The 57,671-nt window shown below is 51.3% G+C and carries 48 protein-coding genes, 1 riboswitch and 1 other annotated feature (2 of these 50 running past the window's edge); of the genes, 24 read left to right on the top strand and 24 right to left on the bottom strand.

The genetic code is table 11. The annotated features are described in order from the left end of the window. On the top strand, positions 1-297 hold the 3' portion of the coding sequence (gene dcd / locus ACIHKT_RS01345; protein WP_086035134.1) for a dCTP deaminase. It extends 246 nt beyond the left edge of the window; only the last 297 of its 543 coding nucleotides appear in the window; its start codon lies beyond the left edge, outside the window; the stop codon is at positions 295-297. A 103-nt stretch (positions 298-400) separates the two neighbouring features. Here dcd and ACIHKT_RS01340 read toward each other — a convergent pair whose 3' ends face one another. From ACIHKT_RS01340 to larA, 5 genes are all read right to left on the bottom strand, one after another. After that, positions 401-1,543 (bottom strand): acyl-CoA dehydrogenase, encoded by a 1,143-nt coding sequence (locus tag ACIHKT_RS01340; RefSeq protein ID WP_086035133.1) that lies wholly within the window; start codon positions 1,541-1,543, stop codon positions 401-403. Between the two features lie 27 nt (positions 1,544-1,570). Beyond that, a complete protein-coding gene (locus tag ACIHKT_RS01335) occupies positions 1,571-2,575 on the bottom strand; it encodes an electron transfer flavoprotein subunit alpha/FixB family protein (RefSeq protein ID WP_086035132.1) in 1,005 nt (334 codons plus the stop codon). Positions 2,576-2,587: 12 nt separating this feature from the next. Next, on the bottom strand, positions 2,588-3,391 hold the full coding sequence (locus ACIHKT_RS01330; protein ID WP_086035131.1) for an electron transfer flavoprotein subunit beta/FixA family protein: 804 nt from the start codon (positions 3,389-3,391) through the stop codon (positions 2,588-2,590). Between the two features lie 48 nt (positions 3,392-3,439). Further along, positions 3,440-4,861 carry an FAD-binding oxidoreductase gene (locus ACIHKT_RS01325; protein ID WP_174193514.1) on the bottom strand — a complete coding sequence of 474 codons (1,422 nt, stop codon included), beginning with the start codon at positions 4,859-4,861 and terminating at the stop codon, positions 3,440-3,442. A gap of 135 nt (positions 4,862-4,996) precedes the next feature. After that, positions 4,997-6,271, bottom strand: a complete 1,275-nt coding sequence (gene larA, locus ACIHKT_RS01320; protein ID WP_174193516.1) for a nickel-dependent lactate racemase — start codon at positions 6,269-6,271, stop codon at positions 4,997-4,999. A gap of 569 nt (positions 6,272-6,840) precedes the next feature. Here larA and ACIHKT_RS01315 point away from each other — a divergent pair. Both ACIHKT_RS01315 and ACIHKT_RS01310 read left to right on the top strand, forming a co-directional pair. Beyond that, positions 6,841-8,430, top strand: a complete 1,590-nt coding sequence (locus ACIHKT_RS01315) for an L-lactate permease (protein WP_236849684.1) — start codon at positions 6,841-6,843, stop codon at positions 8,428-8,430. Between the two features lie 271 nt (positions 8,431-8,701). After that, positions 8,702-9,562 (top strand): undecaprenyl-diphosphate phosphatase, encoded by an 861-nt coding sequence (locus ACIHKT_RS01310; protein ID WP_086035127.1) that lies wholly within the window; start codon positions 8,702-8,704, stop codon positions 9,560-9,562. Positions 9,563-9,827: 265 nt separating this feature from the next. On the opposite strand, the gene ACIHKT_RS01305 is transcribed toward ACIHKT_RS01310, so the two are convergent. Then, positions 9,828-10,994 (bottom strand): hypothetical protein, encoded by a 1,167-nt coding sequence (locus ACIHKT_RS01305; protein ID WP_086035126.1) that lies wholly within the window; start codon positions 10,992-10,994, stop codon positions 9,828-9,830. 94 nt (positions 10,995-11,088) lie between these two features. Next, positions 11,089-11,556 carry a putative ABC transporter permease gene (locus tag ACIHKT_RS01300; RefSeq protein WP_086035125.1) on the bottom strand — a complete coding sequence of 156 codons (468 nt, stop codon included), beginning with the start codon at positions 11,554-11,556 and terminating at the stop codon, positions 11,089-11,091. A gap of 250 nt (positions 11,557-11,806) precedes the next feature. On the opposite strand from ACIHKT_RS01300, the gene ACIHKT_RS01295 reads away from it, so the two are divergent. Continuing rightward, complete coding sequence (locus ACIHKT_RS01295) at positions 11,807-12,466, top strand: HdeD family acid-resistance protein (protein ID WP_086035124.1); 660 nt, start codon at positions 11,807-11,809, stop codon at positions 12,464-12,466. 75 nt (positions 12,467-12,541) lie between these two features. On the opposite strand, the gene ACIHKT_RS01290 is transcribed toward ACIHKT_RS01295, so the two are convergent. Both ACIHKT_RS01290 and ACIHKT_RS01285 read right to left on the bottom strand, forming a co-directional pair. Continuing rightward, the gene (locus tag ACIHKT_RS01290) at positions 12,542-12,805 is read right to left on the bottom strand and encodes a metal-sensing transcriptional repressor (RefSeq protein WP_086035123.1); all 264 of its coding nucleotides are present in this window, start codon (positions 12,803-12,805) and stop codon (positions 12,542-12,544) included. Beyond that, positions 12,802-15,363, bottom strand: coding sequence for a heavy metal translocating P-type ATPase (locus ACIHKT_RS01285; protein ID WP_174193518.1), 2,562 nt, complete (start codon positions 15,361-15,363; stop codon positions 12,802-12,804). Before ACIHKT_RS01285 ends, ACIHKT_RS01290 begins: the two co-directional genes overlap by 4 nt. Before the next feature lie 213 nt (positions 15,364-15,576). On the opposite strand from ACIHKT_RS01285, the gene ACIHKT_RS01280 reads away from it, so the two are divergent. The 8 genes from ACIHKT_RS01280 to cysS all read left to right on the top strand — a co-directional run bounded on the left by ACIHKT_RS01280 (position 15,577) and on the right by cysS (position 24,337). Continuing rightward, complete coding sequence (locus ACIHKT_RS01280) at positions 15,577-15,960, top strand: helix-turn-helix transcriptional regulator (RefSeq protein ID WP_086035121.1); 384 nt, start codon at positions 15,577-15,579, stop codon at positions 15,958-15,960. A gap of 61 nt (positions 15,961-16,021) precedes the next feature. Continuing rightward, positions 16,022-17,884: a heavy metal translocating P-type ATPase gene (locus ACIHKT_RS01275; protein WP_086035120.1), complete on the top strand. Its 1,863-nt coding sequence runs from the start codon at positions 16,022-16,024 to the stop codon at positions 17,882-17,884. A gap of 226 nt (positions 17,885-18,110) precedes the next feature. Beyond that, positions 18,111-19,274 carry a recombinase RecA gene (gene recA / locus ACIHKT_RS01270; RefSeq protein WP_404352592.1) on the top strand — a complete coding sequence of 388 codons (1,164 nt, stop codon included), beginning with the start codon at positions 18,111-18,113 and terminating at the stop codon, positions 19,272-19,274. 48 nt (positions 19,275-19,322) lie between these two features. Then, a complete protein-coding gene (locus tag ACIHKT_RS01265; RefSeq protein ID WP_086035118.1) occupies positions 19,323-19,934 on the top strand; it encodes a regulatory protein RecX in 612 nt (203 codons plus the stop codon). A gap of 3 nt (positions 19,935-19,937) precedes the next feature. Further along, positions 19,938-21,299, top strand: a complete 1,362-nt coding sequence (gene rimO, locus ACIHKT_RS01260; protein ID WP_086035117.1) for a 30S ribosomal protein S12 methylthiotransferase RimO — start codon at positions 19,938-19,940, stop codon at positions 21,297-21,299. Continuing rightward, complete coding sequence (pgsA, locus tag ACIHKT_RS01255) at positions 21,296-21,868, top strand: CDP-diacylglycerol--glycerol-3-phosphate 3-phosphatidyltransferase (protein ID WP_404352589.1); 573 nt, start codon at positions 21,296-21,298, stop codon at positions 21,866-21,868. The genes rimO and pgsA overlap by 4 nt, the downstream gene beginning before the upstream one ends. Before the next feature lie 332 nt (positions 21,869-22,200). Beyond that, on the top strand, positions 22,201-22,893 hold the full coding sequence (epsC, locus tag ACIHKT_RS01250; RefSeq protein WP_086035115.1) for a serine O-acetyltransferase EpsC: 693 nt from the start codon (positions 22,201-22,203) through the stop codon (positions 22,891-22,893). Between the two features lie 19 nt (positions 22,894-22,912). Further along, positions 22,913-24,337 (top strand): cysteine--tRNA ligase, encoded by a 1,425-nt coding sequence (cysS, locus tag ACIHKT_RS01245; RefSeq protein WP_086035114.1) that lies wholly within the window; start codon positions 22,913-22,915, stop codon positions 24,335-24,337. Positions 24,338-24,391: 54 nt separating this feature from the next. Here the strand turns inward: cysS and prmC are convergent, their stop codons facing one another. The 6 genes from prmC to glmS form a co-directional block, all read right to left on the bottom strand. Next, positions 24,392-25,243, bottom strand: a complete 852-nt coding sequence (gene prmC, locus ACIHKT_RS01240) for a peptide chain release factor N(5)-glutamine methyltransferase (protein ID WP_086035113.1) — start codon at positions 25,241-25,243, stop codon at positions 24,392-24,394. Further along, positions 25,240-26,208, bottom strand: coding sequence for a DUF1385 domain-containing protein (locus ACIHKT_RS01235; protein ID WP_086035112.1), 969 nt, complete (start codon positions 26,206-26,208; stop codon positions 25,240-25,242). The genes prmC and ACIHKT_RS01235 overlap by 4 nt, the downstream gene beginning before the upstream one ends. Continuing rightward, entirely contained in the window at positions 26,189-27,736 is a 1,548-nt protein-coding gene (locus tag ACIHKT_RS01230; protein ID WP_086035111.1) for an ATP-binding protein, read from the bottom strand. The genes ACIHKT_RS01235 and ACIHKT_RS01230 overlap by 20 nt, the downstream gene beginning before the upstream one ends. Further along, a complete protein-coding gene (locus ACIHKT_RS01225) occupies positions 27,724-28,428 on the bottom strand; it encodes a response regulator transcription factor (RefSeq protein ID WP_086035110.1) in 705 nt (234 codons plus the stop codon). Before ACIHKT_RS01225 ends, ACIHKT_RS01230 begins: the two co-directional genes overlap by 13 nt. Before the next feature lie 96 nt (positions 28,429-28,524). Next, positions 28,525-29,886, bottom strand: a complete 1,362-nt coding sequence (locus ACIHKT_RS01220) for a VCBS repeat-containing protein (RefSeq protein WP_086035109.1) — start codon at positions 29,884-29,886, stop codon at positions 28,525-28,527. 204 nt (positions 29,887-30,090) lie between these two features. Next, entirely contained in the window at positions 30,091-31,917 is a 1,827-nt protein-coding gene (glmS, locus tag ACIHKT_RS01215; RefSeq protein WP_086035108.1) for a glutamine--fructose-6-phosphate transaminase (isomerizing), read from the bottom strand. A gap of 465 nt (positions 31,918-32,382) precedes the next feature. On the opposite strand from glmS, the gene ACIHKT_RS01210 reads away from it, so the two are divergent. From ACIHKT_RS01210 to gdhA, 3 genes are all read left to right on the top strand, one after another. Further along, a complete protein-coding gene (locus tag ACIHKT_RS01210) occupies positions 32,383-33,585 on the top strand; it encodes an FprA family A-type flavoprotein (RefSeq protein WP_086036794.1) in 1,203 nt (400 codons plus the stop codon). Between the two features lie 465 nt (positions 33,586-34,050). Further along, on the top strand, positions 34,051-34,557 hold the full coding sequence (locus tag ACIHKT_RS01205; RefSeq protein WP_086035107.1) for a VOC family protein: 507 nt from the start codon (positions 34,051-34,053) through the stop codon (positions 34,555-34,557). A gap of 111 nt (positions 34,558-34,668) precedes the next feature. Next, positions 34,669-36,015, top strand: a complete 1,347-nt coding sequence (gene gdhA / locus ACIHKT_RS01200; RefSeq protein ID WP_086035106.1) for an NADP-specific glutamate dehydrogenase — start codon at positions 34,669-34,671, stop codon at positions 36,013-36,015. A 264-nt stretch (positions 36,016-36,279) separates the two neighbouring features. Here the strand turns inward: gdhA and prmA are convergent, their stop codons facing one another. Beyond that, a complete protein-coding gene (gene prmA, locus ACIHKT_RS01195) occupies positions 36,280-37,206 on the bottom strand; it encodes a 50S ribosomal protein L11 methyltransferase (protein ID WP_086035105.1) in 927 nt (308 codons plus the stop codon). Positions 37,207-37,284: 78 nt separating this feature from the next. Here prmA and ACIHKT_RS01190 point away from each other — a divergent pair, with 78 nt between their 5' ends. Further along, positions 37,285-38,673: an oligosaccharide flippase family protein gene (locus tag ACIHKT_RS01190; RefSeq protein ID WP_157658887.1), complete on the top strand. Its 1,389-nt coding sequence runs from the start codon at positions 37,285-37,287 to the stop codon at positions 38,671-38,673. Between the two features lie 34 nt (positions 38,674-38,707). On the opposite strand, the gene ilvA is transcribed toward ACIHKT_RS01190, so the two are convergent. From ilvA to thrS, 4 genes are all read right to left on the bottom strand, one after another. Beyond that, on the bottom strand, positions 38,708-39,904 hold the full coding sequence (gene ilvA, locus ACIHKT_RS01185; protein ID WP_086035103.1) for a threonine ammonia-lyase: 1,197 nt from the start codon (positions 39,902-39,904) through the stop codon (positions 38,708-38,710). 74 nt (positions 39,905-39,978) lie between these two features. Then, entirely contained in the window at positions 39,979-40,470 is a 492-nt protein-coding gene (ilvN, locus tag ACIHKT_RS01180) for an acetolactate synthase small subunit (RefSeq protein ID WP_086035102.1), read from the bottom strand. 31 nt (positions 40,471-40,501) lie between these two features. After that, the gene (gene ilvB, locus ACIHKT_RS01175; RefSeq protein WP_086035101.1) at positions 40,502-42,166 is read right to left on the bottom strand and encodes a biosynthetic-type acetolactate synthase large subunit; all 1,665 of its coding nucleotides are present in this window, start codon (positions 42,164-42,166) and stop codon (positions 40,502-40,504) included. Between the two features lie 82 nt (positions 42,167-42,248). Then, positions 42,249-42,491: a binding site (T-box leader), on the bottom strand. 137 nt (positions 42,492-42,628) lie between these two features. Then, positions 42,629-44,539 carry a threonine--tRNA ligase gene (gene thrS, locus ACIHKT_RS01170; RefSeq protein WP_086035099.1) on the bottom strand — a complete coding sequence of 637 codons (1,911 nt, stop codon included), beginning with the start codon at positions 44,537-44,539 and terminating at the stop codon, positions 42,629-42,631. Between the two features lie 784 nt (positions 44,540-45,323). Between thrS and rny the strand changes: the two genes are divergently transcribed. From rny to ACIHKT_RS01145, 5 genes are all read left to right on the top strand, one after another. Beyond that, on the top strand, positions 45,324-46,880 hold the full coding sequence (gene rny, locus ACIHKT_RS01165; RefSeq protein WP_086035097.1) for a ribonuclease Y: 1,557 nt from the start codon (positions 45,324-45,326) through the stop codon (positions 46,878-46,880). Between the two features lie 90 nt (positions 46,881-46,970). After that, entirely contained in the window at positions 46,971-47,738 is a 768-nt protein-coding gene (locus ACIHKT_RS01160; protein ID WP_086035096.1) for a TIGR00282 family metallophosphoesterase, read from the top strand. A 192-nt stretch (positions 47,739-47,930) separates the two neighbouring features. Continuing rightward, positions 47,931-49,601: a DAK2 domain-containing protein gene (locus ACIHKT_RS01155; RefSeq protein WP_086035095.1), complete on the top strand. Its 1,671-nt coding sequence runs from the start codon at positions 47,931-47,933 to the stop codon at positions 49,599-49,601. 23 nt (positions 49,602-49,624) lie between these two features. Beyond that, positions 49,625-51,631 carry an ATP-dependent DNA helicase RecG gene (gene recG, locus ACIHKT_RS01150; RefSeq protein ID WP_236858863.1) on the top strand — a complete coding sequence of 669 codons (2,007 nt, stop codon included), beginning with the start codon at positions 49,625-49,627 and terminating at the stop codon, positions 51,629-51,631. A 26-nt stretch (positions 51,632-51,657) separates the two neighbouring features. Then, positions 51,658-51,969, top strand: coding sequence for a hypothetical protein (locus ACIHKT_RS01145; RefSeq protein ID WP_086035093.1), 312 nt, complete (start codon positions 51,658-51,660; stop codon positions 51,967-51,969). A gap of 59 nt (positions 51,970-52,028) precedes the next feature. On the opposite strand, the gene cytX is transcribed toward ACIHKT_RS01145, so the two are convergent. From cytX to lexA, 3 genes are all read right to left on the bottom strand, one after another. Next, the gene (gene cytX / locus ACIHKT_RS01140; RefSeq protein WP_404352581.1) at positions 52,029-53,201 is read right to left on the bottom strand and encodes a putative hydroxymethylpyrimidine transporter CytX; all 1,173 of its coding nucleotides are present in this window, start codon (positions 53,199-53,201) and stop codon (positions 52,029-52,031) included. Then, positions 53,198-54,007: a bifunctional hydroxymethylpyrimidine kinase/phosphomethylpyrimidine kinase gene (gene thiD / locus ACIHKT_RS01135; RefSeq protein ID WP_086035091.1), complete on the bottom strand. Its 810-nt coding sequence runs from the start codon at positions 54,005-54,007 to the stop codon at positions 53,198-53,200. The genes cytX and thiD overlap by 4 nt, the downstream gene beginning before the upstream one ends. A 175-nt stretch (positions 54,008-54,182) precedes the next feature. Then, a riboswitch (TPP riboswitch) is annotated at positions 54,183-54,289 on the bottom strand. A 127-nt stretch (positions 54,290-54,416) separates the two neighbouring features. Further along, the gene (gene lexA / locus ACIHKT_RS01130) at positions 54,417-55,010 is read right to left on the bottom strand and encodes a transcriptional repressor LexA (RefSeq protein ID WP_086035090.1); all 594 of its coding nucleotides are present in this window, start codon (positions 55,008-55,010) and stop codon (positions 54,417-54,419) included. Between the two features lie 332 nt (positions 55,011-55,342). On the opposite strand from lexA, the gene ACIHKT_RS01125 reads away from it, so the two are divergent. Continuing rightward, positions 55,343-56,155 carry a M23 family metallopeptidase gene (locus ACIHKT_RS01125; protein WP_086035089.1) on the top strand — a complete coding sequence of 271 codons (813 nt, stop codon included), beginning with the start codon at positions 55,343-55,345 and terminating at the stop codon, positions 56,153-56,155. Positions 56,156-56,431: 276 nt separating this feature from the next. Beyond that, the gene (locus tag ACIHKT_RS01120) at positions 56,432-56,863 is read left to right on the top strand and encodes a hypothetical protein (RefSeq protein WP_086035088.1); all 432 of its coding nucleotides are present in this window, start codon (positions 56,432-56,434) and stop codon (positions 56,861-56,863) included. 54 nt (positions 56,864-56,917) lie between these two features. On the opposite strand, the gene spoIIID is transcribed toward ACIHKT_RS01120, so the two are convergent. Further along, positions 56,918-57,181, bottom strand: a complete 264-nt coding sequence (gene spoIIID, locus ACIHKT_RS01115; RefSeq protein WP_086035087.1) for a sporulation transcriptional regulator SpoIIID — start codon at positions 57,179-57,181, stop codon at positions 56,918-56,920. Between the two features lie 479 nt (positions 57,182-57,660). Between spoIIID and ACIHKT_RS01110 the strand changes: the two genes are divergently transcribed. Further along, positions 57,661-57,671: the start of an arsenate reductase family protein gene (locus tag ACIHKT_RS01110; protein ID WP_404352578.1), read on the top strand. 337 nt of this gene lie beyond the right edge of the window; 11 of the gene's 348 nt are visible here — the first part of the coding sequence; the start codon lies at positions 57,661-57,663; its stop codon lies off the right edge, out of view.

Genomic DNA, 57,671 nt, shown 5'->3' with positions numbered 1-57,671 from the left:
ATTTGCCTGCCAAATAATTTGACCGCTTTTGTAGAAGGGCGCAGTTCTATTGGGCGACTGGGACTTTTCATTCAGAATGCCGGTTGGGTAGACCCCGGATTTAAAGGAGAAATCACGCTGGAGCTGTTCAATGCCAACAAATGCGCGATTGAGCTGCAAAGCGGCCGCCGCATCGGCCAGCTGGTACTGGAGCAACTGGATAATGAGGCCGAGCACCCTTATCACGGAAAATATCAAGGACAGCGCGGAGCAACCGGTTCCAAAATTTATCTGGATAATGAAGTTCCCTCAAAATAAAAAAGGCAGGTCCTATTTTTTAGGGCCTACCCTTTTTATTTTACAGGAACATACAAAAAGGCTGCCGACGGCCTTCCTTTATGCAACTTTCAGGGAATGAATCTTAATTAACACCCATCCATTTTGCAATAACCATACGCTGCACTTCAGAAGTGCCCTCGTAGATTTCAGTAATCTTAGCATCACGCATTGCACGCTCGAACGGATAGTCACGAGTGTAACCATAGCCGCCGACCAGCTGCAGGCATTCACGAGTAACGTCGCCCGCAACCTTAGAAGCTGCCAGCTTCGCCATAGCAGCCAACTCACTGTAAGGCTCGCCGTCCTGCTTAGCCTGTGCTGCACGATAAACCAGCAGGCGAGCTGCATCAGTAGCAGTCTGCAGACCAGCCATCTGGAACTGTGTGTTCTGGAACTGGCTGATACGTCTGCCAAACTGCATACGAGCGCTGATGTAAGGAATTGTCTGGTCGATATCGCCCTGTGCAATACCAACAGCCTGAGCGCCGATGCCTACACGGCCGCCGTCCAGAGTCGTCATAGCGACCTTGAAGCCCTTGCCGATTCCGCCCAGCAGGTTCTCCTTCGGGACCTTTGCGTCGTTGAAAATCAACTCGCTGGTAGAAGAACCGCGGATGCCCATCTTCTTCTCATGTGCGCCAACGGTGAAACCAGGAGTGTCACGGTCGACGATGAAGGCAGAAATGCCATGGGTACCTTTGCTCTTATCAGTCATTGCAAATACCACAAAGACATTTGCATAGCCAGAGTTGGTAATGAATACCTTGTTGCCGTTCAGCAGCCAGTAGTCACCTTTGTCTTCTGCAACGGTCTTCTGCATAGCAGAATCTGTACCAGCATTCGCTTCAGTTAGAGCAAATGCGCCCAGCTTTTTGCCGGTGCACAGATCAGACAGATATTTCTTCTTCTGCTCTTCGGTGCCATAGGTGAAGATAGGCCATGTGCACAGAGAAGTATGTGCAGAAAGGACAGTACCGGTTGTTGCGCAGAACTTGGAGATTTCCTCAATTGCAGCGATGTAGCACAGATAACTCATACCTGCACCGCCGTACTCTTCCGGATAAGGCAGGCCAGTCATGCCCATCTCAGCCAGTTCATGCCAGGTTTCTTCCGGGAACTTCTCCTGCTCATCAATTTCGCCGGCACGAGGGCCAACTTTCTTGACGCAGAAATCGTGTACCATCTGTAAGATGTCTTTTTCTTCATCGGTGAACTTAAAATTCATTATACAGTACCCCTTTTCTAAATGGAATCAGCCTTTCAGCTTCTTAACCTCTTCAGTGAAGACTGGGACAATATCAAACAGGTTGCCAACAACACCGTAATCAGCTATATCAAAAATCGGTGCGTCTGCATCCTTGTTGATTGCTACAATCACATCAGAACCGGTGATACCAGCCGCATGCTGAATCGCACCGGAAATACCGCAGGCAATATACAGCTTCGGGCCAACTGTTTTGCCAGTCTGGCCAACCTGATGGGAGTGAGAGATCCAGCCCTCATCAACAGCTGCACGGGAAGCGCCAACAACGCCGCCCAGAGCATCTGCCAAATCCTTCAGTATCTTAAAGCCATCTGCACCGCCAACACCGCGGCCGCCGGATACGATGATGTCCGCACCCTCGAGGTCAACAAAGTCAGCTGCAGATTCCTTCATAACTTTCAGGACTTCTGTACGAATCTGGTCAGGAGTGACATGGAAATCTTCTGTGATAACTTCTGCCTTGTTTTCGGTTTCAGCAGGCTTTTTGAACACGCCAGGACGCACCGTGCCCATCTGAGGACGGTTGTCCGGGCACATGATGCAAGCCATCAGGTTGCCGCCGAATGTTGGACGAGTCCAGATCATGTTGCCAGTCTCGTCATCAATGTCGAGGCCGGTGCAGTCTGCAGTCAGACCAGTCTTCAAGTTGCAGGACAGGCGCGGCGCAAAGTCGCGGCCTTCCGGTGTAGCACCAATCAAAATGGTGGTCGGTGCATACTTCTCAATGACATGCAGCATAGCAAGCTTGTACGCATCGGTGGAGAAAACTTTGTACTCTTCGCCGTCTACCACAATAATCTGGTCTGCACCATGTTTGCCTGCTTCTTCAACAGCTGCTTTTGTATTATAGCCGACGACAACTGCCACCAGCTTGCCGCCCTGTTTATTTGCCAGTTCGCGGCCAGGATTTAACAGCTCGATACCAACGTTCTTGGCAGAACCGTCTTCCTTTGTTTCAATAAAAACCCAAAGGTCTTTGCTCTTAGCTTCCATGTATGGCCCTCCTTAAATGACGTGTGCATCGTTAAGCGTCTGGAACAGTTTGTGGGCGGAGTCCTCAGGAGTTGCCTCCTTGATGACGACACCAGCCTCTTTGCGCGGCGGAACAAAGGACTTTTTAACTTTAGTCGGAGAGCCCTTCAAACCAGCACGGGTAAGGTCAATTGTTGTCAGATCTGCCGCAGACAGCTGCTCAATTTTTGCTCTGCGAGCGGCCATTTTACGCTTAATGGTGGGGAAACGAGGGTCAAAGCTCGGTTTGGTAAATGTTACCACGCAGGGCAACTTAACACCGATAATTTCGGTGCCGTCCTCAGCTTCACGCAGTACATGAAGGCTGTCATCTTCCAGGGAAACCTCCAGGCCATAGGTAACCTGCGGATAGCCCAGATGTTCAGCCAGCTCCGGGCCAACCTGTGCAGTATCGCCATCAATAGCCTGCTTGCCGCAGAAGACAGCGTCAAATTTGCCTTCCAGTTCTTCAATCTTCTTAACTGCAGAACTGAGGATATAGCTGGTGGCCAGTGTATCGGAACCGCCAAAAGCGCGGTCGCTTACTAAATAAGCCTTATCGGCCGCAATAGCCAAGCAGTCACGCAGAGCAGCTTCTGCCTGACTCGGTCCCATAGACATAACCACGATCTTAGTGTCGGGGTTCTTGTCTTTGATGCGGGCGGCAGCTTCCAGTGCATACCCGTCGAATGGATTTACGATGCTGGGTACGCCGTCACGAATCAAAGTATTGGTCTTAGGATCAATTTTGATTTCAGTGGTGTCCGGTACCTGCTTAACACATACCAAAATATTCATAACAACACTCCTAACTATTTGCTTACAAAAGCCAACGTGAAAAGCGGATTACAGTCTGTAGCAGACCTTACCCGGGTTCAGAATCAGCTTAGGATCGAATACTTTCTTAATACCCTGCTGGAGACGGATGTTGACCGGGCCAAGTGCCTCTGCCAGGTATTTTGTCTTGCCAAGGCCAATGCCGTGCTCGCCGGAAATCTGGCCACCCAGTTCCATAGCCTTCTTATAGATAGCGCTCATGAACTCATCAACCTGCTTGTTGAATTCCTTAGGATCCATATCATTGGAGCAAGCATAGATGTGCAGGTTGCCGTCGCCAGCATGGCCGAAGTACTTAACGGAGAAGTCGAACTTCTTCTTAACATCTGCAACAAAGCCAACATATTCAGCAATTGCATTGACAGGCACAACCACATCGCATTCGTCCAGCAGCTTTGTCTGCTCTTCAATGCCGTCGAGGAAGGAAGAACGAGCAGCCCAGATATCTTTCAGCTTCGGTGCTGTATCAGCAACGAAAACATCCAGTGCGCCGTCCTCCAGCAGCATTTCTGCAGCCTTCTCAACGATTGGATCCAGCTCATCCTGTGTGTCGCCATCGAAGGTTACCAGCAGATAAGCGCCTACATCGGTGCCCTCAATCTTACGCGGGAACACCTGCTTGCCCAGATACTCTTCAGAAGAAACAAGGATTTCTTTCTCGAAGAATTCCAGTGCCTGCGGATGGAAGTGGCGCTTAAAGAACTTCGGAACAGTAGAAATGCAGGCTGCCAGATCCTCAAACGGAGCCATCAGGCTGATGGTTGCCTGCGGAGCCGGAATCAGCTTCAGTGTCATTTCTGTGATAATGCCCAGAGTGCCTTCGGAACCGCACATCAGGTTGGTCATGCTGTAACCGGAGCTTGTTTTGGAAACAGTTGCGCCGAAGTGGACAATTTCACCAGTCGGCAGAACAACAGTCATAGCACGGACATAATCACGGGTAGCGCCATACTTAACAGCACGCATACCACCAGCGTTGGTGGAAACGTTGCCACCCAAAGTAGCCAGTTTCTCGCCCGGATCCGGCGGATACATGCAGCCATGCTTTAGGGCATCATCAGCCAGTGTCTGCAGCAGAACGCCAGGCTGTACGGTAACAGCAAAGTTGTCCAGGTCATAGGAAAGGATCTTGTTCATTTTGGTCGTGCAGATGACAACGCCGCCGCAAATCGGGACGCAGGCGCCAGCCAGACCAGTACCTGCACCACGTGTAGTTACCGGAATGTTGTTCTCATAGCAGACCTTCATGATAGCCGAAACTTCTTCTGTGCTGGTTGCATCAATAGATACGTCAGGCATACGGCTGCCGTAAATCGGCATCTCGTCCTTTGCGTAGTCTGGGTTGACATCCGCACCGGTAACAACATGACCATGTGCAGCTTTTTCCAGTTCAGCAATAATCTCGGGTGTGACGGAATTGTAGTTAGCCATAACAGCTCCTCCTTAAGGATAATTCTTAAAACAATAATTATCAAGTATAATTGTTGCTCTTTCGTGTTAATTCTTAAAAAATTTATAAAAGTAAGTCTTATTTGCTAAAATAAAAGTCAATATTCGTTATTTCTGTTACAGAACCATAACAGAAATACCATCCGGAATAACTACCAGATGCGCATCCTGGCCCTTAATCTCACGGGCACGTGCCAGTGCTGTGTCAATGTCCGGTGCCCACTCCATCTTCATGTCCTCAATGACCTGACGCTGTGCCGGGTCAGTAATGTAAATGACATGATAATGGCAAAGGATGCGGCAGAGAATCTGATATTCCCACTGATCCGGTTTTGTCTTGTTCTGTGGAGTAGCAAGAATTTCTTTGGCCAGTGCTTCAGGAGAAGAACAATTCTTCAGCGCATTGTAGAAGCCCTCACCGCCGTGACCGTCGTTGCACTTTGCAACCATAAGCAGCACCGCGTTGTCGGCGGCTGCTGCTTCAGCAGCAGTCAGTCCCTTAACGCTCTGGTAAATGTTCTGGTCCAGCGGATAGCCGCCGTTGCTGGAAATGACGATGTCGCCTTTCTGCTTCGGGCTGACTTTGCAGTACTTGCTGAGCAGGTTGCAGCCAGCCTGATGTGCCTGAACGGAATCACCGGCAAATGCTGCAACGACCTTTTTGTCTTCATCAATGATAACATTGACGATATACTTCAGGTTGGCAAGTCTTGCTGCTTCCAACATATCCTCATGTAGGGGATTGCCTTCCAGCACACCTGTACGAGCATACGGAGAAGCGATGAACTTGGAGCAGTGGTTGCCCAAAACCGTAACCTGGTCACTGACACCGGGAAGCACACTCTTGCGGCCGCCGGAGAAGCCAGCGAAGAAATGCGTTTCAATGAAGCCCTCGGACACCAGCAGATCCGCATTTGCAGCGACTTTGTCAACCACACAGGGAGCTCCGGACGGCAGCACACCAATCTTTATATTGGCATCGGGGTTGCGGCTGTCATGAATAACAATCTTCTCATGGTCCACAATATCCTGGCCAAGTTTTGCCACCATTTCATCCTTTGTTGTAGGGCGGTGGAAACCGGTTGCCACCAACAAAGTGATGTCAATATCCGGATTTCCCTCCCGCAGTTCTTTCAGCATAAAGGGAATGATATGCTTGCTGGGCACTGGACGGGTATGGTCACTGATAATGATTGTGCAGGTCTTTTTTCCCTTAGCCAGTTCGCACAGGCGTGGGGAGCCAATCGGATGAGCCATTGCTTCCTGTACCAGGTTGTCCTCCGAACCGGTAGCCTTCATCTCACCAATGTGAGAAGTAAGGACTTCGGCCTTTGACAGATCCGTATGAAGCGTCATGCCAGATTTTCCAAAGGGAATCTTAATTGTATTCATCTCTTTTTTTCCCTCCATTTCGGTAAGAAGCGTCATGCTTCTTCCTGCTTGTTCCGGATTCTTCCGGATTTTTTGAATGGTGCGTTAATTAATGATGTAACAATGGTTCCAGTCGTTCAGCAAGCGGTGAATCTTCCAAAGGATTGGTCAAACCACTTGCTGGCTTCCCTAAAACTTTATCACAAATACGCTCAAATGCAATCCCTAAACTGGAATTTCTCACTTTCTCACAATTTTAAAGGCCCGTGTTTGTGTATATAGTAAAAAAAATATATATCTTGCAGAAAATTATGGACATTTTCACAGCATGGGCATATAATAACGTTATTGAAAAACTGTCGGTTACAGCAAAAGCGAGCTTTTACGAACATTCATTTTTATCCATTCTGACAAGTATGGTATGGGGCGAGAAAAAAGTCGAATATATTCTATTCGCTTCATTGTGAACTTTTGCAAACCCATTATACAACTTTTTTATGTATATTGCTAGTAGTATTTGATACTAGCGAAAATAAATTTTGGCAGCATATGATGCTGCCACAGAGGAGTTTAAGGAGGTCCTGATTTCTATGTTACAATCCATCATAGCTCTAGTTCCTATTATATGGATCATCGTAGCTCTGACCGCGCTGAAAATGCCCGGTCACTGGGCGTGCGTAAGCGCCATGTTTATTGCCATAGTGCTTTCGCTGGCCATGTGGAAGATGCCCGTTGTCGGCATGGCTTCTTCCGCGTTGGAAGGTTTCCTTTCCGCGCTATGGCCTATCATCCTAGTCATCATCGCAGCAATCTTTACATATAATTTGTCGCTGCGCAGTGGGGCTATGGATGTTATTAAGAAGATGCTGACCGGCATCTCCGCAGATAGGCGTATTATTATCCTGCTTATCGGCTGGTGCTTCGGCGGCTTCCTCGAGGGTATGGCTGGTTTTGGCACCGCTATTGCAATTCCAGCAAGCATGTTGGCCGGCATGGGCATGAACCCCGTCATTGCTTGTTTGGTATGTATGCTGGCAAACGCATTCCCGACAGCCTTTGGTTCCGTTGGTATCCCAACCACAACACTGATCAGCTCTACTGCAGCCGCTTTTGGCGGCGCCGGCATGATTCCGACCACCATTTCCTTCATAACAATCGCTCAGATGCTTCCGTTCATGATTTTGATTCCGTTCCTGATGGTCATTGTCGGCGGCGGCGGACCGAAAGCCCTGAAAGGCGTGGTCGGCATTACGCTGGTTTCCGGCATCAGCTTTGTTATTCCGGAACTGATTGTTTCCAAATTCGTTGGCCCGGAATTGACTGTTATCGTTGGCTGCATCGTTTCTCTGGCCTGCACCATTCTGATGGCTCGTGCCCGTAAAGACAAGCCTATTCCTGCCGAATATGATATGAACGCCGAAAAAGGCAAAGGCGGTGCAGTGGCTGAAAAAGTGTCCACTATGAAGCCGATTGTCGCATGGCTTCCTTTCATCCTGATTTTCGTATTTCTTCTCTTCACATCCAAATTGGTTCCGCCGATTAACCATTTCCTCGGCCAGTTCAAGACTTCCGTCATGATTAGCACCATGGCAAAAACACCGACATCCTTCAGCTGGATTAACACTCCTGGTGTGCTTATCTTCATCGCTGCTATCATCGGTGGTATTGTACAGCATGTTTCCGGTCACGACATGGTTTCTACACTGGGCGCTACCTGCAAACAAATGGTTAAGACCATTATCACTATCATGTCCGTTATGGCTATGGCAAAAATCATGACCTACTCTGGCATGATTAAAGATATGGCTAACCTGTTTGTCACATTGACCGGTCAGTTCTATCCGTTCGTTGCTCCTATCATTGCAGCAATCGGTGCGTTCGTTACCGGCAGCGGCACCAACACAGAGGTTCTGCTTGGTTCCCTGCAGGTACAGGCTGCAAAGACACTTGCTCCAGGCTCCACAGCTCTTGCATATTGGCTGGCTGCTGCGAACTCCCTGGGCGCTGGCATCGGCAAGATTATGTCGCCACAGTGCATCGCAACTGCAGTTGCAGCTGTTGGTTTGGCTGGTCAGGACAGCAAGCTGCTCAAGGGTATCTTCAAATGGTGCATACTGCTTCTGGTTCTTGCCTGCCTGCTTGTTGGCCTCTTCAAAGGCATTGCACCGGCTCTCATGTAAATCCGGTTTCAAAAACGAAACTTTCGATACCTGTTGTATATCGTACAGAAAAAGGTCAGCGTCCTTTGTGGGCGCTGGCCTTTTTTCTGCTTTTCTGTAGTGGCTGTCCTACGGCCAAACAAATATACATATTATTGTACACACCATAAAAACAACATGGGGGGTATACAAAAGGCATTTTCTTTTTCTTTTCAGTATGCTATAATAAAACCGCTTTATTGCTTCCGGCTGCTCCCTAAAGCTGCCGAATTCACAGCAGAAAGGAAACATTATGCAGATACTTGAAATTTTCAAGGCAATCATTCTAGGCATTATCCAAGGGATTACCGAATGGCTCCCTGTCAGCAGCACAGGACACATGATTCTGTTTGATTCTTTCTGGCCGATGGACCCTGCCATGTACCACGGCGGACAGAAATTTATAGACCTTTTCCTGGTCGTCATTCAGTTTGGCTCCATTTTGGCGGTGCTTGTGCTGTACCGGCACCGCTTGAATCCTTTCAGCAGGCGCAAAACACCACAGCAGAAAAAGAGCACTTGGTCGCTTTGGCTGAAAGTTATCATTGGTACGATTCCGGCTGGCATTGTCGGAGTACTGCTCGACGACTTTCTGCATGAACATCTTTACAATGCGGTTGTCGTCGCCATTGCCCTAATTATATACGGCATTCTTTTTATCGTTATCGAAAACCACCACAGAAAGCTGCGTTTTCGCACCTCGGACGCCATTGACAACCGAACTTCCCTAAAAATCGGCTTATTCCAGTGCCTTTCGCTGATTCCCGGCACTTCCCGTTCCGGTTCTACTATTTTGGGTGCCTCTCTGCTGGGCTGTGCCCGTCCGGCAGCTGCAGAGTTCTCTTTCTTCCTGGCAATTCCGACAATGCTGGGCGCCAGCGTTTGGGAAATCAGAAAATATCTAAAAAATTACCACGCTGGTTTTTCCGGTTTGGAACTGTCGGTTCTGCTCATTGGCATGATGGTTGCTTTCTTCGTTTCCATTTTCGCTATCCGTGGACTGATGCAGTTCGTCAAAAAACATAATTTCAAACCGTTTGGCTGGTACCGCATTGCACTTGGCGCCATTATCATTCTCTTCTCCCTAACGCACGTTTTAAAGGTAACACCGTAAAATAATACATATACAGGATGTTTTTCTGTTTTCGGCTGAAAATGTCCGAAACAAAGGAGGCCCTTGTTTCCATGAAAAATTTTCTTAAAAAAATATTATTTCTGTTTCTTTCCCTTTACGGTTTATGGAAGTTGCTGATTGGGTTTAAACATACCCGGCTGGCTGCGGACCTGTCCGAATTTCCGCCTGTCCAAACAAAAAGGCTTTCATAACCGCAATGTCCCCGCCTGTGCTGTGCAGACGGGGACATTTTTTATATTCTTTTTTAAAGTCCTGCCGCACGTTTCAGCAAAAGCAAATCAGATATATCCAGCAGCGGTACACCGCCGCCGGGTGTTCTCCCCTCCGGCTGTGTCATATCCGCCGCCTGTGCTTTCAAACCATCCAGCTGCCGCCCTCCGGCTACTGACTCCCGCAGCAGCTGATAGGACGCTTCATCCGGATGCCCGCTGCCGCACAAATCACCGGGAATAACGATTGTAATATATTTTATTTTTCCGCCGCAATTATCCCGCACAACATCCCCTGTTGTCAGCCATCCCGTCTTAACCGACTGCCCATCTACCCGAATAATTTCTATGCTTTCTTTTTGTGGTTGGTCATGCATCTGGGAAATTACCTGCTGCATCTGTGTTACCGTCATTGGGCCACCGCACCGGTAAAGGAAACTATTGAGCGGCTGCTCCTGGGAAGTGGACACTGCACTTTGAGAAGAAAGGCTGTCAGACGGCAAACTGGAACTTTCCGCATGGCTTTCAGGAACACTTTCCTCTTGGCTGCCTGATTGAGAAGCCGCGCCGCTCTCCTCCGCCAAAGATGCAGAAGGATCGGATGAAACCGAATCAGGTGAAGCAGCTGGATTGGAAATTTCTGAAGCTGTACTGCTTTCCGACACTGCAGACGTACTTTCCGGTACATCTGCGGTCTTTATCGGCTGCACACTGCTCCAGCCGTCTGATGGAACAGTCTGTACAGAACTGCATACCGTTAATTTTTTCATTGGCATAACGACATACTGTGTCTGTACATTTTCAGCTGTTGTGTACCGAACATACAAAGTACCAGCGCTGCTGCATGCCTGCAGGACCGGTACATCCGCACCTGCCTGCAATGCCTGTTTTCCATGATAGGCAGCGCCGTCACTGTAAAGGTCCAGATAATCTTTTTCAGCTCGGCGCATAAGCAGAAAGATGTTCCCGTCAGCCGTTTCCTGACAAGCGGACTGCAGTGTGCCGTCAAAAGAAGCGGAGCTGCCATCCGCAGACTGCAGCAAGAGAGAATCTTCCTGCTGCAGCAATGTTGTTCCGTCATTGAATTTCCAAATGATATCTTGGCTGCCGAAAACTCTGGCTGTACTGACCTGTACAATAAAGGACAGAACCAAAGCCACGCTTAGGACCGCCAGCCTATTCTTCCGACTGTGCTTTCCCATATTTTTCTCCCCTATTTTATCTTTTTCACCCCAATTATACAGTAGTATGGAGAAAAATAACATTTATTGTGAGTATTTTTCACAAATTGACTTTTTACAGGAAATGATAGCAGGGACGTTCTTCCCCAAACAGGTACCAGTCCAGCAGGTCGTAAAGCAAAACCGCCAGCATACCCACCGCACACCAGCCCAAAGAAGCTGGCAGAGAAATCTGGCCGAGCAAATTATACGGCTGGTCCGAATAATCCCATACGTTCATGTGCAGCCACAGATTTACAATACATCCCGTTAAAAACTCGCCGCCGGTAATGGTCATGCCCGCCAGCACAGCCCTTCCCAACAAGGACCTGCCGTCCTGCTGCTTGCCGCGTTCCAAGCCAATCAGAAGGAATAACGTACCTCCTGCCAAAAACATTGTCCAGTGCGTCCAGCCGCGCCACGCAACCTCCAGCAGACAATACAGTCCGCCCCCAACCAGCCACATACCAAGATGTTCCAGCACAGTGTCCTGCCTTGTTTGCTGTATGGCCAGCGCCGCAGTCTGTGTATTCCCTTGTTCCATGCAAAAGCTCCTCCTTCACCCTGCCGCAGCGGGCTTTTTCTTTTCCCTTAGTATGGCGCAGAGCCCATCTGCTTATAACCGGTATGGGTATGGTTCCTTTCGGAAACAGAGGGGAAACCTGCAGAAAACAAGAAAGCAGAAAATGCTACCATTTCCGCGTGCTTCGATATATAATAATGTAGAAAAGGAAAAGATAAATCCATATCCTGTGGACAGCAGCGGCTGTCTGCCCGAAAAGAGGAGTTGCCACATGGAAAGGAAAAATAAAAAAGAAGAAGTCATCCAGCAGCCGAAAAAAATTGTTTTATCTTGGACCATACTGGTCTGTATCTCGGCGGCTTATATCATCGGTGGTGCGCTGCTGTTGATCTTCCCGCAGGTTTCTCTTCCCATGCTTTGCCAAGCACTCGGTATCCTACTGGTTATCACCGGTGCGGTTTTCGTTCTGGTTTATTTTCTGCGCAAACGATACCTTGTGCCCGGTCATTTCGAATTTGCGGGCGGTGCCGCGTGCATTCTGCTGGGCATTTTTTCACTGATACGCACAAATGAAGTTGCTTGTGCCTTTCGTCAGCTGCTGTCCATCGCCGTGCTGGCAGACAGCCTAATTAAAATGCAGTATTCCACGGACCTGCTGCGGCTGCGCATGAAAAGATGGTGGATTGTCCTTATCATGGCCGGTGTCAGCACCGGGCTTGCCATGACAGCACTAACCTATTCCTTTGGCAGTGATGCTGCACAGCTGACCTTTACGTATTCTACGCTGATTGCCGACGGCATTCTTAATATTATTGTCATCTGTATTCTTCGTCATGCACACAAAACATACCAGATAAAAAGCGAACAGGAGTTGGAGAACACCGCTGAGCTGGACCCCAGTGAGCTTTCAAAACCGAAACTTCCGATTTAAAAAACTGATACAAACAAAAATACCTAAAAAAGGCCGCAGCCAAGTGCAGAATTCAGCGCTTAGCTGCGGTCTATTTTATTTTGCAGCACGTTCCATCAGGTCCAGCAGCTCATCAATTTTTTCATCGGCATTGCCGCTTTCCACCGCCTCGGTCACACAGCAGCGCATATGTGCGTGCAGAATCTCCCGGTTGGCTTTTTTTAAAATGGCCGTAACTGCCTGCAGCTGGTTGCTGATATCAATACAGTAACGGTCCTCTTCCACCATTTTCATCACACCGTTCAGCTGTCCTGCCGCCGTTTTCAGCAGCCGCTGCACGGAATCTTTGTCCGCCTTCATGCTTTGTCTGCCACGTTTCCGGGCTTGTATCCTGCCGCTTCTACAGCGCTGCGCAGAACTTCATCGCTGACCCCCGCACCGCAGATAACCTCCGCCTGCTTCTCTGCAAGGCTTACGGAAACTTTCTGAACACCCGGCACTGCCTCCAGTGCCTTTTGTACATGTGCCTGACAGTGTTCGCACATCATGCCCTCTACTGCAATGATTTTTTTCATGGATGATTCTTCCTTTCGCATTTGATTTTTACGGATTGTATCTGCAGCTTCAGCCGCCTGCGGCAGCTGTGCAGTTTTTGGCTTGAAAAAGCGCAGTCGCAGTGCATTGCCCACAACAAAGACGCTGCTGAAGCTCATGGCAGCGGCAGCAAACATCGGGTTCAGCTGCCAACCCAGCAGCGGATAGAAAACGCCCGCCGCCAGCGGAATGCCTAAGCTATTATAAAAGAAAGCCCAAAATAGGTTTTCTTTAATATTGCGAATAACCGCCCGCGAAAGCTGAATGGAAGCGGCAACGTCCAGCGGGTCGCTTCTCATCAGCACCACATCAGCCGCCTCTATGGCAATGTCCGTCCCGGCGCCAATGGCAATACCCACATCCGCACGCGTCAGAGCAGGCGCGTCATTGATGCCGTCACCGACCATGGCCACTTTATGTCCCTGTTCCTGCAGCGTACGCACCTGTTGCTCTTTATCCTGCGGCAGGACTTCCGCCACCGCTTTATCCAACCCCAGCCGGCGGCGGATAGCTTCAGCTGTCTGCCGGTGGTCCCCAGTCAGCATAATGACCGAAAGACCCATTTTTTGCAGTGCTTCCACTGTAGAACGGCTGGTAGGTTTCAGCGGGTCGGCCGCCGCAGCCAATCCCATCAGGGTATGCCCTTTTGCCACATACAAAGGTGTTTTGCCCTCTTTGGATAATGTTTCAGTCTGCGGCAACAGGGCGGCCGTGTCCGCGCCACACATCTTCATCATGGCAGCGTTCCCCGCCGCATACACCGTGCCGCCTATTTTTGCCTGCACGCCGCGTCCCGGTACAGCCTGAAAATCCGTCACTTCCGCCGCAGTCGTATGATTTTCCTCCGCACAGCGCAGAACCGCCTGTGCCAGCGGATGTTCACTGGGACGTTCCAGCGCAGCCGCTGCCAGCAGCAGCTGTTCCTTTGTAAAGGGCGGCTGTACGATAAGGTCTGTCACCTCCGGCCTGCCGGTGGTCAGCGTACCGGTCTTGTCCAGTACGACAGTATCAACCGTGTGGGCCGTTTCCAGTGCCCGTGCAGACTTGAAAAGGACACCCAGCTGCGCGCCGCGGCCGGTCCCAACCATAATGGCAACCGGTGTTGCCAGCCCCAATGCACATGGGCAGGAAATGACCAGCACCGCAATGCCAGCCCGCAGGGCAAATTCCGTCCCATAACCTAACAGCAGCCAAACAGCCGCTGTTACCGCAGCAATCATCAGCACGGCCGGCACAAAAATTCCGGCGATTTTATCGGCCAAACGGGCAATCGGTGCTTTGCTGCTGCCGGCATCTTCCACCAGACGGATAATCTGCGCCAGTGTCGTATCGTCACCGACTTTGGTTGCCCGAAAGATGAGGTGTCCAGTCCCATTGATGGTAGCCGTCACCACTTGGTCACCCGGCTTTTTTTCCACCGGAATGCTTTCGCCGGTGATTGCACTCTGGTCCACCGCCGACAGACCCTCGGTCACAACGCCGTCCACTGGAATGCCAGTGCCCGGCCGCACAACAACCAAATCCCCAAGCTGAACTTCTGCCACTGGAATTTCCTGCTCTTGTCCATCGCGCTGCACTACGGCTGTCTGCGGCTTTAGGTCCAGCAGCTTTTCCACTGCCGCTGTAGTTTGGCCTTTTGAGCGGCTTTCCAAATATTTTCCCAGTGTAATCAATGTTAAAATCGTACCAGCAGACTCAAAATATAAGTCATGGTGATATTTTTGTGCCAGTGCCATATCACCGGTAGCCAAACCGCTGCCGATACGGCAGATAGCAAAGACACCGTACACGACTGCCGCAGTGGAACCAATGGCAATTAAGCTGTCCATGTTAGGCGAACGCTGGAACAGCGTGCGGTATCCGTTGATAAAATAGCTGCGGTTGATATAAAGAATTGGCAGCACCAGAACGAACTGTGCCATACCGTAGGCAACCGCATTTTGCATACCCGCCAAAAACGGCGGCAGCGGCATACCCACCATGTGCCCCATGGCGATATAAAATAACGGTATAAAAAATACAAAAGAAGCAGTCAGCCGGTTTTTCATGTGGTGCTGTTCTTCTGCGGCGCGCTGCCGTGCTGTTTTTTCCTCCGCCGCCAAAGGTTTGTTTCCCACCGGTCGAGCCTCATAGCCCGCTTTCTCTACAGCCGTGCAAATTTTGGTTTCGTCAACCGCTGCCGGGTCAAACTGTGCCGTCATGCTGTCCGTCAGCAGGCTGACTGTACAGGTATCTACACCAGCAAGCGATTTGACCGCCTTTTCCACGTGTGCCTGACAGGCAGCACACGTCATGCCGGTCACCGTAAATTTTACCTGTTTCATATGACCACTCCCCTTCCGCTAAAGGATTCCGTCAGCAGGTCTGTAGTTTATGTGCAGACTGCTTTTGTCATACCTATCCCCCCACCCGGGGGGCACCATCAGTATAAACTGCCCAATTCAGCATGTCAAGATTTTGCTTGACAAACGCCGGTATTTTCATATAATGAACGTATGAACATGTATTCATATGTTTTGTGAAAAGGAGGATTCCTCATGTCGGATAAAAATGGAATTGAACGCTGTGACTTTATCCATGTACATGAATCCATTGTTAAAAAAGTAGAACAGCAAATGCCGGACGAAGAAGTACTGTATGACCTTGCGGAACTTTTCAAGGTTTTCGGGGACAGTACGCGCATTAAAATCCTGTATGTCCTGTTTGAAAGTGAAATGTGCGTCTGTGATATTGCCCAGCTGCTGAATATGAACCAATCTGCCATCTCGCATCAGCTGCGGGTTTTAAAACAGAACCAGCTGGTGAAAAACCGCCGCGACGGCAAAACTGTCTTTTATTCTCTGGCAGATGACCACGTGCGCACTATTCTGGATATGGGTATGGAACATCTGCTGGAACTGTACGGCAGCCACACGGACTGAGCCTCCTGTTTCTAGATACGTTTTGTCTTTCCATAGTTCTGCGGAGAAATGAGGGAATGTTATGACCCGTGAACAAAAACAAACACTTGTGAGGATTCTAGTCAGTGCCGGGCTTCTGGCTGCGGCAGTCTTGCTGCCGGTGCAGGGCATTCTGCGGCCGACGCTGTTCCTGTTCCCCTATGCCGTCATCAGCTGGGATGTGTTGTGGGAAGCCGTTCAAAACATTGCACACGGCAAGGTATTTGACGAACATTTTTTAATGGGTATTGCCACCGTCGGCGCGCTGGCTGCTGGGCAGTATGCCGAAGCGGTTTCGGTTATGCTATTCTATCAGATTGGGGAACTACTGGAGGATTGCGCGGTAGACCATTCCCGCAAAAACATTCGCTCCCTGATGAATATCCGTCCGGACAGCGCCGGTCTGCTGCTGCCGGACGGCTCCGTGAAAACCGTATCGCCGGAAAAGATAGCAGTTGGCAGTACTATTGTTGTAAAACCCGGCGAACGTATTCCACTGGACGGCACGGTCCTGCGGGGAGAAAGTACGGCGGATACCTCTGCCCTAACTGGTGAAAGTATGCCGCGCCGGCTCGCCGCCGGCAGTGAGGCTTTGAGCGGCTGCATCAATCTGAGCGGCGTGCTGACCATTCAGGTAACCAGAGCATACGGCGAATCAACCGTTTCTAAAGTATTGGAATTAGTGGAACATGCCAGCAGTCAAAAAGCAAAATCCGAAAACTTCATTACGAAGTTTGCCCGCATCTACACGCCCGCCGTGGTGCTGGCGGCTGTGGTACTTGCTTGTCTGCCGCCGCTGCTATTCCAACTGCCACTGCGTGACTGGGTAATGCGTGCGCTGAACTTTTTGGTAGTATCCTGCCCCTGTGCGCTGGTCATTTCCATTCCTCTCACCTTTTTCGGCGGCATTGGCGGTGCCTCCCGCTGTGGTATTTTGATTAAAGGCGGGAACTATATGGAAACGCTGGCCAAAACGGACACTGTTGTCTGCGATAAAACCGGCACCCTGACGAAGGGCACCTTCCATGTAACGCAGGTAGTACCGGCAGGTTCCGCCGACAAAGGCCGCCTGCTGGAAATCGCAGCATTGGCCGAAAGCTGCAGCAGTCATCCCATCGCTACCTCTCTGCGGGAAGCGTGGGGAAAATCGGCCGTACCGGAACAGGTGACCGATATTCAGGAAACAGCCGGCCGCGGCGTGCAGGCCATGGTGAACGGCCAGCCGGTTTTGGTGGGCAGCAGCGCACTGCTCCAGCAGGCAGGCCTCACTCCTCTGGAGGTCACACAGCCGGGCACCGTCGTACAGGTAGCTGCCGACGGAACTTATCTTGGATATATTCTAATTAGTGACGAGGTCAAGGAACACTCCAAAGAAGCCATTTCTCAGCTGAAAGCCGAAGGAATCCGCCGTGTTGTTATGCTGACAGGTGACGATCAAAAAGCTGCGGAAACCGTAGCCAGTCAGCTCGGCATTGACGAGGTACGGGCGGAGCTGCTGCCCGGCGGCAAAGTGGATACAGTGGAAGACCTGCTGCAAAACAAAAAAGGCAGCCTTGTCTTTATGGGGGACGGTATCAATGATGCACCGGTTCTGGCCCGCGCAGATGTTGGCGTCGCCATGGGTGCTTTGGGCAGTGATGCTGCTGTGGAAGCGGCGGACGTTGTCCTGATGGACGATGACCCCTTAAAGCTGCCCGCCGCCATTCGTATTTCCCGCAAAACACTCCGCATTGTACGGGAAAACATTGTGTTTGCACTTGGAATAAAGCTATTGGTTCTGATTCTGTCTGCACTGGGGCTTGCTACCATGTGGGCCGCCGTTTTTGCCGATGTTGGCGTAACCATTTTGGCAATCCTCAACGCTGCCCGGGCACTGAATATTCGGAAAACAGATACCCGAAAATAAGCAAAATTTTGTATGCACCGTCCTGTTGTGGCCGGTGCATTTTTGTCTTCTTTCCTGTTTTTATTTCAGAACAAATGTTCAAATTGTATTGCTTTTTTCTGCGGAGTACGATATACTTATAACTACGATTGGTGTAAAGAATCTTTCTTTTTTTATCTGGAAAGTGATACAAAATCAGAGAGTTTCATGCCCGGCTGCGGCCGGAACTTCAGGAGGATGACAGCCCATGGCAACAAACAAGGATTCAAATAAAGCTGCACAGAACGCAAAGAATAAAGAAGAAGCCCTGAAAACGGCACTGGCCAAAATTGAAAAGCAGTTTGGAAAAGGCGCTATCATGCGCCTGGGACAAAACGAAGCCATGCATGTAGAAGCCATTTCCACCGGCAGCCTCGGTCTGGACCTGGCTTTGGGCATTGGCGGCTTTCCGCGCGGGCGCATCATCGAAATTTTTGGACCGGAAAGTTCCGGTAAAACGACACTGGCCCTGCACTGCGTTGCAGAAGGACAAAAGCGCGGCGGCAATGCTGCCTTTATCGATGTGGAACACGCACTGGACCCCATTTATGCGGCGGCACTGGGCGTAGATGTGGACAGCCTGCTGGTCAGCCAGCCAGACACCGGTGAACAGGCACTGGAAATTACTGAAGCATTGGTGCGCTCCGGTGCCATCGATGTCATTGTCATTGACTCGGTCGCCGCATTGGTCCCCCGCGCTGAAATCGAGGGGGAAATGGGTGACAGCCACGTGGGGCTGCAGGCCCGCCTGATGAGCCAGGCTCTGCGCAAACTGGCCGGTGCCATCAGCAAAAGCAACTGCGTCGCCATCTTTATTAACCAGCTGCGTGAAAAAGTCGGCATTGTGTACGGCAACCCGGAGGTTACGCCCGGCGGCCGCGCGCTGAAGTTCTACGCGTCTGTCCGTGTGGATATCCGTAAAGCAGAAACGCTGAAAAATGGTACCGAACAAATTGGTTCCCGCACACGGGCAAAAGTTGTAAAAAATAAGATTGCGCCGCCGTTCCGTACGGCAGAATTTGATATTATGTACGGCGAAGGTATTTCCCATGTGGGTGAAATTCTGGACCTCGGCGTAAAACTGGATATTGTTGAAAAAAGCGGTGCCTGGTTCTCCTATAACGGTCAGCAGCTGGGACAGGGCCGTGAGAATGTGAAAAAGCTGTTCCTCGAAAATCAGGAATTGGCTGATGAGATTGAGGCAAAAATTCGCGCTAATGCGGATAAACTGTACGCAAAAACCATTTCTCCTCGTGCTTCGGCGGCAAAGCCGCTGCAGGCACCTGCCGCAACAAATAAAGCGGAGGAAAAACCAGCTCCCGCTCCCCGCACCAATCCTGTTAATATTGATATTGAAGCAGATGACAAATAAGCAGAAAAAAGAATTTCCCCTGCTTCGCAGAGAAAGGAAGTTTGGCGGGTGGAACTAACCGCAATGGAACCGCGGCGGCACTGTAAAACCGCTTTATTTTTTGACGGTGAATATGCACTCAGTGTAGACACGGAAACGCTGCTGAAAGCCGGCTGGAAACTGGGGCAGGACATTTCAGATGAAGAACTGCATACTCTGCTGCAGCAGTCCGACGCACACCGTGCAAGCGAAAAAGCCCTGTACCTGCTGGAGCACCGCAGTCACTCCAAAAAAGAGCTGACCGATAAAATTGCCCGCACTGTACCCCGTGCCGCGGCGGAAGCCGCCGCACAGAAGATGGAGGACCTCGGCCTTATTGATGATGCGAACTTTGCCCAGCGCTACGCACGGGAACTGTACCGAAAAGGCTTTGCCCTGCGCCGTGTGCGGTATGAGCTGGCCCGCAAGGGCATCAATCCGCAGACAGCGGAACAGGCCGCTCTGCAAAATGAGCCGGACGTAACCGCCGCCATACAGAAAGTCCTGCAAAAGAAATACCGCACATTGGCCGACGAAAAAAGCCACCGCCGTGCGGCCGCCGCTTTGCAGCGTATGGGTTATGAATACACAGATATCCGCACCGCACTGAAACAATACATGACAAATGAGGATGAAGAATAAACTATGGCAGATTCAGTTGGAATCATAAGCCTGGGCTGTGCAAAAAACCAGGTGGACGGAGAAGTTATGCTGGCGTCGCTGGAAAACGCTGGCTGGCAGATAAAAGATGACGCGGCGCTGGCCGATGTCGCCATTGTCAATACATGCGGCTTTATTCAAAGCGCGAAACAAGAAAGCATCAATGAGATACTGGAACTGGCGCGGCTGAAAAAAGAGGGACGCATCAAGGCGATTGTCGTAACCGGCTGTCTGGCGGAACGCTACCGTGAGCAGATTATGCAGCAGTTGCCGGAGTGTGACGCTGTCTGCGGCATTGGTGCAAATGCCGATATTGACGCCGTCTGCCGCGCAGCACTGGCCGGCAGCCGTCCGGAGTCCTTCCCTGAAAAAGAAAAGCTGCCACTGTGCGGGGAACGCCGTCTGCTGACGCCAAGCTATTACGCGTACCTAAAAATTGCGGAGGGCTGCGACAATCGCTGCAGCTATTGTGCCATTCCGTTTATTCGCGGCCGGTACCGCAGCCGCCCCATGGAAGAAATTGTGGTGGAAGCAGAAAAACTGGTGAAAAATGGCGCCAAGGAATTGACGCTGATTGCACAGGACACCACAAAATACGGCTGGGATTTGTACGGCCATAAGCTGATGCTCCCTGCCCTGCTGACTCGTCTGTGCAAAATCGACGGTTTGCAGTGGATTCGCTTTTTGTACTGCTACCCGGACTACCTGACCGATGACCTGCTCGATGTCATGGCAAAAGAGCCAAAAGTTCTGCCGTACATTGACCTTCCGCTGCAACACTGCAGCGGGCGAATTCTAAAAGCCATGCACCGCTGGGGTGACCGGGAAAAACTGACACAGCTGATTGCACATATTCGCGAAAAGCTGCCGGACGTTACCCTGCGCACCACGCTGATTACCGGATTTCCCGGCGAAACGGAAGAGGACTTTACCCAGCTGTGTGAATTTGTAAAAGAAATTCAGTTTGATCGGCTGGGCTGTTTCCCCTATTCGCAGGAGGAGGGAACCGAAGCGGCACAGCTGCCGAATCAGATTGACAGCGACGTAAAGGGACACCGTGCCGAGCTGATTATGGAAGGCCAAATGGAGCGTATGCAGGCGGCCGGTGAAGCAATGGTCGGCAGCATCCAAACCGTTTTGTGTGAGGGCTGGGACCGTTATGTAAACTGCTGGTTTGGCCGCACCGCCGCGCAGGCACCAGACGATATTGACGGGAAAGTATTCTTTACCGTACCGCAGGGAACCCCAAAGCCGTCCTTCGGCAGTTTTGTGCCCATTCTGATAACGAACTGTATTGACGGAGACCTTGTGGGTGAACTGCGCCCGCAAAAGGAGGCTCACTTATGAACCTGCCCAATAAGCTATCACTCGCGCGCATGGTCATGGTACCGTTTATTGTCGCCTTCCTGCTGCTTCCGCAGGTATGGGGACATTACCTTTGGGCACTGCTGCTGTTCCTCGTAGCTTCCTATACGGATCATTTGGACGGAAAAATTGCCCGTTCCTGCGGCATGATTACTTCTTTCGGAAAATTTTTGGACCCACTAGCAGACAAGGTGCTGATTTTGTCCGTCTTTATCTGTTTTGTCAAGCTGGACCTATGCAACATCTGGCTGGTTCTCATCCTTTTGTTTCGGGAATTTGCCATCACTTTTCTTCGGCTGGTCGCTGTGGAATCCGGCAAAGTAATTGCCGCCAACAAATGGGGCAAATCCAAAACCGTTTCCCAGATTGTCGCCGCCATCTGTGTGCTGCTATTCCAAACCCTCGGGGAATTCGGCATCGTTTCCGCCGCCGCAATGCCTGCCCTCAACCTCTTCGGCAACCTGCTGATTGGCATTTCCTGTGTGCTGGCTGTCATCAGCGGCATTGTCTATATTGTGCAAAACCGCCATGTAATCAACCAGATTCGATAAGGAACTGTCCGCCTTCATTGACATTTGAGCCCATGCAACATATAATAAATAGGTATGAAATGCTGAGAACGGAAAAAGTAACAGGGCACGCTGCGGCAGAGAGAAAGCGCCACTGGCTGCAAGTGCTTTTCGCGGCTGCCCTGTGAAGCATGCATCCGGGAGCAGGCAGGGGGAAATCCCTGCACGGCGGGAACCGTTATCATCCTTGAGTGAAAAACCGGAGTGGAACCGCGGAATTGACTTTTCGCCTCCGTCTGTGCAGGAAATTTTCTGCATGGACGGGGGCTTTTTTCGCGCTCTGTTTTTCATGTGTCGACACAAGGAGTGTTACTATGTTTGCAAAGCTGAAGGCAGAAATTGACTCAATTATGGACCGTGACCCGGCCGCACGCAGCCGGCTGGAGGTCTACTTCCTTTACAGCGGCTTTAAGGCCGTGCGCAGCTACCGGCGGGCCCATCGGCTGCTGGAAAACGGGCATCCGTTTCTGGCACGTTGGGTAAGCCAGCGCTCCCGCCACAAAACCGGCATTGAAATTCACCCCGGCGCAAAAATCGGCAAAGGCCTGTTCATTGACCACGGCATGGGTGTGGTCATCGGCGAAACAACCGAAATCGGCGACAACTGTACACTGTATCAGGGGGTAACTTTGGGCGGCACTGGAAAAGATAAGGGAAAACGGCACCCAACCCTTGGCAACAACGTGTTGGTCGGTACCGGCGCTAAAATCCTTGGCCCTATGAAAATCGGTGATAACGCCCGCATTGCCGCCGGCGCCGTTGTACTGGAGGAAGTACCCGCCAATGCCACCGCTGTAGGCGTACCGGCAAGAGTGGTGCGCATTAACGGTGTCCGCCCAAATAACCTGGACCAGGTCCATGTCACCGACCCTGTTTCGCAGGAACTGGGCCGCATGAACACACTGCTGGAAAATATCGAACAGAAGCTGGGTATGCAGATAGAAAACTGTTGCTGTGCAGAAGATGAAGAACCTGCACAGACACTATCCAGTACAAAAGCAAAATAACTGCAGGGAGATTTCATAAATGAAACTGTACAACACACTGACACGCAAAAAAGAAGAGTTCGTCCCCATTACGCCCAAGGAAGCGAAAATTTACGCCTGCGGTCCTACCGTATACAACTACATTCATATAGGAAATGCCCGCCCCATCTGCGTCTTTGATGTTCTGCGCCGCTACATGGAATACTGCGGCTATCAGGTCACCTTCGTGCAAAACTTTACGGATATTGACGATAAAATCATCAACAAGGCCAACGAAGAAGGCAGCGACTACCTGACCGTCAGCCGCAGATATATTAAAGAGTACAAAAAAGATGCCGCCGGCCTGAATGTGCGGCCGGCAACGGTACACCCCAAGGCAACCGAAAACATTGAGGGTATCCAAAAGCTCATTTCTACTTTAATAGACAAAGGGTACGCTTATCCCACCGACAATGGCGACGTTTATTTCCGCACCCTGAAAAATAAAAATTACGGAAAACTCAGCCATCAGCCGCTGGAAGACCTGCAGGCCGGCGCGCGCATTGCCACCGGTGAAATCAAAGAGGACGCCATGGATTTTGCCCTGTGGAAAGGCGCTAAGCCGGGCGAGCCCTACTGGGAATCCCCATGGGGGCACGGCCGTCCCGGCTGGCACATTGAGTGCTCGGCTATGGCACTGCGCTACCTCGGCAAGACGATTGACATTCACTGCGGCGGGCAGGACCTAATTTTCCCACATCACGAAAATGAAATTGCCCAAAGTGAATGCGCCAATGGCGTTCCATTTGCACATTACTGGCTGCACAACGGCTATATCAATATCAATAACCAAAAGATGAGCAAAAGCCTGCACAATTTCTTTACTGTGCGTGATGTAGCAGAAAAATTTGGCTATGAACCGATTCGTTACCTAATGGTATCCGCACACTACCGTATGCCCATCAACTACAGCGTGGCAATGATTGGACAGTGCAAGGCTTCTTTGGACCGCCTGTATAACTGCCGTGATAACCTTGCTTTTGTTTTGCAGCACGCACCGGACGGCGAAAAAACCGGTGATGCCGCTGTACGGGAAAAGCTGAACGCCTGCCGCACCGCGTTTGAAAGCGCCATGGATGACGACCTGAACACAGCCAACGCCATTGCTGCACTGTTTGACATGGTAAAAGAAATCAACACTGACCTTTCCACCGAAAAGGCGCCGGGCAAAGCAATCTGTCAGTATGCTTATGACCTGTTTACTAAGCTGGCAGATGTACTAGGTCTGCTGTACAGCCGCCCGGTACCGGGCACCGAAAGCTCAGAAGACAGTGAAAGCGCCGAAATTGAAGCGCTCATTGTACAGCGCACACAGGCCCGCGCAGAGAAGAACTGGGCGAAAGCGGACTGTATCCGTGACGAACTGAAAGCACGCGGTGTGGTGCTGGAGGATACACCGCAGGGTGTAAAATGGCATAAAGAATAAATGCAAAAGCAAAAAGCAGGTCCCCGATGTAAATCGAGGGCCTGCTTTTTATATCTATTTTTTTGTGGGCTTCCAGCCCAGAACAACACGGTCAAACTGGTTAAAGTCTTTGATAACCGAAATTTTCTCCAGCCCCACCGATGTGAACAGGGCGGAAACCGCCGCTGCCTGACTTTCGCCAATTTCCACCGCACACAGGCCACCGGGCTGCAGCTGCGGTATCCACAGCTTGGAAATCGCCCGATAAAACTGAAGACCGTCCGTGCCACCATCAATAGCGGTTTCCGGTTCATAATGCAGTTCCGTCTGCAGGCCCGGAATCTCCCCGGCACGTACATACGGCGGGTTACACAAAAAGCCGCCTAACAGCCCGCAGGAAGCCGCATCCGCCTTGGAAAAGGCGTCCAATGAAAGCGGCGTTACGGCAAGGTCCAGATAGGCGCGGCAGTTCTTCTGCAGGTAGGCAAACGCCTGCGGATATTTTTCACCGCAGGCCACTGTCAAATCCGGCCGCAGGCTCTTGAGCTCCAGCCCCACGGCACCGCTGCCGGCACACAGGTCCAGCACTCGTACGCCCTGCGGCAGCAGACGGGAAGCGCTGTGGACCAGCAATTCGGTTTCTTCCCGCGGGCACAGCACACCTTCCCCCACTGCCAGCTCCAAATTCAAAAACGGCCATTTTTCCAAAAGATACTGCAGCGGCTCACCGGCCGCCCGTTTTTCCGCAAGCCGCAGAAGCTGTTCCGCCTTTCGTTCGTCCGCCGGTTCGTGTCCATGCACTGCAAGACCCGGACGGTCCAGATGCAGTACCTTTTGACAGAGGCACACCGCATCAAATGCCGGACTTTCGTTTCCGGCCTGCTGCAAAATCTTTTTTGCCTTTAAATATGCCTGTTCATTTGTCATGCGGCAATCCGGTCCTCTCCATTCGCGGGAATCACTTTCTTCATGGCCGCGATTGCTACTTCCATCATGCCGTCGTCCGGCTCTTTCACGGTCAGGCGCTGCATCCACAACCCCGGCGCGGCAATGATGCGTGTTAAGCGGTTCTCGTGACGGCCGCAGTAGCGAATCAGTTCATACCCCAGCCCCACAACAATGGGAATACACAGCAGTTTAACAAAAGTGCGCAGGAATGGATTGGAAAACGGAATAAACAGTCCAACCAAAATGCCAATCAAAATCATCAGCACCATAAAGCTGGTGCCACAGCGCGGATGGAAACGGCCCTGCCGGCGCACATTATCCACCGTGAGGGGCAGGCCAGCTTCATAGCAAAAAATTGTTTTATGCTCCGCTCCATGGTAACGAAACATTCGCTTTACATCCGGCTGAAAACCGAGCAGCCCAATATAGGCGACAAAAATAATCAAACGCAGCACCCCTTCAAATGGGCTGCGCCAGCCCGCCAGCCCTGAGCCGGTTACATGCAGCAGCAAATTGAATAGTGCCGTCGGCACCAAAAAGAACAATGCAATCGCAAGCGCTACTCCCAGCACAGAACCAATCACCATAAAAACTTTGGCTGCCTTATCCCCCAGATGTTTGTCAATCCACTGATCCAGTTTGCTCTCGTTTTCTTCCTCCTCGCCCTCTATATCCGTCATGCCGGATTTTTCACTGGACATATCCAGTGCCCGGCTGCTCATACAAAGGCTGTCCGCAAAAGAAGCCACCCCACGCAAAAGGGGCAATCGGAACACCGGCCAGCGGTCCCAAATAGGGACATACTGCAGCTCTTCGGAGTCAATTTTCCCCTCTGGTGTACGCACAGCAACTTCAATGCGGTGTGGACCGCGCATCAGAATTCCCTCAATCAGTGCCTGACCCCCAATAGAAGTAATGCACTTTTCAGGATTGTTTGCTGTCATCGTCTGCCTCCTCCTCGGTCTGCTGTTTTTCTTTCTCCTTCTGCAGGTGGTCCCGCAGCATTTGAATGGTAGGTACAGTGATGGTAACGGCCGTCCCCACGTCCTCTTGGCTTTCTATATCCAGGCTGCCGGAATGCAGGCGCATAATTTCATCCGCCAGCGCCAGCCCAATTCCGGAGCCACGCACGGTTTGGTTTGCCTTATAAAATTTCTTTTTCACATTCGGCAGATGTTTTTCCGGAATGCCGCAGCCGTTGTCACTGATGATAACCTGAATGAAACCTTCCGCTTCGCTGGCGGTAACGTTAATCGTCCCGCCGCGGTTTGTATATTTTAGGGCGTTGTCCAAAATGTTGACAAATACCTGACGCAGACGGTTTACATCACCCAACACAGGTGAAAGCATAGCCGGCTCCTCATACAGCAGGAATTTCCCCTCATTCTTTGCACGCTCGCTGAACATATACACTGCTTCACCCAGCTCCGCCAAGATGTCAATGCGGTCCATGGTCAGTGTCATGCGCCCGGACTGCATCCGTGAAAAGTCCAGCAGCTCCTCTACCATTCGGGAAAGCCGCTCCGTTTCCCGAATAATCACATCCATGCCTTTGTTAAAGCTTTTCTGGTCCAGCCCGCCGGCCTGCAGTGTTTCACCCCAACCCTTAATGGCAGTCAAGGGTGTACGCAGCTCATGAGAAACGGAGGAGATAAAGTCATTCTTCATGCGCTCCGTTGTGCCCAGCTCTTTGGCCATGTCGTTGATGGTGCGACACAAATCGCCTACTTCATCATTTTGGTAGTGCTCAATGCGAGCATTAAAGTCCCCCTGTGCGATTCGTTTGGCTGTGCTGCCAATCTGCCGAATCGGCACCAGAATGCTGCGGATAAAGTATCTGCCGGAAAGCAGCACCAGCGCAATCACGACCAGACCGGCCAGTGCAAGCAGCAGGACAATAAACAAAATCTGACGGTCTGCCGCGGAAAGCGAAACGACATAGCGGATAGCACCGACAAATTTTCCGGAACTGCCGCGCAGCACACGTGTAACTGCCATGACCCGTTCTCCGCTGGACAAAGGTCCGGTCCATGTGCCGTAACCGTTTTTGTTCTGCTGGGCCGCGGTATAATCCGGCATCTTCTCACTGCTGTCCGGCGCAAATCCCAGACTGGTATTGATAATTTTTCCCCTGTTGTTAAATACCATCAGTTCCATGCTTTCTTTATTGGGGAAATTCTCCACATACTGGCGAGCTACCGTACTAAAGTTGCTGGCCGTGCGCAGGCCGTTGTTTGCGAAGACATTGGTCAGTTCCTCGCTTCTGGAATCGATTGTCGTTTGAATGCCGTTGTAAATATAGCTGCGGGCCGCCAGTGACAGCGCAACAATGAGCACAATCAGTACCAGCACCGTAATGCCCAGGGAATTCAGCAGCCAGCGCTGTGAAATCTTTTTGGTATTTTTCTGCTGTTCTTCTTTGTTTTCTGTATTTCCTACCTGTTCCGGCACTTTCGTCTTCAGGCCTCCCATTTATATCCCAAACCCCAAACCGTAACAATATGTTTCGGGTTGCTGGGTTCGTCCTCCACCTTCATGCGCAGCCGACGAATATTGACATCTACAATTTTTTCTTCTCCAACATAGGATTCACCCCACACATGCCGCAGAATGGCGTTGCGCTCCAGCGCGGCACCGGGATTACTGAAAAAGTATTCCATAACCTGGAACTCCACCTGTGTCAGGTCAATATGTTTGGAACCTTTCATCAGGGTTCGGCTGCGCAGGTTCAGCGAAAACTCACCAGAACGAATTTCCTCGGTAAAATGATTTTCCACCCGCATTTGCTCCAGTGCCACACGCCGGTATACGGCATCTACGCGTGCGACCAGCTCACTTGGAGAAAACGGCTTGGTCACATAGTCATCGGCACCCATCATCAAACCGCTCACCTTATCCATTTCCTGTGTACGCGCTGTCAGCAGGATAATTCCGATAGAACCGCTTTGGTGACGCAGTTCCTTGCAGACCGAAAGGCCGTCATGCTGGCCGGGCATCATAATGTCCAGGATAGCTACATCAAAGTCACCGTTCTCCCTTGCGTATATCTCCAGTGCCTGGTCACCGTTTTCAGCCTCAGTCACATCATATCCGGCCCGTTCCAGATTGATAACAATGAATTCACGGATGGCCTGTTCATCCTCCGCAATCAATATTTTCTTCATAGCTGCCTCCTTCTGTACACAAAAGGCACCACCTTTGCGGGCGGTCCCTGAAATCTTTTCATACACATCCTGCCGAAACTGCAGGGAATTTTCTTCTCAAGTTGAACTGTCTGTCGTGATAAACTGAAAACATTTTTTCAGCTGTGCCGCCGGAACCGCCAGCGGGTCACTCGGTGTCGGGCAGGAAATCGCTACGACCAGGCTGCCATCCGACAGCACCTGCTCAAACCCTTTTGTCTTCTCTTTAGCATTCCACTCACTTTGGGTAAACACCTGTGCCACCAGCAGCGCTTTTCCCACTGTGCCGCCGGAAACGTTGAATGAAGAAACCGTCAGGGTACGGGCACCTACGTCCTGCCGTGTGGTGATGGCATTTTTCCATTTGTCCGGCAGGGTAATGCTGTAGCCGTCCCGCGAATTGAAAATCATGGAGGCAGCCGTGCTGTAGTTCCCGCTGGCAGAATTAAACTGTGTCCACTGTGTTTCGCTGCCCACGTCATCGGAAGAAACCCCCACATAACCCGGCAGCCGCGTGACAATGGGGAATTCGATAATTCTATCGTTATTAATATCGCAGGAAGAAATAGCAACATCCCGCATGGTTACATTCTGCTGCGGTGACTGTGCACTGTAAAGCGGCGCGGTCAGTGTTTTCTTTGCCTTATTCCAGTACAGAAGTTCACTGAGCGTTTTGCCGCTGGTCTGCACACAGTCCAGCAGAACGCCCGGCTGTTTGGCGCTGACATTGCCCTCCTTCAGATTGGAAAGCTTTACAATGCCCGCTTCCATGCGGGTGCTGCCCATCAGCTGCAGCGCGCTGCCCTGCATACGAAACAGCTGTGCGGTCAGTGGCTGCTGTATATCGGTAGGAATGTCAACCGTAAGCAGCTCTTTTTTACCGTCCCCGTCAAAGTCCATAACGGACATTCCGCTGTAGCTCTGGTCTACTTTCAGCTCATTCATTTTTTGATTTTGATAATAATAAATAGAAACCGTGTTAGCCGAACTGGCACTGCTGCCCCAGCCAACAATCACTTCATCTACGCCGTCACCGTTCATATCACCAAAGCACACATGGTCCACTTGTGCGCCGGGGGTGGAAAACGTGCCGATGTCTTTCCACTTCCCATTCACCTTCTGCGTAAAGAGCAGGTTTACCGTTGTGTCATTATCTCCCCGCTGATAAAATGCCAGCGCCTCCTGAGTGAAATCTCCGCACAAATTGTACTGAATAATGGCAGAACGGTAGTCACCGGAAGCCGGATATTTCAGGGTGAAATTACGTCCGGCCTTTTCTTCCAGTAAATTATAGATATTCGCTTTCTCGCCGGTTGGTTTCGGTGGGCGCATCAGAGAGCGCGCGTCCAGTCCGGTAAAAGAACACCCGGAAAGCAGCAGGCTGAGTGTCAGCCCAAGGGCTACCGCTTTCCAGCCGGTGTGCCTTTTTCGCTGTGCCACACGCTCACCTCCTTTTCCTTCACATTTTTATTAACAGTATAGCATTTTTCGGCTGGAATGAACAGTATTAAAATATTTACAGCCGCTGTACAGAGCTGCCTCCTGCCCCGCGGACAGCGTTCCTGTTTGACAAAAGAAAATCAAAAAAATCCGCCCCACAGGTTTGAAATCTGCAGAGCGGACCTTTCTTATTTTATCTAAACTTTATTCAACTGTGACAGATTTTGCAAGGTTACGCGGTTTATCCACATCGCACCCGCGCAACACAGCAATATGATAAGCCAAAAGCTGCAACGGTACAATGGCAACCAACGGTGACAGAATATCGCGTACTTTCGGCACCCGCAGCAGGTTAGTCGTCAGTTCCGAATCCACCTTATCCCCTTCACGGCAGACTAAAATCACTTTGGCACCGCGGGACTTTACTTCCTCCAGATTGCTGACGGTTTTGGGGTACAGGCTCGGCTGTGTTGCCACACCAATGACCGGTGTGCCTTCTTCAATCAAAGAAATCGTTCCGTGCTTTAATTCTCCGGCAGCGTATGCCTCACAGTGCACATACGATACTTCTTTAAGCTTCAGGGAACTTTCCTGGCACAGGGTATAGTCGACACCGCGGCCAATGAAGAACACATGCTCATCGTCTTTCAGCTGCTTAGCACAGCTGATGATCTCCGGTTCATGGTCAATGGCTTCCTGGATATGCGCGGGCATTTCCAAAAGTTCTCGGCAGTAATCCGCTTCCTGCTGTTCTGTCAGCTGACCATGCAGACAGCCCAGTTTGACCGCCAGCAGGTACAGTACGGACAGCTGCACCAAGTACGCCTTGGTGCTGGCAACCGCAATCTCCGGACCAGCCCATGTATACAGCACATCGTTCGCTTCCCGCGCAATGGAAGAACCCGGCACATTGACAATCGCCAGTGTGCGCACACCCTTTTCTTTTGCCAGACGCAGTGCCGCCAGTGTGTCGGCGGTTTCGCCGGACTGTGAAATCAGAATGACCAGGTCATGCTTGCTGAAAATCGGGTCCCGATAGCGAAACTCGGAAGCAATGGAAACTTCCACCGGAATACGGGCAAGTGCTTCAATGGCATAGCGTCCCACCAAACCAGCGTGCATTGCCGTACCGCAGGCCACAATATGAATATGATCAACGGCCGCCAGTGTATCATCCGGCAAACCAGAAATACCCAGTTCCACTTTTCCGCCGCGAATGCGCGGGGAAAGGCAGCGTTTCACTGCTTCCGGCTCCTCATGAATCTCCTTCAGCATAAAGTGCGGATAGCCACCCTTTTCGGCCGTGCCCACGTCCCAAGTAGCTGTCAAAACATCTTTATGGACCGGTTTGCCCGCAAGGTCAACGACTTCTACGCCATCTTTGCGCAGAATGGCAATTTCACCCGGCTCCGGCAGGAAATACTGCTTGGTATGCTGCAGCAGAACCGTCATATCGGAAGCAATGAAGTTCTCCCCACTGCCCAAGCCAACCACCAGCGGGCTGTCTTTGCGCACCGCATAAATGGTGTCCGGCTGGTCATCAAACAGAATGCCCAGTGCGTAGGAACCCTCTGCATCATGGATCGTCTGTGCGATGGCCTGAATGGGGTCATTGCTCTGCTCATAATAGTGGTCCAGCGTCGCGGCAACCGTTTCCGTATCCGTTTCGCTCTGGAAAGTAAACCCTTCGGCCAGGCGGGCATCTTTCAGCTGCATATAATTCTCGATAATGCCGTTGTGCACCAGTGTGACACGGCCGCTGCGGTGCGGATGTGCATTAACGTCACTCGGCTCGCCATGGGTGGCCCAGCGGGTATGCCCAATGCCACAGCAGCCAAATGGACGCTCGCCGGCATCAATCTTATCCTGAAGCCGCTGCAGACGTCCCTGTGTCTTTACGACCGAAACACCGCTTTTGCCATACACTGCAATGCCGGCGGAGTCATAGCCGCGGTACTCCAGCTGACGCAGTCCGTCCAGCAGGATATCAACAGAATCATGCTTGCCTACATAGCCTATAATTCCACACATATATTCAATTTTCCTTTCTGTACATACAAATGCTAAAAATAAAAATGGATAGAACATTTCTTCACGGAAATAACGATGCTTTTCTGAGTGATTCTCCACGGGGTGCCGACACCGCATCACACTTTGTACATCGTCTGACGACTGCCCGCTTCATGCAGCCGGAAGTGCATCCGCCGAAACCTTCGATCACACTTCTCCTCGTCACGCTTGGGGTGCTGTCACCGGGCAAAGCCTCCGCGGCCTGCCCACACCTGTGCGTCTGGCGCTTTTTTTAAGCTATCAAATAAGGACCGCATTCCCCCTTTTTAATTCTATTTATTATATGCATCGACACCTGCTTTGTCAACTGTTCCCTTTCCTTCTGAGAAATAGTATAAAATACTTGCGCCATGTTTCCATGCATGTTATAATATTTGTGCAATAAAACAGAAATAATAATTATTATTATTGGAGGCCTTCATAATGATACCCTGCACACAAAAAGTAACTGATGATATTGTCTGGGTTGGCGGCAGTGACCGGCGGCTTGCCCTGTTTGAAAATGTATTTCCTCTGCCGGATGGTATCAGCTATAATGCCTATGTTATTTTGGACGAAAAAACAGCCCTGATGGACACGGCAGACGCGGCGATTGCCGAGCGCTTCCTAACCAACGTGGAGGGTGCACTTGCCGGACGGAAGCTCGACTATCTGGTTGTGAACCACATGGAACCCGACCACTGCGCCATGATTGGCGAAATTGTGCGCCGTTACCCGGAAATTAAACTGGTGGGCAATACCAAAACATTCCGTTTTATGGAGCAGTTCTTTGACTTCCCACTGCAGGACCGCTGCATAACCGTCAAAGAAGGCGATACCCTGACACTGGGCCGTCACCTGCTGCACTTCGTCATGGCGCCCATGGTGCACTGGCCGGAAGTCATGATGTCCTATGACAGCACAGATAAAATTCTGTTCTCTGCGGACGCTTTCGGTACATTCGGCGCTTTCCACGGTCCAATTTTCGCCGACCAGATCAACTTCCAGGTACGCTACGTTGATGAAGCCCGCCGCTATTACACCAACATTGTCGGCAAATACGGCCCGCAGGTGCAGGCTGTGCTGAAAAAAGCGACTGGTTTGGACATTGCCATACTCTGCCCGCTGCACGGTCCCATTTGGCGCAAGGACCTCGGCTGGATTTTGGACAAGTACGACAAATGGAGCCGGTATGAGCCAGAAGAAAAGGGCGTAGTGATTGCCTACGGTTCTATGTACGGCAACACGGAAGCGGCAGCTGAAGAATTGGCCAATCTGCTGGCACAGAAGGGTGTAACCGCCCTGCGGCTGTATGATGTTTCCAAGACAGATTCCTCCTATCTCATCTCTGATCTGTTCCGTTTCAGCAACTTTGTGCTTGCTGCTCCGACCTACAACAACGGCGTTTACCTGCCCATGAATGCCCTGCTGCATGACATTGCGGCGCTCAACCTGCAAAACCGGCAGTATTCCCTTATCAGCAACGGCAGCTGGGCACCTATCAGCGGCAAAAAGATGGACGAAGCCCTGAACAAACTGAAAGGAATGCAGCAGGTCGGCGAAACTGTGCAGTTCCGTTCCAGCCTGAAGGCAGAGCAGCTTCCGCAGCTGAAAGCACTAGCACAGGCAATCTGTGATTCTTTAAAATAAATCATAAATCGTTTTTCAGCATAAAAAATGCGCTTCCAAAGGTGTAAAACCTTTTGGAGCGCATTTTTATATGCCGTTTACCGGCATGGGAGGAACTTTCTAAGAGGCATCATAAGCCATTCCTCCAACCCTTTGGCGGCGTACTGTTAAGGCCCGTCTATGGGTTCCTGCAGGTTCGCCGCAATGACCTTAATCTGCCTTTACTGGGAAGGTGAACGGTCCGCTGTCCCGTCCTGCCCGATTCCCTCTCTTCCCTGATACACTTCTTATCATATGCGTGTTTTTAGCACTGTTGATATTATCGCTGATGATTAGAGAATCCGCTAATGGAAACACCGTATCAAAACGGACCGTTCTGAACGCACTGGAATACGGCATTCACGTGCTGCAGGCTATCAAGGACGGTCAAACTGTTTTTGTGTGAAAAGGCAGAATATGATATGATAGCAGAAAGGAGGATGCTTTATGAATTTTCAGAGTACTTTAATTGTTGTACACGACATGGAACGTTCCAAGGCCTTTTACTGCCGCCTGTTTAACATGACTGTTACTGCCGATTTTGGCGAAAACGTCACTCTTTCTGACCATCTCTCCCTGCAAACACTGAACAGCTGGAGGAAATTCGTAAATAGATCCGACAATGAAATCCAGTTTGGCGGCTGTTCCGGGGAACTTTATTTTGAAACAGATGATATGACCGTATTTCAGGTCCGTCTGGAAAGCCTTTATCCGGATATTGAGTATATCACCCCGCCGGAAGAACAGCCGTGGGGGCAGCAGGTCACGCGTTTCTATGACCCCGACCACCATATCATCGAAGTTGGCGAAAAACTGGAAACTGTTGCACGGCGTTTCCTTGCGGTTGGCTTTTCCTCCGCTGACACCGCAAAGCGAATGCAGGTCCCCGAAGAAATGGTTCAGCACATCGCAGAGGAGGACGATGCGGAACTGCTATTTTCCCTGATGGTTTAAAAAATAAAATTTTTTATACTTTTCTCTTGTGAATTGTTAAATCAAATGCTAATATAGGTTTAAAATAATAAGTCAGCTTGATTAGGAGCTGATAAAGGAGAGCGCTTTTGTATGTCATTTAAAAGTTCCTATCTCAATGAAGTGTACGAAGGTCTTGCCAAGCGCAACGCGGAGCAGAAAGAATTTCTGCAGGCCGTCCGTGAAGTGTTCGAGTCCCTGGAACCGGTGGTTGCCGCTCACCCGGGGCTGGAAAAGAACGGCATTATGGAGCGCCTGACTGAGCCGGAACGTGCGGTGCTGTTCCGCGTTCCGTGGGTGGATGACAGCGGAAAAGTACGCGTAAACCGCGGCTACCGTGTACAGTTTAGCTCTGCCATTGGCCCCTACAAGGGCGGCCTGCGCTTTCACCCCAGCGTGAACCTTTCCATCATTAAATTCCTCGGTTTTGAGCAGACATTTAAAAACAGCCTGACCGGCCTGCCCATGGGCGGCGGCAAGGGCGGCAGTGACTTCGACCCGAAGGGCAAATCCGACACGGAAGTCATGCGCTTCTGCCAGAGCTTTATGACCGAGCTGTACCGCCACATTGGCCCGAACTGCGACGTTCCCGCCGGCGATATTGGTGTCGGCGGCCGTGAAATCGGCTATCTGTTTGGTCAGTATAAGCGTATCCGCAACGAATTTACCGGCGTTCTGACCGGCAAGGGAATTCCCTATGGCGGCTCCCTTGCCCGTACAGAAGCGACCGGATACGGCCTGTGCTACTTTACCAAGGAAATGCTGGCTGCCAACGGCATGAGCTTCGAGGGCAAAAAAATCGTCATTTCCGGTTCCGGAAACGTGGCAACCTATGCAAACCAGAAGGCTACCCAGTTGGGCGGCAGGGTTATTGCCATGAGTGATTCCAACGGCTATATTGTCGACGAGAACGGCATTGACTACAAAGTAATTAAAGAAATTAAAGAAGTCAAGCGTGCGCGCATCAAAACCTACCCCGAATATGTGTCAGGCGCAAAATATGTCGAGGGCAGCTCCGGTATTTGGAACGTCCCGTGTGACATTGCCCTGCCCTGCGCTACTCAGAACGAGCTGCCGCTGGAGGGCGCAAAAGCACTGGTTTCCAACGGCTGCAAGGCTGTCGCAGAAGGTGCCAACATGCCTTCCACACCGGAGGCCATCGCCTACCTGCAGGCAAACAACATTCTGTTTGCGCCGGCAAAGGCTTCCAACGCAGGCGGCGTAGCCACCAGCGGTTTGGAAATGAGCCAGAACTCCCTGCGTCTGTCCTGGACTTTCGATGAAGTGGACGAGCGCCTGCACAACATTATGAAAAATATCTATGCTAACGCAGCACAGGCTGCTGAAATATACGGCATGAAGGGCAACCTGGTCGCAGGCGCCAATATTGCTGGCTTCACCAAGGTTGCAGACGCTATGATTGCACATGGTATTGTCTGATTTTTAATCTAGAAATAAAATCTCAAAATTTTTCCGCTGACATAAAGGAGCGGGCGAAAGCGTAACATACGCTTTTGCCCGCTCCTTTTTTATTTTGGCACAGCGCCCGTTCGGCGGTGCTTTCGTTCTTCCTTTTTTCTGATTTGCTCACAGGCCGTCAAAGTGGCTCTTCTTCCTGCATGGTGATGTTCCCTGCATGCTGCACAGTCTCCGTGCCGTTCACAGTTTGGCCTGCGGCATGGACAAATTTGATTTTCCATTTTGTCAGTCCTCCGTATGCAGCTTTGCCGCCAGCGCAACCCAGCCGCGCTCTTCCCGCCGCTGCAGGATTTGGAAGTCCGGCTTCAATACTTTCAGCACGTCCTCTTCCCGTTCGTCAATAATGCCGCTCATCAAATAAACCGCATTGGGATTAAAAAAGCGCTGTACATTGGCGGTCAGCTCGATAATCACATCCGCAACAATATTGGCGACGACTACATCATAAGTGCCGCCGACTTTCTCCGTCAGGTCGCCGCAGATACCGGTAAACTGTTTTTCCACACCGTTGCGGGCAGCATTCTGTTTGGCGGTTTTTACCGCCAGTTCGTCAATATCCACACCCACCGCGTGGTCAGCACCCAGCAGCAGCGCCGCAACCGACAAAATACCGCTGCCGCAGCCCACATCCAAGACCTGTGCGCCGCGCTTCACATACTCTTCCAGCATCTGCATACACAGACGGGTTGTTTCATGGGTGCCGGTGCCAAAGGCCAGCCCCGGTTCCAAATGCAGCACAATGCGGCCGCCGCTTTCCGCCGGCTTTTCCCAGGAAGGCTGAATCAGCAGCTTTTCGCCGACTGGCATGGGATGGAAATACTTTTTCCAATTGTTTACCCAATCCTCCATACGGCAGTTCGCCGTTCCGATGGTGTTGTCGATACCGGCCGCGCGCAGGTGTTCCGAAAGGAACGCAACCGCCTCCTTCGGGCTGTCCTGCGGCTGCAGGTAAACGTGAATGATGATATGGGAACGGTCCTTTTTCAATAAATCCTCATCAATCAAGTTGATATGGGCAATTTCCCGTGCGCCCTGCTCCAGGTCTGAATAATCTTCAATATAAATACCGTAAGGCACGACCATTTGTGCAATGGCTTCCGCCTGTTCGCTGTCTTTTTGTGGTACGGTTACGGTCACTTCTGTCCAATCCATTGATTTGTACGCTCCTGTATTCCAGATTTTCGGCAAAACGGACCGCCTGTTTATCATCTTAGCATGAAGCACCTTTGTTTGCAATATAGATGGTACAGACGGACAAAGGTGCAGGGGGCGGTTAAAATAAACAGACGTACCTTTTTGTACAGCACCTGCTGGTTGACACTGGAAAGCACCATTCTGCGCCTTTCCGGCATTTGGATGCGCGGCTGGATATGCGAAACGCTCGGTTCGGTGCAGATGGGGCGGTATCAGCTGATTTTTTCCGTTTTCGCGCTGGGGGTAGTGCTGTCCGCTTCTGGTGCCAATTTCGCCGCAACACGCTTGACCGCAGAGCACGGCTATAACCGCCGGACACTGCGCCGCTGCCTGCTGCTGGGGCTGTTGGTCAGCGGTATTGCGGCGGCTGGGCTGTACGGTTGCGCACCGCTGCTGTCGCCGTTTTTGGGCAATCCAGCTTCTCTGCGCATTTTGATTCCAGGGCTGCCCTGCATTGCCGTTTCCGCTGCGCTGAAAGGCTGTTTTGTCGCTGAAGGACACACCGGCGCCCCGATAGCCGCCGAATTGCTGGAGCAAGGCACCGGGATTGGTCTCAGCCTATTGCTGGTGCCGGGTTCCACCGCGCCGCTGACTATGCTAATGTTGGCATCTACTCTTTCTGAAGGCTGTGCCTGCTTGTTTATAGCCGCTGCCTACTTCCACCGGTACGGCCGAAAGCCGCAGCGAGGCCCGCAAAAAGCACCTGTTCAGTGGAAAGAAGCCGTGCGTATCGGCGGCCCGGTTACTACAGGCACCGGCCTGCGCAGCCTATTGTTTTCGCTGGAAAACCTGCTGATTCCGCGCGGCCTGTCCACACATACCGGCGCGGAAAATGCCCTTGCACAGTATGGGCTGGTGCAGGGCATGGTCCTGCCGATTTTGCAGTTTCCCAGCGCACTGCTTTTTGCCGCCGTTACGCTGCTGGTGCCGGAGCTTGCCCGCTGCTGTGCCCGCCATTTTACAAAGCGTATCCAGCTGGTAACCAGCCGTGCCTTCCGCCTGACACTGTGTTTCTCCTTTGCCTCTGCCGCCCTGATAGCCGCCTTTGCCTTTCCGCTGTGCCACCTGTTTTATCGAAACACACAGGGTGCCCTGTTGCTGCGCGTCACCGCGCCGCTTCTTCCACTGATGTACGTTGACAGCGTTGTGGACGGTATGCTGAAAGGGCTGGACCAGCAGACATGGTCTTTATTCTGTAATTTAACAGATTCCTGTATGCGCGTTTTATGGTGTGCGTTTGTGCTGCCGTACCTTGGGCTGCCCGGATATATTCTCATGTTATTCCTAAGTGAAATATACAATGCGGCACTCAGCATTTCCCGTCTTTTAAAAGTGGCGGACGTTGAAATTTCGCCTATATGGGTTTTTCTGCCTGCAGGCGGCGCTGTTCTTTTATATGTCATTCTGCGGCAGTTTGTTCCATAAAGAATACTGCCCGAAGGCTGCATAGAAAACAGCTTTAGTTGCAGATATGATAGCCGGCAGCAGCGATTGCGTTGCGAATTTGGCGCACATGGTCCCAGTTGCGGGTTTCCATACGCAGACGCAGGTAGCAGCCGGAAACGTCGGCGTCCGCGTCGGAACGGTCGTGGAATACGCTGACGACATTGCCGCCGAGGTCCGCAATGATAGCGGAAATTTCTTTCAGTTCGCCGGGACGGTCCATCAGGCTGATAGTCAGGTCGGTATTGCGGCCGGCTTTCAGCAGGCCGCGGTTGATAACCTTGCTGAGAATGGTGACATCAATGTTTCCACCGGAAAGTACGCAGGCCACTTTTTTGCCTTTCAAGTCCAATTTTCCGGCCATCACTGCTGCAACGGACGCCGCACCGGCACCTTCCGTAATCAATTTATGCTGTTCAATCAGTGCCAGCACAGCGGCGGCAATTTCGTCGTCCGTGACGGTCACCACTTTATCCACATACTTTTTACACAGGGAATAAGTCAGGCCGCCGGGGCACTTCACCGCAATGCCGTCCGCAAAGGTACGTACCCCCTCCAGCTCTTCCGGCTTGCCGTCTTTCAGCGACTGCACCATGCCGGGTGCACCGGCCGCCTGCACGCCATACACTTTGCAGTTCGGGCTCAACGACTTCACCGTAAAAGCGATTCCGGAAAGCAGCCCGCCACCGCCGACCGGCACAATTACCGCGTCCATATCCGGCAGCTGTTCCAAAAGTTCAAGCCCAATTGTACCCTGCCCCGCAATGACGTCCGGGTCATCAAAAGGATGAATCAGTGTGCGGCCGCTCTCCTTCTGCAGCTCAACCGCTTTGTTGTGCGCGTCGTCATACACACCGGGCACCAGGCAGACCTGCGCACCGTAGCGTTTGGTCGCTTCTACCTTACTGATAGGTGCCGTTGCCGGAATACAGATAAGCGCATCAATGCCGTTGTGCGCGGCGGCAAGGGCCACGCCCTGCGCATGGTTGCCGGCAGAGCAGGCGATAACGCCCTTCTTTTTCTCCTCTTCGTTCAGCTGACTGATTTTATAGTAGGCACCGCGCACCTTAAAGGAACCTGTCACCTGTAAGTTCTCGGTTTTCAGATAAACCTGGCAGCCATCGGAAAGTTCTGGTGCCGGAAGCAGGTCGGTTTTACGGGCTACTTCTTTCAGTACAAAAGCTGCATGGTAAACTTTGTCAAGCGTCAGCATATCGTGCCTTCTTTCAGTATCGTCTTATTTATTTTAAATAAATGATAAATGTATAATCAGTTTTAAACTCATTTCTATTTCTGCATGGCCATGGAGCCGGTCCGCAGAATCTGCAGCACCCCATAGGGATTGGCAAGCTGAATAAAGGAGTTTATCGTACCAGCATCACCGGTCAGTTCCAAAATCATAGATTCCGGTTCCACATCCAAAATATTGGCATGGAACACACTGGCAAGTTCCACCAGCTTTTCGCCGTTCTGCGCCGTCCGGTGTACTTTCATCAGCAGGTGTTCCCGAATGACGGCTCTTTCCCGCTGCAAAACCGTTACATTCACCACATCCACTAATTTACTAACCTGTTTATCCACCTGCCTTACAATGCGGTCATCGCCGGACACAACAATTAAAATGCGGGAATAATCGGTGTCCTCCGTCTGGCAGGCAACAATGGAAAGAATGTTGTAGCAGCGGCGGCTGAAAAGTCCAGAAATGCGCAGCAACACACCTGGATTGTTTTTCGCCAAAATAGACAATACATATTCTTTCTCATTTCCATCTTCATACATAGCCTTGCTCACACTCCTTTCAGTAAACTCCTTACATCTCCAGCATTGGGTTCTCCACGCTGGCACCAGCCGGCACCATCGGCAGGACATTGACATCACGGTCTACCCAGCAATCCACCAGTACCGGTCCTTTTTCTGCCAGTGCCTGTTTCAGGACCGGTTCAATCTCTTCATTGTTATGAATGCGGTATGCCTTCACGCCAAACGCTTCGGCCAGCTTGCAAAAGTCGGTGTTGGTGTCCAGCATCGTCTGCGAAAAGCGACTGCCGTAAAACAGTTTCTGCCACTGCCGGACCATTCCCAACACAGAGTTGTTTATCAGCAGTTCCACCACCGGCAGCTGATAATGTGCCGCTGTCGCAAGCTCCACACAGTTCATATGCAGGCCGCCGTCGCCCGCAATATTGACTACTTTTCGGTCTGGATTTGCCGCCTGTGCGCCCAGCGCCGCGCCAAGTCCGTAGCCCATAGTGCCCAGCCCGCCGGAAGAAAGGAACTGACGCGGCTGACGGAATTTATAGAACTGTGCTGTCCACATCTGGTGCTGCCCTACTTCTGTCGAGATAATCGCGTTGGAATCGGTCAGACGGTCCAGCGTTTCAATGATATCCTTGGGAGCAGCGCCGGACGCGGCGGTCTGTGTCAGCGGATACTGTTTCTGCCACACCGCGACCTGCTGCATCCATTCAGGGTGCTCCTTCTGCGGCAGCAAGGCCAGCAGACTCCGCAGCACTTCAAGAGCATCGCCCTCCACCCGCAGGTCCACTTCTATATTTTTGCTGAACTCCGCAGCATCAATATCGATTTGCAGAATGGGGCAGTGCCGTGCAAACAGGCCCGCATTGCACAGAACCCGGTCCGAAAAGCGGGTGCCAACCGCCACAAACAGGTCACAGTTGTGCAGCGCCTCCGCGCTGGTTTTGGTGCCATGCATACCCAGCATTCCCATGTAGCGGGGGTCGTGTGCGTCAAAGGCCCCCTGTGCCATCAGGGATTCACTCACCGGTGCGTCCAGCCGTTTGGCAAAGGTCCGCGCTTCTTCCGCGGCACCGGACGTAATGACGCCGCCGCCCAGGTACAGGAACGGCCGCTTGCTTTTGTCTAACATCTGTGCCGCCTGCTGCAAACATTCTTCCGAAGGAGATGGCGGCGGCGCAAGCGGCAGCGGCTGCTGCTTTTGGTATTCATACTTCTGCCCGGTTACATCTTTTGGAATATCCACCAGCACCGGCCCCGGTCTGCCGGACTGTGCAATCTGGAACGCCTGCCGCAGGGTATCCGCCAAGTCTTCAATATGTTTAACCAGGAAATTATGCTTTGTCACCGGCATGGTAATACCGGTAATGTCCACTTCCTGAAAAGAGTCCAGCCCAAGCAGGTCTACATTGACGTTTCCGGTAATTGCGACCATTGGCACACTGTCCATATATGCGGTTGCAATTCCTGTAACCAAATTTGTGGCGCCCGGCCCGGAAGTGGCAATACACACGCCTACCCGTCCGGTAGAACGTGCATAGCCGTCCGCAGCATGGGCAGCTCCCTGTTCATGTGCCGTGCGGATATGCCAGATACGATCCTGATACTCATACAGCGCATCATATATATTCAGCACAGCCCCGCCCGGATAGCCGAATACTGTATCCACGTTCTGTTCCAGCAGACATTCCATAATAATCTGTGCACCAGTCAGCAACATTTTTACTCTCCTCCATTTCTTATGTTTGTCGGGCTTTTGTGTCTGACCGCGGCAGACAAAAAGCTCCCGCTCCGACCATTTGGCCAGAGACGGGAGCGAAAGCTCTTCCGTGGTACCACTCTGCTTCACCGCTTGCGCGGCCTCATGCACATCCAGCAATGTGCTTTCCAATAACGGGGAAAACCGGGCATGTCTACTGTTCCAATACGGAATTTCAGCCGCCTGCTCCAGGGTGATTGACCACACATATTCCCGCCGCCTCACACCAGCCGGCGGCTCTCTGCAGGGAATGTCCTGTGTGGGCTGTCCCTTTCACTGCAATTACAGAAAATTCAATTTTTATCATTTTACTCGTTTAAAGCAGAAATGTCAAACCCCTTTCCTAAATTTTTTAAAAAAGGAAACGGGTATACGCCTGCGCGCATACCCGCTCTTTTTCCGCTTTATCCGGACCTTATAAAATCAGTCCAGCGCTTTGTCTGCTACTTCTTTCTGTACACGCGTAATGAAGGCTTCCAGGGACATACTGCCAAGGTCGCCCGCCTTGCGGTGACGTACAGAAACATTCCCAGCTTCCGCTTCTTTATCGCCGATGACCAGCATATACGGCGTCTTCTGCATTTGTGCTTCACGAATTTTGTAGCCAATCTTCTCGTTGCGGCCATCAACCTCTACACGCAGGCCGGCTGCTTCCAGTGCATCACACAGCTTGTGCGCATACTCCTGATGGCGTTCTGCAATAGGCAGGACCTGTACCTGCACAGGAGAAAGCCAAACTGGGAATGCACCGGCAAAGTGTTCGGTAAGGATACCGATGAAACGTTCAATGGAGCCAAAGACTACACGGTGCAGCATAATCGGGCGGTGTTTCTGTCCGTCTGCGCCGGTATATTCCAACTCGAAGCGTTCCGGCAGCTGGAAGTCCAGCTGAATGGTACCGCACTGCCAGGTACGGCCAAGGCAGTCTGTCAGATGGAAGTCGAGCTTCGGGCCGTAGAAAGCACCGTCGCCTTCGTTGACATCATAATCATAGCCCATCCCGGTTACTGCTTCACGCAGAATGCGTGTCGCGTCGTCCCAAGTCTTTTCATCGCCCATGTGGTCTTCCGGCATTGTGGAAAGTTCAATGTGATACGGGAAGCCAAAGGTTTTATAGACACTGTCAATCAGACGGACAACGCCCTGAATTTCACTCTTCATCTGTTCCGGTGCCATAAAGATATGCGCATCATCCTGGTGGAAGCAGCGTACACGCATCAAACCGTGCAGTGCGCCGGACAGTTCATGGCGGTGCACCAGTCCGATTTCACCAAGACGGAGCGGCAGGTCCTTATAGGAACGCATCTGTGTCTTATAAACCAGCATACCGCCGGGGCAGTTCATCGGCTTAATCGCATAATCTTCGCCGTCAATGACGGTTGTATACATATTATCTTTATAATGTGCCCAATGGCCGCTGCGTTCCCACAGCTTACGGCTGAGGATAACCGGTGTGGAAATCTCCTGATAGCCGGCCTTTTTGTGCACATCCCGCCAGTAGTCCAGCAGCAGGTTGCGCAGGACAACCCCCTTCGGCAGGAAGAACGGGAAGCCCGGACCCTCCTCCATGAATGTAAATAAGTTCAGTTCACGGCCCAGTTTGCGGTGGTCACGCTTCTTGGCTTCTTCCAACATCTCCACATAGTGGTCCAAGTCCGCCCTTTTGGGGAAAGAAATGCCGTAAACACGCTGCAGCATCTTATTTTTGGCATCGGCACGCCAATAAGCGCCGGTGCAGTTTGTCAGCTTCACTGCCTTAACACAGCCGGTGCTCATCAGGTGCGGGCCGGCACACAGGTCAATATAATCGCCCTGCTTATAGAATGTAATCTTTTCGCCTTTGCCGCTGTGCTCCTGAATCAGCTCCACCTTATAGTCCTGATGGGCGTCCTCCATCATCTTCATGGCTTCTTCCGGTGAAACCTCTACACGTTCCAGCGGAATGTCCTGTTTGATGATTTTTTTCATTTCCGCTTCGATTGCAGTCATATCTTCCGGTGTAAGGGTACGGGGCAGGTCAAAATCATAATAGAAGCCATGGTCAATGGAAGGGCCAATGGCGAACTTTGCCTCTGGGCACAGGTGCTGAACTGCCTGTGCCATAATATGAGAAGTTGTATGCCAATAGGCGCGCTTGCCGTCTTCGTTGTCAAACGTGAGGATTTCCAGCTTGCAGTCTTTGGTCAGCGGGGTGCGCAGGTCTACGACCTTGCCGTCTACGCGGCCAACACAGGCCGCTTTATACAGACCAGGACCGATGCTTTTGGCTACTTCTGCTACTGTGACGCCGGGCTCAAAGGAGCGGACGTCACTTTTCAGTGTGACATTTATCATGATTTTCTCTCCTTACATAAAATTGTGCATTTTTCTGCAGACTGGATGCTGTCGGAAACGGGAAAATAAAAAGCGCCCTGCCCCAAAAACTGGGGCAAGACGCTGTCATCTCGCGGTTCCACCCAGATTACACCTTCCTTTGGAAAAGGACAGGTGCATCTTTTGCGGCAGGTTAACGGCTGCCGGACCGGCGTACTTCTTCAGCACACACTCAGAGGCGGTAACCTTTGTGCTCTTCCTACTGCGAACGTTTTCAGCCACCGGCGCCCGCTCTCTGCTGTAGGAGGAAGCACGGCTCCCTCATCAACGATTTCCGATATTCAGTTTGCCTGTATCATAGCACGTCCCGGAAACCTTGTCAATGGACAATGTACACTTTTTCCCTATCAGCAGTGCACTGGAACAGCATAACCTACAAATTTTGCGAAAGCAGCGAAAGTACCGCTTCTTTTCTTGACAATTAAGCGCTTCTCGTTATACAATTATGAAGTAAATGCATGAATTTGCATTTTGGGACTTATTCCCGTCCCTTTTTAATGACTGACATGATTTTTACGCAGTCTGCCGGCAGGAAGCTGCGGACTGCAAAAGTCCACTGGAAGCACCTGTTTTGCTCCAGCAGATAGAGTGACAGGCAAACCGCCGGGCGCGGCCGGCGTATGGCCCATTTTTATACTGAAATGGGCCGTTTTGCACATTTTTACTCGAAAAAAGAATATTGATTATTTCCACATCTGTATGCAAAGCGGAATGGGCGCTCTCCGGGACAGAGGAGGTGCTCAAAATGAATCCGATCTTAGTAACAGTTATCCTTTGCATTGTCTGTGTGGCTGCAGGCATTGCTGCGGGATTTTTTGCGGGAGAACGCTACCGCAAACATACCGCCGAGCTTGCCATCGGCTCCGCCGAGGAGGAAGCAAAGCGGATTGTCAACGACGCGATTAAATCCGCAGAGGGAAAGAAAAAAGAAGCCGTACTGGAAGGGAAAGACGAACTGCACCGCATGCGCAGCGAAGCCGACCGTGAAATTAACGACCGGCGCAAGGAAATTCAGCGACAGGAACGCCGTGCGCAGCAGAAAGAAGAAAACCTGGACAGAAAGCTTGAATCCCTGGAAAATAAAGAGGATAAGCTGACCAAAAAGAACAAGCAGGCGGAGGACCGCCTGAATGAAGCAGAGGACATTAAAAAGCAGCAGTTGGAAAAGCTGGAGCGTATCTCCGGCTTTACGGCCGAGCAGGCAAAGGAATACCTGCTGAACCACTTTGAGTCCGAGCTAATGCACGAAAAAGCCGTTAAGCTGCGTGACATTGAGCAGCAGACAAAGGACGAAGCGGACAGCACTGCCCGCGAAGTCATCTCCATGGCTATCCAGCGCTGCGCAGCAGACCACGTTTCCGAAGCAACTATTTCGGTTGTTCCGCTGCCGAACGATGAGATGAAAGGCCGCATTATCGGCCGTGAGGGCCGCAACATCCGTACAATCGAAACACTGACAGGTGTTGACCTTATCATTGACGATACACCGGAAGCCATTACCATTTCCAGCTTTGACCCGGTTCGCCGTGAGGTAGCCCGCATCGCGCTGGAGAAACTGATTGCTGACGGGCGCATTCACCCGGCACGCATTGAAGAAACGGTTGAAAAAGCCCGCCGTGAAGTAGATACTTCCATTAAACAAGCTGGTGAAAATGCTGTCCTACAGACAGGCATCACCGGTATTCATCCAGAGCTTATCAAGCTGCTCGGCCGCCTGCGCTACCGCACAAGTTACGGCCAAAACGTACTGGAACATTCCCTGGAAGTGGCTTCTCTTGCCGGCATTATGGCTTCCGAGCTGGGGCTAGACCCAACCATGGCACGCCGTGCCGGTCTGCTGCATGATATCGGCAAAGCGCTTGACCATGAAATGGAAGGCTCCCATGTAGACATCGGTGTAAACGTGGCCCGTAAGTACAAAGAAAGCGAAGCGGTCGTTCACGCAATTGCCGCCCACCATAACGACATTGAGCCAAAGACCGTTATTGCCTGTTTGGTACAGGCTGCTGATGCCATCAGCGCCGCTCGTCCGGGTGCGCGCCGTGAAAATGCAGAAAACTACATTAAGCGTTTGGAAAAGCTGGAGGAAGTTGCATCTTCCTTCGAAGGTGTTGAACGCTGCTATGCGATTCAGGCCGGCCGTGAAATCCGTGTCATTGTAAAACCGGAAGCTATTTCGGACGACCAAATGACCATGCTGGCACACGACATCTGCAAAAAGATTGAGGCTGACCTGGAATATCCGGGCCAAATTAAAGTGAACATCATCCGCGAAAGCCGCGCTGTCGACTACGCGAAATAAGTCCTGCACTGCCGTACCGCATCTCTGCGTTGTGCGGCAGTTTTTTCATGTTATATAAAAACGAACTGCCCGAAAAAGGAGGACCTTATTGTGAATATTCTGGCCATTGGTGATATTGTCGGCAGTGTCGGCTGCCGCTTTCTGCGGTCCAAGTTGCCAACGCTGAAAAAGCTGAAGGCCGTGGATCTGGTCATTGCCAACGGTGAAAACAGTGCCGATGGAAACGGGCTGACGCCCTCTTCCGTGCGCTATCTGCTGGACAGCGGTGTTGACGTGCTGACAGCCGGCAACCACAGCTTCCGCAGAAAGGAAAGCTATGATACCTACGACGAATGCGGCCAGTTGCTGCGTCCGGCTAATTTTCCCGCCGGAGCACCGGGGCACGGCTATATGGTCTATGATATGGGCCGTATTCAGGTTGGAATTTTAAATTTGATGGGCACAGTATATATGGACCCGCTGGACAACCCCTTCTTTACGGCGGACCGCCTGCTGAAAGACACGCCCACCATTACGGTCGTAGATTTTCACGCGGAAGCAACCGGCGAAAAGCGCAGCATGGGCTATTATTTGGATGGAAAAGTCAGCGCCCTGTGGGGCACCCACACCCATGTACAAACCGCAGACGCGTGCATTCTGCCAAAGGGCACCGGTTACATGACCGACCTTGGCATGACCGGCACAGTTAACTCTATTTTGGGCGTAAAGCCGGAACTTACTATCCGCAAAATGCGCAGCCAAATGCCCGTGCGCTTCGACCTAGTACAGCAGGGCCCTTTTAAAATGGACTGCTGTCTGTTTGAAATTGACGACACAACCGGCCGCTGCCAGAGTGTGGAGCCACTGGAACTGCAGTGACCTTTTAAAGTTCCAAAATCCGCAGTATTTCAGCGTTTCCGGCCCAAAAACCACCGCCAATGCACAGGAAGTTTCAGTTGAATCCTTACCCGTTGTATGGTATACTGTAATTAAATAACAGCCTGTAGAAAAGAATAGGTGCAGGGCGCGCTTCCGGCACCTGGATTATAAGGTTTCCAAAGGAGCTTTCTCATGATAAACGGAGCAGAATTGCGAGACGCAATGATTTCCGGCGCAAACAATATTGCGAAGAACCGGAACAGCATTGATAAACTGAATATTTTCCCTGTACCGGACGGCGACACTGGCACAAATATGTCTATGACCATGGCGAATGCTTCTGCTGAACTGCAGAAATCAAAAAGCGAAACCGTTTCTGATGTTGCCCGTACGGCGGCTTCTGGACTGCTGCGCGGCGCGCGCGGAAATTCCGGCGTTATTCTTTCCCTGCTTTTCCGCGGCTTTGCCGATGGCGTAAAAGGGAAAGATACAGTGGACGGTTTGGATATGGTCAGTGCACTGGAAATTGGCGTGGGAGATGCCTACAAAGCCGTCATGAAGCCGACGGAGGGTACCATCCTGACCGTGGCGCGTGTCGCCACAGAAAAGGGCAAAGCTGCCGCCACACTGGACAACGACCCCATCAGTGTGTGGGAAGCTGTCTGCAAAGGTGCGGAAGAAGCGCTGGCCCAGACACCGCAGCTGCTGCCTGTCCTGAAAAAAGCCGGTGTGGTAGATGCCGGCGGCAAAGGTCTGTGCTGCATTCTGGAAGGCATGAGGCGCGTTTTCCATGATGGTGTCATTATCGAAAATGAAGTGGAAGAAAATGTTTCCGCTGACCTGACACAGGACGATGCGTTCCGCAGTGCTGCAGCCGAATTTGATGCGGATATTCGCTTCACCTACTGCACTGAATTTATTGTCAGCCGCACACAGGAACCAACCAAGGACCCAGAGCTGCTGCGCAGCTACCTGCAGACAATCGGCGATTGTGTTGTGGTTGTTTCAGATGATGACATCATTAAAACACATGTACACACGGAACAGCCAAACCGCGCGCTGGAAGCAGCCCTTACCTATGGTCAGCTTTTGACCGTCAAAATTGAAAACATGAAGGAACAGCACCGCAAGGCACAGGAAGCGGACGCCGCCGCCCACGAACAAAAAGCAGAAGAATCGCTGAAGCCTGCGCAGCCGACAGAAGAAGTCGGCTTTGTCACGGTCGCTGCGGGCGACGGCCTGAAGGCGCTGTTTGTGGACCTTGGCTGCACCCATGTGGTAAGCGGTGGCCAGACCATGAACCCCAGCACGGAAGATATTCTGGAAGCTGTTCTGGCCACACCGGCAAAGACGGTTATGGTTCTGCCCAACAACAAGAATATTACTATGGCAGCGGAGCAGGTTGTTCCGCTGGTCAAGGACCGGAAAGTCATGGTGCTGCCTACCCGTACCATTCCGCAGGGCCTTTCAGCTATGCTGGCCTATGACCCTGACACTTCCTGCGAAGTCAACGCTGTAAAGATGATGGAAGCCGCCGGCAACGTAGACACCGGTACTATCACATTCGCCGCCCGTGACAGTGAATTCGGCGGTCACCGCATTAAAAAAGGCGATATTCTCGGTTTGGTGAACGGCAAACTGACTTATATTGAGAAAGATATTGTACACGCCTGCTCGAAACTGACACGCTCCATGGTAACGCACTCCACCGCCTTTATCACCATTATTTACGGCGCGGATATTTCAGAGGAGCAGGCAAATGATGCCTATAACCGTATCAAGAATAAAATCAGTTCCGACATTGAAATAACGCTGGTAAACGGCGGGCAGCCTATCCACTATTTCCTGATTTCTGTTGAATAATGCATTCTTTATTTGCAAAACCGATGATTGAATTAAAAGGCGTCGGCAGTAAGCGCGCGGAACTTTTTCAAAAGCTTGGCGTACCTACTGTCGGCGCTTTGCTGCGTTTATATCCGCGCACCTATGAGGATTGGAGTCAGCCGTACACCATTGCCGACGCACCGCTGGATGTATCTTGTGCTGTGCGTGCCACGGCAGAAAGCGTGGGAGCGCCCGTCTTTTCCCGCAGCGGTCTGATGCTGATTCATGTGTGTGCGTTTGATGAAGATGGCAGTACATTGGACATCGTCTTTTTTAATAACTCTTATATACAAAGCCTCATTCATACCGGCAAAATCTATCTGTTCTATGGAAAGGTGACCATGAGCCGCGGCCGGCGGCAAATGGCAGCCCCCAACTTTGCCGAGGACGGCACCTGTCCGGGTATGCGTCCGATTTACCCGCAGACAAAAGGACTTTCCACCCGTGTGGTAGAAAGTGCTGTGCGGGAAGCGCTGCGGCTGTTGCCGGAAACACTGCGTGACCCCATTCCACCGCAGATACGAAATGAACATTCTTTATGTAAGCTGGGCTTTGCGCTGGAAAATATCCACCAGCCAAAGGACCGGGAAGGCATGGAGGTCGCCCGCCGGCGGCTCGCTTTTGAGGAGCTGTTGGTCCTTCAGCTCGGTCTGCTGTCCATGAAGGGGCGCTCCCGCAAAAAAAGCTCTTTCCGCATAGAGGACAACTGCCTTTCCTCGTTTTGGAAACTGCTCCCCTTCTCCCCGACCGGCGCACAGAAACGGGCCGCAGAGGAAGCCGTGCGGGATATGCAGAGCGGCCTGCCCATGAACCGACTGATTCAAGGGGACGTCGGTTCCGGCAAAACAGCGGTCGCCGCAGCCTGCTGTTTTGTCGTTATCCAAAACGGCATGCAGGCTGTTTTAATGGCCCCAACGGATATTTTGGCACATCAGCATTTCGCATCTCTCTCCTCCCTGCTGGAACCCGCCGGCATTCATGTTGGGCTGCTGACTGGCTCCTTAAAAGCCAAGGAAAAAGGGCAGGTAAAGGCAGCTGCGGCGGACGGCAGCCTGCAGCTGCTGGTTGGCACCCATGCCCTGTTGACTAAAGATGTGCAGTTTCGAAAGCTCGCACTGGTCATTACAGATGAACAGCACCGCTTTGGTGTCGGTCAGCGAGAGGCTCTGGCAGAAAAATCCCAAAATCCACATGTGCTGGTGATGAGTGCCACACCGATTCCGCGCACGCTGGCCCTTATGATTTACGGAGACTTGGACATTTCCATTATTGACGAACTGCCGCCGGGCAGACAGACCATTCAGACCTACTGCATTGACAGCGGTAAACGGATACGTGCACTGCACTTTTTGCAAAAACACGTTCATCGGGGACGGCAGGCCTATATTATCTGTCCTGCTATCGATTCTGACAGCGATAAAGCCAGTGTGGAAACTTACACCTGCCGTCTGCGGCAGGTTCTACCGGACTGCCGCATTGGCAGCCTGCATGGCCGCATGAAAAGCAGCGAAAAGGAAAAAATCATGCAGGATTTCTCCGATGGCTGCATTGATATTCTGGTTTCCACAACTGTTGTGGAGGTTGGCGTAGACGTACCGAACGCGGTGGATATGCTGATTGAAAATGCGGAACAGTATGGTCTGTCCCAGCTTCATCAGCTGCGCGGCAGAGTCGGCCGCGGCAGCTACCAAAGCTACTGTATTTTAATTACCGACGCACAAAATGAAGAGGCCCGCGCACGTATGCGCGTCATGTGCGAAACCAGCAATGGATTTGTCATTGCGGAGCAGGACCTAAAGCTACGCGGTCCAGGCGACTTTTTTGGGCAGCGGCAGCACGGCCTTCCACAGCTGCAAATTGCCGACCTCAACAACGACCTTGACGTCCTAAAAGATGCACAGCAAACCGCCCGCTCCCTTCTGGAGGAAGACCCCGCACTGGAGGCACCAGCGCACCGCGGTCTGCGTGCGGAAGTGCGCCAGCTGTTCCGAAACATCAGTGAAACTTAGCCGTACAGAAAGGAAGTCATATAGGTATGGCAAATATAGACTATCATTCTTTTTGCGCACATTTTAAAGATGGGAAAGACATTCAAGAAGCAGGCTTCTACCTATTCAACGACCAGACCGAAACGGTTTGCTACCTCAAGTTCCTGCCGGAACGCAAAAATCCGTATTGGGTAAACAGTTGTGACGTACCGGACGGCGTATCCTTTCCGAGCCTTGAGGAACTGATGACTTCACGCATTTTTAACCGCAAATCGCTGCAGGAAAACTGGGATAATGTATATATGCTTTCGATAAATGGAATGCACCTGGAAGATTGGCGGGAAACACTGCAAACCTGATAGAACTGCAGAAAAAGGGGCTGCTGCAAAACGAAAACTTTGCAGCAGCCCCTTTCTGTTTAAGCTTTTTGCGTTATTTTTCTCTGCACGCTGCGGGCAGCAACACACAGCAGCAATGTGGCCGCCATATCCGGCAATGTACAGCCGACCGGCGTGTCCACACGCATCAGTACCCGATATAGGATAAATCCGGCCAACCAGACCACCGCATTCAGCACGTCCAGCCTGCTTTCTCCGCAGTTCCATTTCAGCAGGAAGAAATCTGCAATTTGCACCGCAACCATCGGCGCAAATACGGAACCGATTAAGTACAGAAAATCGGTAATATCATCCATCGGGAATAACATCGCGCAGACGGTGCCTACGGCTGTAACCAACATCGCCGCGTGCCTGCCATTTATCTTTTTGGACAGTGACTCCGCAGAAATACCGGCGCTCCATGCGTCAAGAAAGGTGGTCGTCACCGTAGAAAGAATCAAAATCAGCAGTGCCGCAATGCCCAATCCGGCTTTCACCATCATGGCGGCAATGTCTGCCTTTCCCGTTAGAATAGCCGCTCCCATGCCGATAATGTACATCCAGCAGCTGACCATTCCGTATACCACCGTACTGGTCAGCGTTGCGGCAAACGGGTGCTGCGCCTCACGCGTGTAGTCGGAAATCAGAGGCAGCCACGACAGCGGCATGGTGACTGCCAATTCCACCGCTGCGCCAAATGTCAAGTCCCCTTTGACTGCCGGTTCCGCCTGACCATCGCGGAAAATTACAGCACACAGAACAACCGTCAGCACCAGCAGTGCTGCCATGGCAATTTTATTAAGCCAGCCGAGGTTTTCCACACCGACGGCAATCCACACAAGGATAAGGCCGCCGATGACGAGGCACCATACCCATGCGCCGGTGCTAACGACACCGTTCGCAGCCAGCGCCCCGTCGTAAATCATAATTGCAGTCCAGCCCACCAACTGAAGAATATTTAGGAAAGCAAAAAACAAACAGCCGATTCTGCCAAAGCTCATTTGGACCGTGCCCATGGCACTGCGCCCGCTGCGTCCGCCAATCAGTCCAGCAAAGAACAGCATACAGCAGCCAATCAAATGCCCCAAAAGAATCGCCAGCAGTCCTTTTTGGAACCCCAGCGGCGCAAAATAAGTCCCCGTTAGGATTTCCGCAATGGACACGCCTGCGCCAAACCAAATGAGTCCGTTTTGAAAGGTCGAAGTTTTTTTCATCGGCGCGCTTCCTCATAATAGGCCGGCTTTAGGTCAAACGCATGGTCCATAGGACCGCTGCCCGCACCTAAATCCAGCATTGCGGCAAGCGCACCGGAAAGATACGTTTTTGCCTTGCAGACAGATGTATCCAAATCGTATCCTTTCGCAAGGTTCGCCGCAATGGCACTGGACAGCGTACAACCTGTCCCATGCGTGTTGGGGTTATCAATGCGCCTGCCCTCAAACCATTTGTATCCGCCGTCACGGTACAGGAGGTCATTGGCATCGTTCAGCCGATGTCCGCCCTTGCACAGCACCGCACAGGAATAGGTGCTGCCGATAACCGCCGCCGCCTTTTCCATGTCCTGCGGCGAAGTGATTTTTTGTCCGGACAAAACCTCGGCTTCCGGAATGTTTGGTGTCAGTACCGTCGCCAGCGGCAGCAGCTGTTCCTTCAGTATCGCTACAGCGTCATCTGAAATCAGCTTTGCGCCGCTTGTAGCTACCATAACGGGGTCCACCACAATGTTCTCCGCCTTGTAAAACCGCAGACGTTCCGCAATCGTTTCAATCAGCGCAGAAGAAGCGACCATACCAATTTTAACCGCGTCCGGCCGAATATCTGTAAAGACACTGTCAATCTGCTGTGCCAGGAACGACGAACCCACTTCAAAAATCCCCTGCACGCCGGTCGTGTTCTGCGCTGTCAAAGCCGTAATGGCGCTCATGGCAAATACGCCATTCATCGTCATGGTTTTGATATCCGCCTGAATACCGGCGCCACCGCTGGAATCGCTTCCGGCGATTGTTAATGCTGTCCTCATTTGTAATTACCCCTTTCCAGCATTTCATTTTGCGGCAGAAGGTGGTGCCCCCAATCTGCCAGCCGCAAAAGCCAGCCGTGAAAGCGGCGGTCTTTTGCTGGATATCCCATTTTTCTGTTCTGTGGGAACAAAGGCGGGCAAAAAGAAAAGCAGTGCCTGCAAAAGGCGCTGCCACAAACAATTCTTTCTTGTTCCCTACGTTGGCATTACCCAAATCAGGTGAAGGGTCAAAGCACTTTCGCTTACTCTCAGCCCACGTTTGTGAGCTCCCCACATATATTTTTAGTATATCGAATCATTTTCATCTTGTCAAGGCAAGCTGTTTATTGGTATTTCTCGTTGGATTGCTTCCGCGGCATAGAAAAAGCCAGCGCCTAAACAGCGCTGGCTTCTTGTTCAGATATTTTATTTAATAGTTGCGGTAGAGGGCAACCACCTTGCCGAGAATGGCAACTTCTTTGGTGTAAATCGGTTCAAAGTCCGGATTTTCTGGCTGCAGACGCACACGGCCGGGTTCCCGATAAAAGCGTTTAACGGTCGCTTCTCCATCTATCATTGCAATGACGATTTCGCCGTTTTCCGCTTCCGGTGTCTGACGGGCAATGACGATGTCATTATCTAATATGCCGGCATCCCGCATACTTTCTCCATGTACATGCAGGGCAAAATAGACATCATCTTCACTGCGTTTCGCCGGTGCATAGGGCACATGGCCTTCTGTATCCTCCACTGCCAAAATGGGCCGTCCCGCCGCGACCCTGCCGACAATAGGTACCTGCAGCACGGGAACAGAACGACTCTGCCCTGTCAGATGAATGGCCCGGTTCAGACCGGCATCCCGTGTGATAAGGCCCTCTTTTTCCAGTGTTTTTAAATGTGCATGTACGCTGGAAGTCGATTTTAAACCGGTTGCCGCGCAGATTTCCCGCACGGTAGGCGGCAGCCCAGTTTGTAGGCGGCTTTTCAGGTAGTCGTAAACTTTCTGCTGGCTTGCTGTAAGCATATTGTATTTCCTCTTTTCCTTTCGCCGCAAATAAGTATACCATAGAAAGGACAAAATCGCAAACGTTTGTTTGTAAACGGCGTAATGTTGTTATTCTTTATAAAACATTCACATACTATTAACAAATTTTGGGCTATAGCGCTGTATACTGAGTATGTAATCAAGAACAACGGAGCCGCACCGTTCACTTGATGTATGTTCTACCCTCCTCAATATACCCCTCAAGCTATTGAAAAAAACCGGGTGCCGCAGCCCGGTTTTTTTCTGTCTAAACTTCCTGTTTTGGTATATTTTCCTGCCGCAAGGCCATACTAGGGCTGGAGGTGGCAGGATTGAATACACAAGATTATAAAAAGCAGGAAGAACAGGAAAACGGAACAAGCACCGGATATCCATCCGGCGGCACAAACTCATCGCCCGGTAAAAAGCCCCCAAAAGGAAAGAAAGGGTTTTACATTGCACTGGTTATTTGCCTGACGGCAGTTACCGTGGCGGGATGGACAACCTACAGCAGTTTGCACAAGTACAAAAAAAGCACTTTGGATACACTGAACACCATTACGGAAAGCACCGTGTCTTCCCCACAAGAAAGCTTGCCGTCCGTTTCTTCACAGAGCGGCTGGGAAACGAGCAGTGTAACCAGTGAACCTGCCCAAAGCAGCCAGGCGGAAGCATCGGCAGCACCCGCTTCTTCCGCGGCAGCTGCGGCACAGCCGAAGTCTGCTGCGCCTGCTGCAGCTGCGCCTGCCGGTCTGCAGGAACCTGTACCGGATGCACCGGTACAGCACGCCTTCAGCGAAACACCGCTCTACTCGAAAACGATGCATGACTGGCGTGCACACGCCGGCATTGACCTGCGTGCCGCGAAAGGTACACCCGTATGCGCTGCGGCGGATGGCACTGTGCAGGCCGTGTCCGAACCGGAAGACTTTGGCGGTATGGTACAGGTTGTCCATGCAAACGGCCTGACTACCTGCTATTGTGGACTAACCGACATTTCTGTGCACAAAGGAGATACGGTCAAAGTTGGACATCAGCTTGGCAAGGTGGGAGAAATCCCCTGCGAAGCAGACGAGGCCCCCCACCTGCATTTTGCTGTTCAAAAAAGCGGCAAATTTCTAGACCCGGCAGACCTTTTAAAGTGACCGAAAAATTGTACTGCAACACAGCGCCGCAGATTCGGAGTTTCCCCGATTCTGTGGCTTTTTTAATTTGTTTACAGCTTCTTTATTTGAGTTGTTCCTACAATTATGGTATAATATAAAATAAAGAAGACATATTTGCCAAAAAATAAAAATCATTTGTGCTTTACTTGTTCATATAATATACACTCTTTGTTTCAACAGATTTTTTATTTGCATGATATACTAGCAACGCCATGTAAGAAGGGAATCCTCCCTTTCAGAAAGGAGTCCTGAGTTTTGGACAATAAGAAAGCGGTGCTTGTGTGTGTGACTGGTCAGCATGACTGTGACCGTCTGATTCACACTGGAAAATATATCGCGGAGAAACGCGGTGTGCCGCTGCAGGTGCTGAGCATCCAGTCCGCTGGGCTTGGCACACGCAAAGAATGTGAAGAACTGGAATATCTGCGGCAGGTTTCGAAAGAAGCAGATGCTGAAATGACTGTTTATTTTAATAAAGAGGCCGCCTATACAGCAGCGGCTTTCGCGCGGCAGGTGGGCGCTGTTCATATCGTGACCGGTATGGCAGAAAACACCTCCAATGGATTCATTGATGTACTGCACAGTCTTCTACCAAAAGTCCCTATTTCCATGGTAACGAAAGACAACAAAATACATAATATTTGTCCCCAAAATACCGAATGCGCACCACGAATGGTACGTGCCTGAACAGGCAATGACCGGCAGAAAGCTGACATGCTTTCCGCCGGTCATTTGTTTTTCTCACACTTTTTGTTGATTGAGCCGCTCATATTTTGCCTTGGTGGCAAGGCCGCCGCGGATGTGTCTTTGCGCTTTGTTGACCTGCAGGACCTTCTGGACTTTCTTATACAACTGACGGTCTATCTGCTCCAAACGTTTTGTCACATCTTTATGTACGGTGCTTTTGGAAACACCAAATTTTTTAGCAGCGGCACGAACGGTTGCTTTGTGTAAAACAATGTATTCCCCAAGCTCAACAGCTCTTTTCTCGACGATGCCTTTCATAAAACGCACCCTCCCGCTATTCGTTATTCGATACTATGCAGGAATTTTACGTTTTATGAGAAAGAAGTGTATGTTTACAAGTATATCCACTAAATATATAATTTAGTTTAGATCCAGGTTTTGAACCATTTACCATTTTGTACCGTTGTATAGAAGGGCTGGGGAACGAATGGAAAAATGAATACAAAGCAAATTGCTCTCATTCTCGTTGTGATTGTGGCAATGCTCGCCGCGATGGCAGTGTCTTCCTATACGACGTATTTGGGACACCTATCCAATCAGGCACTTGATATTTCAACGGAAATGCAGAGCTGCGAAAATCAATTTAATAGGAGAAGAAGGATCAGGACAAAACATAAAAAAGAATACTTTCCGAACATTCAGCGCCACAAAAGACAGCGTGTCTGCACCGTATGTTGATTTTATTTGTATTAGGGATTATAATATTCCCATATTTACGGAAAAGTAAGGGAATCACAATGAATATACA

The sequence above is a fragment of the Caproicibacterium sp. XB2 genome, assembly GCF_044880635.1.
GTDB classification, from domain to species: Bacteria; Bacillota; Clostridia; order Oscillospirales; family Acutalibacteraceae; genus Caproicibacterium; species Caproicibacterium lactatifermentans.
Note: the sequence above shows the minus strand (reverse complement) of the source record. Positions and strands in the feature narration are given on the sequence as shown.

Coding starts and splice junctions, on each gene's coding strand:
- ACIHKT_RS01340 (WP_086035133.1), bottom strand. CDS start 1,543: ATGAATTTTAAGTTCACCGATGAAGAAAAAGACATCTTACAGATGGTA.
- ACIHKT_RS01335 (WP_086035132.1), bottom strand. CDS start 2,575: ATGGAAGCTAAGAGCAAAGACCTTTGGGTTTTTATTGAAACAAAGGAA.
- ACIHKT_RS01330 (WP_086035131.1), bottom strand. CDS start 3,391: ATGAATATTTTGGTATGTGTTAAGCAGGTACCGGACACCACTGAAATC.
- ACIHKT_RS01325 (WP_174193514.1), bottom strand. CDS start 4,861: ATGGCTAACTACAATTCCGTCACACCCGAGATTATTGCTGAACTGGAA.
- larA (WP_174193516.1), bottom strand. CDS start 6,271: ATGAATACAATTAAGATTCCCTTTGGAAAATCTGGCATGACGCTTCAT.
- ACIHKT_RS01315 (WP_236849684.1), top strand. CDS start 6,841: ATGTTACAATCCATCATAGCTCTAGTTCCTATTATATGGATCATCGTA.
- ACIHKT_RS01310 (WP_086035127.1), top strand. CDS start 8,702: ATGCAGATACTTGAAATTTTCAAGGCAATCATTCTAGGCATTATCCAA.
- ACIHKT_RS01305 (WP_086035126.1), bottom strand. CDS start 10,994: ATGGGAAAGCACAGTCGGAAGAATAGGCTGGCGGTCCTAAGCGTGGCT.
- ACIHKT_RS01300 (WP_086035125.1), bottom strand. CDS start 11,556: ATGGAACAAGGGAATACACAGACTGCGGCGCTGGCCATACAGCAAACA.
- ACIHKT_RS01295 (WP_086035124.1), top strand. CDS start 11,807: ATGGAAAGGAAAAATAAAAAAGAAGAAGTCATCCAGCAGCCGAAAAAA.
- ACIHKT_RS01290 (WP_086035123.1), bottom strand. CDS start 12,805: ATGAAGGCGGACAAAGATTCCGTGCAGCGGCTGCTGAAAACGGCGGCA.
- ACIHKT_RS01285 (WP_174193518.1), bottom strand. CDS start 15,363: ATGAAACAGGTAAAATTTACGGTGACCGGCATGACGTGTGCTGCCTGT.
- ACIHKT_RS01280 (WP_086035121.1), top strand. CDS start 15,577: ATGTCGGATAAAAATGGAATTGAACGCTGTGACTTTATCCATGTACAT.
- ACIHKT_RS01275 (WP_086035120.1), top strand. CDS start 16,022: ATGACCCGTGAACAAAAACAAACACTTGTGAGGATTCTAGTCAGTGCC.
- recA (WP_404352592.1), top strand. CDS start 18,111: ATGGCAACAAACAAGGATTCAAATAAAGCTGCACAGAACGCAAAGAAT.
- rimO (WP_086035117.1), top strand. CDS start 19,938: ATGGCAGATTCAGTTGGAATCATAAGCCTGGGCTGTGCAAAAAACCAG.
- pgsA (WP_404352589.1), top strand. CDS start 21,296: ATGAACCTGCCCAATAAGCTATCACTCGCGCGCATGGTCATGGTACCG.
- epsC (WP_086035115.1), top strand. CDS start 22,201: ATGTTTGCAAAGCTGAAGGCAGAAATTGACTCAATTATGGACCGTGAC.
- cysS (WP_086035114.1), top strand. CDS start 22,913: ATGAAACTGTACAACACACTGACACGCAAAAAAGAAGAGTTCGTCCCC.
- prmC (WP_086035113.1), bottom strand. CDS start 25,243: ATGACAAATGAACAGGCATATTTAAAGGCAAAAAAGATTTTGCAGCAG.
- ACIHKT_RS01235 (WP_086035112.1), bottom strand. CDS start 26,208: ATGACAGCAAACAATCCTGAAAAGTGCATTACTTCTATTGGGGGTCAG.
- ACIHKT_RS01230 (WP_086035111.1), bottom strand. CDS start 27,736: ATGGGAGGCCTGAAGACGAAAGTGCCGGAACAGGTAGGAAATACAGAA.
- ACIHKT_RS01225 (WP_086035110.1), bottom strand. CDS start 28,428: ATGAAGAAAATATTGATTGCGGAGGATGAACAGGCCATCCGTGAATTC.
- glmS (WP_086035108.1), bottom strand. CDS start 31,917: ATGTGTGGAATTATAGGCTATGTAGGCAAGCATGATTCTGTTGATATC.
- ACIHKT_RS01205 (WP_086035107.1), top strand. CDS start 34,051: ATGAATTTTCAGAGTACTTTAATTGTTGTACACGACATGGAACGTTCC.
- gdhA (WP_086035106.1), top strand. CDS start 34,669: ATGTCATTTAAAAGTTCCTATCTCAATGAAGTGTACGAAGGTCTTGCC.
- prmA (WP_086035105.1), bottom strand. CDS start 37,206: ATGGATTGGACAGAAGTGACCGTAACCGTACCACAAAAAGACAGCGAA.
- ilvA (WP_086035103.1), bottom strand. CDS start 39,904: ATGCTGACGCTTGACAAAGTTTACCATGCAGCTTTTGTACTGAAAGAA.
- ilvN (WP_086035102.1), bottom strand. CDS start 40,470: ATGTATGAAGATGGAAATGAGAAAGAATATGTATTGTCTATTTTGGCG.
- ilvB (WP_086035101.1), bottom strand. CDS start 42,166: ATGTTGCTGACTGGTGCACAGATTATTATGGAATGTCTGCTGGAACAG.
- thrS (WP_086035099.1), bottom strand. CDS start 44,539: ATGATAAATGTCACACTGAAAAGTGACGTCCGCTCCTTTGAGCCCGGC.
- rny (WP_086035097.1), top strand. CDS start 45,324: ATGAATCCGATCTTAGTAACAGTTATCCTTTGCATTGTCTGTGTGGCT.
- ACIHKT_RS01155 (WP_086035095.1), top strand. CDS start 47,931: ATGATAAACGGAGCAGAATTGCGAGACGCAATGATTTCCGGCGCAAAC.
- recG (WP_236858863.1), top strand. CDS start 49,625: ATGATTGAATTAAAAGGCGTCGGCAGTAAGCGCGCGGAACTTTTTCAA.
- ACIHKT_RS01145 (WP_086035093.1), top strand. CDS start 51,658: ATGGCAAATATAGACTATCATTCTTTTTGCGCACATTTTAAAGATGGG.
- cytX (WP_404352581.1), bottom strand. CDS start 53,201: ATGAAAAAAACTTCGACCTTTCAAAACGGACTCATTTGGTTTGGCGCA.
- thiD (WP_086035091.1), bottom strand. CDS start 54,007: ATGAGGACAGCATTAACAATCGCCGGAAGCGATTCCAGCGGTGGCGCC.
- lexA (WP_086035090.1), bottom strand. CDS start 55,010: ATGCTTACAGCAAGCCAGCAGAAAGTTTACGACTACCTGAAAAGCCGC.
- spoIIID (WP_086035087.1), bottom strand. CDS start 57,181: ATGAAAGGCATCGTCGAGAAAAGAGCTGTTGAGCTTGGGGAATACATT.